Origin of the sequence: Bradyrhizobium genomosp. III, assembly GCF_000261705.1 — a bacterium.
In the GTDB taxonomy this organism is placed as follows: domain Bacteria; phylum Pseudomonadota; class Alphaproteobacteria; order Rhizobiales; family Xanthobacteraceae; genus Bradyrhizobium; species Bradyrhizobium ottawaense.
Genome location: NZ_AJQF01000373.1, coordinates 1 through 51155 on the forward strand (window position 1 = coordinate 1; position 51155 = coordinate 51155).

53 protein-coding genes are annotated in these 51155 nt (G+C 64.6%); 11 read left to right on the top strand and 42 right to left on the bottom strand.

Features of this window, described 5'->3' with window-relative positions; genetic code table 11:
- The coding region (locus tag IC66_RS0129970) for a serine hydrolase domain-containing protein (protein WP_038950142.1) at positions 1–1204 on the top strand (1204 nt) is incomplete at its 5' end.
- Between the two features lie 63 nt (positions 1205–1267).
- Here IC66_RS0129970 and IC66_RS0129975 read toward each other — a convergent pair.
- Positions 1268–2155, bottom strand: a complete 888-nt coding sequence (locus IC66_RS0129975) for a dienelactone hydrolase family protein (RefSeq protein ID WP_038950143.1) — start codon at positions 2153–2155, stop codon at positions 1268–1270.
- 729 nt (positions 2156–2884) lie between these two features.
- Here IC66_RS0129975 and IC66_RS0129980 point away from each other — a divergent pair.
- Entirely contained in the window at positions 2885–3463 is a 579-nt protein-coding gene (locus IC66_RS0129980; RefSeq protein ID WP_028145719.1) for a MarR family winged helix-turn-helix transcriptional regulator, read from the top strand.
- Between the two features lie 14 nt (positions 3464–3477).
- Here the strand turns inward: IC66_RS0129980 and IC66_RS0129985 are convergent, their stop codons facing one another.
- Positions 3478–4434 carry a hypothetical protein gene (locus IC66_RS0129985; RefSeq protein WP_028145720.1) on the bottom strand — a complete coding sequence of 319 codons (957 nt, stop codon included), beginning with the start codon at positions 4432–4434 and terminating at the stop codon, positions 3478–3480.
- Positions 4435–5254: 820 nt separating this feature from the next.
- Between IC66_RS0129985 and IC66_RS0129990 the strand changes: the two genes are divergently transcribed.
- Positions 5255–6025: a response regulator transcription factor gene (locus IC66_RS0129990; protein ID WP_038950144.1), complete on the top strand. Its 771-nt coding sequence runs from the start codon at positions 5255–5257 to the stop codon at positions 6023–6025.
- Positions 6026–6328: 303 nt separating this feature from the next.
- Here IC66_RS0129990 and IC66_RS0129995 read toward each other — a convergent pair whose 3' ends face one another.
- The 37 genes from IC66_RS0129995 to motA form a co-directional block, all read right to left on the bottom strand.
- Positions 6329–6787 carry a hypothetical protein gene (locus tag IC66_RS0129995; protein ID WP_028145722.1) on the bottom strand — a complete coding sequence of 153 codons (459 nt, stop codon included), beginning with the start codon at positions 6785–6787 and terminating at the stop codon, positions 6329–6331.
- Positions 6784–7296, bottom strand: a complete 513-nt coding sequence (locus IC66_RS0130000; protein ID WP_038950146.1) for a hypothetical protein — start codon at positions 7294–7296, stop codon at positions 6784–6786. Before IC66_RS0130000 ends, IC66_RS0129995 begins: the two co-directional genes overlap by 4 nt.
- A gap of 42 nt (positions 7297–7338) precedes the next feature.
- Positions 7339–7812, bottom strand: coding sequence for a rod-binding protein (locus tag IC66_RS0130005; RefSeq protein ID WP_028145724.1), 474 nt, complete (start codon positions 7810–7812; stop codon positions 7339–7341).
- Complete coding sequence (locus tag IC66_RS0130010) at positions 7809–8228, bottom strand: hypothetical protein (RefSeq protein ID WP_028145725.1); 420 nt, start codon at positions 8226–8228, stop codon at positions 7809–7811. The genes IC66_RS0130005 and IC66_RS0130010 overlap by 4 nt, the downstream gene beginning before the upstream one ends.
- Before the next feature lie 7 nt (positions 8229–8235).
- Complete coding sequence (gene fliR, locus IC66_RS0130015; RefSeq protein WP_038950147.1) at positions 8236–8988, bottom strand: flagellar biosynthesis protein FliR; 753 nt, start codon at positions 8986–8988, stop codon at positions 8236–8238.
- Positions 8985–11066: a flagellar biosynthesis protein FlhA gene (gene flhA / locus IC66_RS0130020; protein WP_028145727.1), complete on the bottom strand. Its 2082-nt coding sequence runs from the start codon at positions 11064–11066 to the stop codon at positions 8985–8987. Before flhA ends, fliR begins: the two co-directional genes overlap by 4 nt.
- Before the next feature lie 75 nt (positions 11067–11141).
- On the bottom strand, positions 11142–11408 hold the full coding sequence (gene fliQ, locus IC66_RS0130025) for a flagellar biosynthesis protein FliQ (RefSeq protein ID WP_018318462.1): 267 nt from the start codon (positions 11406–11408) through the stop codon (positions 11142–11144).
- Complete coding sequence (flgD, locus tag IC66_RS0130030; protein WP_018318461.1) at positions 11405–11827, bottom strand: flagellar hook assembly protein FlgD; 423 nt, start codon at positions 11825–11827, stop codon at positions 11405–11407. The genes fliQ and flgD overlap by 4 nt, the downstream gene beginning before the upstream one ends.
- A gap of 14 nt (positions 11828–11841) precedes the next feature.
- Entirely contained in the window at positions 11842–12252 is a 411-nt protein-coding gene (gene flbT / locus IC66_RS0130035) for a flagellar biosynthesis repressor FlbT (protein ID WP_038950148.1), read from the bottom strand.
- Positions 12252–12596, bottom strand: a complete 345-nt coding sequence (gene flaF / locus IC66_RS0130040) for a flagellar biosynthesis regulator FlaF (RefSeq protein WP_028145728.1) — start codon at positions 12594–12596, stop codon at positions 12252–12254. Before flaF ends, flbT begins: the two co-directional genes overlap by 1 nt.
- Positions 12597–12651: 55 nt before the next feature.
- Positions 12652–13698: a flagellar hook-associated family protein gene (locus IC66_RS0130045; RefSeq protein ID WP_038950149.1), complete on the bottom strand. Its 1047-nt coding sequence runs from the start codon at positions 13696–13698 to the stop codon at positions 12652–12654.
- Between the two features lie 3 nt (positions 13699–13701).
- Entirely contained in the window at positions 13702–15180 is a 1479-nt protein-coding gene (gene flgK / locus IC66_RS0130050) for a flagellar hook-associated protein FlgK (protein ID WP_038950150.1), read from the bottom strand.
- 34 nt (positions 15181–15214) lie between these two features.
- Positions 15215–16447, bottom strand: coding sequence for a flagellar hook protein FlgE (locus IC66_RS0130055; RefSeq protein WP_018318456.1), 1233 nt, complete (start codon positions 16445–16447; stop codon positions 15215–15217).
- 90 nt (positions 16448–16537) lie between these two features.
- A complete protein-coding gene (locus IC66_RS0130060; protein WP_028145731.1) occupies positions 16538–17119 on the bottom strand; it encodes a transglycosylase SLT domain-containing protein in 582 nt (193 codons plus the stop codon).
- Complete coding sequence (gene fliK / locus IC66_RS0130065) at positions 17070–18398, bottom strand: flagellar hook-length control protein FliK (RefSeq protein WP_038950152.1); 1329 nt, start codon at positions 18396–18398, stop codon at positions 17070–17072. The genes IC66_RS0130060 and fliK overlap by 50 nt, the downstream gene beginning before the upstream one ends.
- Positions 18395–19573, bottom strand: coding sequence for a chemotaxis protein (locus IC66_RS0130070; protein WP_038950153.1), 1179 nt, complete (start codon positions 19571–19573; stop codon positions 18395–18397). The genes fliK and IC66_RS0130070 overlap by 4 nt, the downstream gene beginning before the upstream one ends.
- Positions 19570–20895 (bottom strand): MotB family protein, encoded by a 1326-nt coding sequence (locus IC66_RS0130075; RefSeq protein ID WP_038950154.1) that lies wholly within the window; start codon positions 20893–20895, stop codon positions 19570–19572. Before IC66_RS0130075 ends, IC66_RS0130070 begins: the two co-directional genes overlap by 4 nt.
- Before the next feature lie 6 nt (positions 20896–20901).
- Positions 20902–21594 carry a hypothetical protein gene (locus IC66_RS0130080; RefSeq protein WP_038950155.1) on the bottom strand — a complete coding sequence of 231 codons (693 nt, stop codon included), beginning with the start codon at positions 21592–21594 and terminating at the stop codon, positions 20902–20904.
- A complete protein-coding gene (fliF, locus tag IC66_RS0130085) occupies positions 21591–23216 on the bottom strand; it encodes a flagellar basal-body MS-ring/collar protein FliF (RefSeq protein WP_038950157.1) in 1626 nt (541 codons plus the stop codon). The genes IC66_RS0130080 and fliF overlap by 4 nt, the downstream gene beginning before the upstream one ends.
- Positions 23217–23550: 334 nt before the next feature.
- Positions 23551–24462 carry a flagellin N-terminal helical domain-containing protein gene (locus IC66_RS0130090; protein ID WP_028145736.1) on the bottom strand — a complete coding sequence of 304 codons (912 nt, stop codon included), beginning with the start codon at positions 24460–24462 and terminating at the stop codon, positions 23551–23553.
- Positions 24463–24725: 263 nt separating this feature from the next.
- Positions 24726–25631, bottom strand: coding sequence for a flagellin N-terminal helical domain-containing protein (locus IC66_RS0130095; protein ID WP_028145737.1), 906 nt, complete (start codon positions 25629–25631; stop codon positions 24726–24728).
- 264 nt (positions 25632–25895) lie between these two features.
- Complete coding sequence (gene fliP, locus IC66_RS0130100; RefSeq protein WP_018318447.1) at positions 25896–26636, bottom strand: flagellar type III secretion system pore protein FliP; 741 nt, start codon at positions 26634–26636, stop codon at positions 25896–25898.
- Positions 26633–27076, bottom strand: coding sequence for a flagellar basal body-associated FliL family protein (locus IC66_RS0130105; protein WP_028145738.1), 444 nt, complete (start codon positions 27074–27076; stop codon positions 26633–26635). Before IC66_RS0130105 ends, fliP begins: the two co-directional genes overlap by 4 nt.
- Positions 27077–27118: 42 nt before the next feature.
- Positions 27119–27826, bottom strand: a complete 708-nt coding sequence (gene flgH, locus IC66_RS0130110) for a flagellar basal body L-ring protein FlgH (protein ID WP_028145739.1) — start codon at positions 27824–27826, stop codon at positions 27119–27121.
- Positions 27827–28594, bottom strand: coding sequence for a MotE family protein (locus IC66_RS0130115; RefSeq protein ID WP_038950158.1), 768 nt, complete (start codon positions 28592–28594; stop codon positions 27827–27829). It abuts the gene before it with no gap.
- Positions 28595–28661: 67 nt separating this feature from the next.
- Positions 28662–29792, bottom strand: coding sequence for a flagellar basal body P-ring protein FlgI (gene flgI / locus IC66_RS0130120; RefSeq protein ID WP_038950160.1), 1131 nt, complete (start codon positions 29790–29792; stop codon positions 28662–28664).
- Positions 29789–30265, bottom strand: a complete 477-nt coding sequence (gene flgA / locus IC66_RS0130125) for a flagellar basal body P-ring formation chaperone FlgA (RefSeq protein WP_038950161.1) — start codon at positions 30263–30265, stop codon at positions 29789–29791. Before flgA ends, flgI begins: the two co-directional genes overlap by 4 nt.
- A gap of 13 nt (positions 30266–30278) precedes the next feature.
- Positions 30279–31067 (bottom strand): flagellar basal-body rod protein FlgG, encoded by a 789-nt coding sequence (flgG, locus tag IC66_RS0130130; protein WP_038950163.1) that lies wholly within the window; start codon positions 31065–31067, stop codon positions 30279–30281.
- Positions 31068–31084: 17 nt separating this feature from the next.
- Positions 31085–31414: a flagellar hook-basal body complex protein FliE gene (locus IC66_RS0130135; RefSeq protein ID WP_038950164.1), complete on the bottom strand. Its 330-nt coding sequence runs from the start codon at positions 31412–31414 to the stop codon at positions 31085–31087.
- 2 nt (positions 31415–31416) lie between these two features.
- Positions 31417–31833, bottom strand: coding sequence for a flagellar basal body rod protein FlgC (gene flgC / locus IC66_RS0130140; protein WP_028145745.1), 417 nt, complete (start codon positions 31831–31833; stop codon positions 31417–31419).
- An 11-nt stretch (positions 31834–31844) separates the two neighbouring features.
- Positions 31845–32246, bottom strand: a complete 402-nt coding sequence (gene flgB / locus IC66_RS0130145; RefSeq protein WP_038950165.1) for a flagellar basal body rod protein FlgB — start codon at positions 32244–32246, stop codon at positions 31845–31847.
- Positions 32247–32310: 64 nt separating this feature from the next.
- The gene (gene flhB / locus IC66_RS0130150) at positions 32311–33396 is read right to left on the bottom strand and encodes a flagellar biosynthesis protein FlhB (protein ID WP_038950166.1); all 1086 of its coding nucleotides are present in this window, start codon (positions 33394–33396) and stop codon (positions 32311–32313) included.
- A gap of 13 nt (positions 33397–33409) precedes the next feature.
- Positions 33410–34450 carry a flagellar motor switch protein FliG gene (locus tag IC66_RS0130155; protein WP_028145748.1) on the bottom strand — a complete coding sequence of 347 codons (1041 nt, stop codon included), beginning with the start codon at positions 34448–34450 and terminating at the stop codon, positions 33410–33412.
- A 2-nt stretch (positions 34451–34452) separates the two neighbouring features.
- Complete coding sequence (gene fliN / locus IC66_RS0130160; protein ID WP_018318435.1) at positions 34453–34842, bottom strand: flagellar motor switch protein FliN; 390 nt, start codon at positions 34840–34842, stop codon at positions 34453–34455.
- A 76-nt stretch (positions 34843–34918) separates the two neighbouring features.
- Positions 34919–35233, bottom strand: coding sequence for a hypothetical protein (locus tag IC66_RS0130165; RefSeq protein ID WP_028145749.1), 315 nt, complete (start codon positions 35231–35233; stop codon positions 34919–34921).
- A complete protein-coding gene (locus IC66_RS0130170; RefSeq protein WP_038950167.1) occupies positions 35214–36155 on the bottom strand; it encodes a flagellar motor switch protein FliM in 942 nt (313 codons plus the stop codon). Before IC66_RS0130170 ends, IC66_RS0130165 begins: the two co-directional genes overlap by 20 nt.
- Complete coding sequence (gene motA, locus IC66_RS0130175) at positions 36152–37048, bottom strand: flagellar motor stator protein MotA (RefSeq protein WP_028145751.1); 897 nt, start codon at positions 37046–37048, stop codon at positions 36152–36154. Before motA ends, IC66_RS0130170 begins: the two co-directional genes overlap by 4 nt.
- 143 nt (positions 37049–37191) lie before the next feature.
- Between motA and IC66_RS0130180 the strand changes: the two genes are divergently transcribed.
- From IC66_RS0130180 to IC66_RS0130200, 4 genes are all read left to right on the top strand, one after another.
- Entirely contained in the window at positions 37192–37977 is a 786-nt protein-coding gene (locus tag IC66_RS0130180) for a DUF1217 domain-containing protein (RefSeq protein WP_038950169.1), read from the top strand.
- Between the two features lie 3 nt (positions 37978–37980).
- The gene (gene flgF / locus IC66_RS0130185) at positions 37981–38709 is read left to right on the top strand and encodes a flagellar basal-body rod protein FlgF (RefSeq protein ID WP_028145753.1); all 729 of its coding nucleotides are present in this window, start codon (positions 37981–37983) and stop codon (positions 38707–38709) included.
- Between the two features lie 42 nt (positions 38710–38751).
- Positions 38752–40077 (top strand): flagellar protein export ATPase FliI, encoded by a 1326-nt coding sequence (fliI, locus tag IC66_RS0130190; protein ID WP_028145754.1) that lies wholly within the window; start codon positions 38752–38754, stop codon positions 40075–40077.
- A gap of 857 nt (positions 40078–40934) precedes the next feature.
- Entirely contained in the window at positions 40935–41570 is a 636-nt protein-coding gene (locus IC66_RS0130200) for a MarR family winged helix-turn-helix transcriptional regulator (RefSeq protein WP_028145755.1), read from the top strand.
- A 577-nt stretch (positions 41571–42147) separates the two neighbouring features.
- On the opposite strand, the gene IC66_RS0130205 is transcribed toward IC66_RS0130200, so the two are convergent.
- Positions 42148–43719, bottom strand: a complete 1572-nt coding sequence (locus IC66_RS0130205) for a porin (RefSeq protein WP_038950170.1) — start codon at positions 43717–43719, stop codon at positions 42148–42150.
- 511 nt (positions 43720–44230) lie between these two features.
- Between IC66_RS0130205 and IC66_RS0130210 the strand changes: the two genes are divergently transcribed.
- A complete protein-coding gene (locus IC66_RS0130210; protein ID WP_028144358.1) occupies positions 44231–44710 on the top strand; it encodes a MarR family winged helix-turn-helix transcriptional regulator in 480 nt (159 codons plus the stop codon).
- 71 nt (positions 44711–44781) lie between these two features.
- On the opposite strand, the gene IC66_RS0130215 is transcribed toward IC66_RS0130210, so the two are convergent.
- Positions 44782–45864 (bottom strand): hypothetical protein, encoded by a 1083-nt coding sequence (locus IC66_RS0130215; RefSeq protein WP_038950172.1) that lies wholly within the window; start codon positions 45862–45864, stop codon positions 44782–44784.
- A gap of 876 nt (positions 45865–46740) precedes the next feature.
- Here IC66_RS0130215 and IC66_RS0130220 point away from each other — a divergent pair.
- The gene (locus IC66_RS0130220) at positions 46741–47805 is read left to right on the top strand and encodes a ketopantoate reductase family protein (RefSeq protein WP_028144356.1); all 1065 of its coding nucleotides are present in this window, start codon (positions 46741–46743) and stop codon (positions 47803–47805) included.
- A 27-nt stretch (positions 47806–47832) separates the two neighbouring features.
- Here the strand turns inward: IC66_RS0130220 and IC66_RS0130225 are convergent, their stop codons facing one another.
- Complete coding sequence (locus tag IC66_RS0130225) at positions 47833–48417, bottom strand: LysE family translocator (protein ID WP_028144355.1); 585 nt, start codon at positions 48415–48417, stop codon at positions 47833–47835.
- Between the two features lie 261 nt (positions 48418–48678).
- Between IC66_RS0130225 and IC66_RS0130230 the strand changes: the two genes are divergently transcribed.
- Together IC66_RS0130230 and IC66_RS0130235 are read left to right on the top strand one after the other, a co-directional pair.
- Positions 48679–49497, top strand: coding sequence for a YkgJ family cysteine cluster protein (locus IC66_RS0130230; protein WP_038950173.1), 819 nt, complete (start codon positions 48679–48681; stop codon positions 49495–49497).
- Positions 49498–49600: 103 nt separating this feature from the next.
- Positions 49601–51112: a helicase HerA domain-containing protein gene (locus IC66_RS0130235; protein WP_038950174.1), complete on the top strand. Its 1512-nt coding sequence runs from the start codon at positions 49601–49603 to the stop codon at positions 51110–51112.
- The last annotated feature ends 43 nt before the right edge of the window (positions 51113–51155 follow it).

Here is a 51155-nt window from a genome sequence, read left to right on the forward strand (position 1 = left end):
CGCGCCGCTGCCCGAAGCCAAACCCGACGATGTCGGCTTCTCCAGTCAGGGCCTTGCACGCCTCGACAATTTCTTCGCTCGCGAGATCGCCGCCAAGCGCGTCCCCGGCGCGGTCGTCGCCATCGCGCGCGACGGCAAGCTCGTGCACTACAAGGCTTACGGCATGCTGGATCCGGACAAGGGCACGCCGATGCCGATCGATGCGATCTTCGCGCTGGCCTCGATGACCAAGCCGATGGCAGCGGTCGCGGGCCTGACGCTGATGGAGCAGGGACGGCTGCCGCTCCAGGCCAAGCTGTCCGATTACTATCCCGGCTTTTCCGACATGAAAATCGGCGTGACCGAGGCCAACGGTTCGCTCAAGCTGGAGCCGCAGGCCTCGCCGATCTTCATCCACGATCTCTACCGGCACACCTCCGGATTGATGTATGGCGGCCGGCCCGACAGTTCGAGCCCGGTGGCCCGGCAATATCCTGACGGCGTCGCGCCCGCGATCGAAGGTGACACCCAGGCGTTCATCGACCGCATCACCAAACTGCCGCTGGCGCATCAGCCCTCGACCGAGTTCGAATACGGCTTCTCGATCGACGTGCTCGGCGCCGTCGTCGAGAAGGTGAGCGAGCAGAAGCTCGGCGAGTATCTCGCCGCCAATGTCTGGCAGCCGCTCGGCATGAAGGACGCGACCTTCCACCCGACCGACGCGCAACGCCCTCGCCTCGCCCGCCCGTTTGCCAACGATCCGCTGACGGGCAAGCCGCAGGCGATCAAGCTGCTCGACACCCCGACCAAGTTCGACTGCGGCGGCGCCTGCTCGTTCGCGACGGTCGGCGACTACGCCCGCTTCGGGCAGATGCTGCTCAACGGCGGCGAGCTCGACGGCCAGCGCATCCTGGGTCCGAAGACCGTGCATCACATGACGACCAACCACCTTGGCCCCGAGATCAAGAACAACGTGGCCAATGTCGAGCCGCATCGCGGCGGCTTCGGCTTCGGCCTTTCGGTCGCGGTTCGCACCAGCGAAGGGCTGTCGTCTGTCCCCGGCAATCCCGGCGAGTTCACCTGGAACGGTGCCTACGGAACGCAGTTCTTCTGCGACCCGAAGGAGCGTCTCGTGGTCGTGGTGGGAACGGCTGCGCCCGGCGAACTCAGGAAGTATTATCGCGAGCAGGTTCAGGACATCGTCTATGGTGCGATGGCGAAGTGAGATCGGCACGCACTGAAAGAAAAAGGGCGGCCGATCGGGCCGCCCTTTTGTTTTGACCCAGCGTCAGCTCAACACGCCGTACTTCTTGAACCAGGCCTGCGCCTGCTTCCAGGCATCTTCCGCGGCGTCCTTGCGGTAGCTGCCGCGGTAGTCGGCATGGAAGCCGTGCGGCGCTTCGGGGTAGATCTTGAATTCGGCCGTCTTCTTGTTCTGCTCGAGCGCGGCCTTCATCTGCTCGACCTGGGCGACGGGAATGCCGGTGTCGGCGCCCCCATAGAGGCCGAGCACCGGCGCCTTCATCTCGGGGGCGAGCTGCATCGGGCTCTTCGGCAGCAGCGGATTTTCGGGGTCGACCAAGGTGCCGTAGAAGGCGACGCCGGCCTTGAGCGTGCTGCTATGGGCGGCATATTCCCAGACGGTGCGCCCGCCACGGCAGAAGCCGATGATGCCGAGCTTTGCAGTGTCGCCGCCTTGCGATCCAGCCCAGGCCGCCACCGCGTCCAGATCGGACAGCAGCTCCGCGTCGGGCTTGGCATTGACCACCGGGAGCAGATCCTTGACCTCGGCGACCTTGGTCAGATCGATGCCTTTGCGGAAGTAATAGTCGGGCGCGATTGCGAACGCGCCAAGCTTGGCGAGGCGCCGCGTCACGTCCTTGATATATTCGTGCAGGCCGAAAATCTCCATCGCCACGATGATCACCGGCGCCTTGGTGTTGCCGGCGGGACGGGCGAAATAGACGGGCATCTCTTCGGAGCCGACCTTGATCCTGGCGTCACTGACCTGAAGACCATTGGTGTCGGTCGTGATCGCCTCGGCGCGCACGGGCCCGGCCGCAAGCGTGTAGCCGGCGGCGACGGCCGCGGTGGCGCTCATGAACCCGCGGCGAGAGACCGGGGCGACTTTCGTCAACCCGACGACGTCGGATGCCATGGTAGTTTCGAAGCTCATCGATCTATCCCTTGCTGCTGCCTATGCTGGTATCCCGGGGGGCGACGCATTCGCCAATAGTTGCCGGCGAGATGCAAATCACCAGCCTGCGAGCACGCGCGCTTTCAGGCCAGACCGTGCGGTTTCTGCACCGGCGCAATCTCGGGCATCGGGCTCATCGCGCCAAAGTTCGACGATTGCGCCACGCAGGAGCCGACCGTGGCTGCCAACGCTGCAGGACGTTGAACAACGCTGACTGTTTCGACTCCCAACGGCACTCTGACATTCGCTTCGCTCGTGTGCCGGACTTAACCGCCTAGCTGCACTGCATCGCAACATCCATTAACTGAAAAAGAGGGTTCTCCCGCGGCCGGCCGCACCGCCAACTGCTGCAGGTGATGCGCATGTGTGCGCCTTCGAGACGCTCACCCGCAACAAATGGGCACCGCAGTGGCCACAATGACACATCATGTTGCTTGCGCATCGGACACATCACCGTCAATCACGCGCGAGCCGTCGTCATTTGATTGAAATTTTCGGAGGACTTGAGCCGTGCGATTTACTCGAACTTTCTTTGTGACGCCCTAGTTCCACGGCCGGAAGTTCCATCTCTGCAACAGAGAGCTTCTTCCCCACGCGGTCCGCCGTCCGGCAACGGACGAAGGGTCACGCGAGGACTTCATTCTCGTCCACACAGATTGCGCACCCCAAGGCTCAATTGAATAAAGCTTTATCCGATCTGGAATTGAAATGAATTTGGCTCGCGAATCGATTGAACTGTTGGAGCAGGTCGCACGAATCCTGTGGTTCGAAGGCACCAAGCACGGCTTGCGCGACCGCGAGTGGATGGCGCTGCGCTTCCTTTCCCGCGCCAACCGTTTTTCCCGGACGCCTTCGGCGCTCGCGAGTTACGTCGGCACCACGCGCGGCACCGCCTCGTTCATCATCGGGGAGCTCGAGCGGCTGGGCTATATCGAGCGAAAACGCTCGGCCACCGACAAGCGCTCGGTGATGCTGAGCGTGACGCAGCAGGGCAAGAAGTTCCTGGTGCGCGACCCCGTCAGCGTTCTGGTCGAGGCGATTGCCGTCCTCGACGAGGAGGTCAAGATCCGCTTCCGCGACACCTTCAGGCACGTGCTGGATCAGTCGGACGCGGCCGAGCAGCGGCACCACACCGACGTTTGCAAACGATGCATCTTCCTCCGGGAGGAGCGCACCACCAACGACAGCAAGGCAGCGGCCGAGTTCAGCTGCCGTCTGTTCCGCTCGCCGATCGCGGAGGCGGAGGTCGATCTGCTATGCACCAGCTTCGAGCATCACCGCCAATAGAGGACAGCCCTCGATCAGGGCGTCGCCTTACGTGACGAATAGATGACACCGCCGCTCGCCTCCACCACCAGGCGCCCGTTCTCGCTCCTGATCTCCTCGATGCGGCCAAGACCCGGCACCTGCTGTCCCAGCACGGCCTCGATGACGCCGTTCGGACCCTGCAGGATCGCAATGCCTTCATAGGCCTGGCGGACCGACCAACCCTTGATCACCTTCCGCGGCGCCGGCGCGCGCTCGGACGGAGACACCGAGCCCGTGAACTCGGGCGCTGCGACCGAGGCCATCATCGATCCTTGCTGTGGCGAGGGCTGCGATTGCACCATGGCCGGCGCCGGAGCCGGCGTCTGAACCTGCGCTTGGGCGAGCTTGTCGAGCTTCACCGTCGAGGACGAGCTCACCCGCTCGATACGGTCCAAATTCTCGGCGAACCTGCCGAAACGGTCATTGGTCGCCTTGCTCGACTGATCCACCGCGGTGCGCAGGCCATCGAGATTTTCCGACACGCCCGACACCTGCTTGCGCAGATGCGCGACGGTCTCGCGCAGATTCCTGATCTCCGTATTGGCTGCAACGTTGTTCTGGGCGGGCTGCGTGGTGAGATAGGCGATCACGCCGGTGCAGGCGCAGACCACCAACATGGCGGCGACCGCCAATGTCGCGAGCGGCGCAACCCATGTCGGACGGGGCGGCGGGGGCTTGGCGACGATCACGGCCGGCTTGATCACGGTCGGCGCGGGCTTGGGGATCGCCATCTTGTCGAGACGCGCCTTGGCCCGAATACGTTTCAGCCCCTCGAGTGCCTCCTTCGCCAGAGCTTCATCACTTGCCGCGGCCGACGCTCGCTTTGGGCCCGCGGCAGGCCTGGGCGCTCGCGCCGTATCGTCCTTCGTATCGCGTGCTTCGGGAGCCGGCTTCGTCGTTGCGGAAACATCAGTGGTCGCGTTGGGACGAGCTTGTCCATCGGACAACATGTGAAAATGCTCCGTTCGGTTCGATCTGTCGAACGATGACGTTATTTGCCGAAGCTTGCCTGAAACGTGCGCATCGAAAACTTTTCCATCGCGCGCGATGCGACGTCACATGAGTCAATCGCGTCATGGACGTGGCGAGAGTGCGACTCGAAAGACACACACTCGCCAAGATTTCGCCAAGCTGGAGTCTCGCCGCCACACGTGAGTCGAATTGTCGCACGGCGAAACACGCCCATGAGAGTCAATCCCGGGTTGAAAACCCCTCGATATGCCTGATCCACCCCACCACCTAAAATAGCTGTGATTGTACGGGGATGCGGAACCTTAGACCCATCACGATGCAGAACTAGTTTAGTTTCCAAATCAACTGATGCGTTTGAATATATCAAGAAACAACCCGAAACAAACCAACAGCATCAAGCACACGTAGCAATCGCTTTGTTTCGCACGCTTGATCGGAAATCGGCAATTGTTACGGTCCTACTCAAGTGATTCTCGCCAGTTGGCGAGGAGATCGACACAGATTCAGTGGCGTTCGGACGCGATGAGCAACTTGGCGCAACTGTTCTAGGTCGTTTCTCAATCCGCCCCGCGAGGTGATCCGTAAGACACCCGCCGGGCCTCACGCAGTAAGCGTTCAGTATCGAGTTGAAGTACCAGGCCTGCGAGACGCAGGCACTGAATGCGTAGGGCTGCCCGCGAATATCGAAACCATAACAACGGTTCGCGGGAAGAAATGTCGTCAAACAGCATCGTTGCCGAGCCGGGCATCACAACAACCATCCGGCCGCGACAGGTGCGAAACAGGGGCGAAAGACTGATGTATATTATCGTTGATGATCGCGAGAGCGTCGCGAACAGCTATGTCGGAGGGCTCGTTCGCGAAGGCGTATCGTCGATCGGCTTCTCCTCCGGGGAATTCTGGGACTGGCTGCAATCCGCGAGTGAATCGGATCTGGCAGCGGTGGACGCCTTCCTCCTCGGGGATTGCGATGCCCGCGGAAGCCTGCCGCGGGCGATGCGCAAGCGTTCCTCGGCTCCCATCATCGCCATGAGCGGCCAGAAGATGCTCAAGAACACGCTGGAGCTGTTCGAATCGGGTGTCGACGACGTCGTGCACGTACCGATCCACCTGCGCGAGATCCTTGCCCGAACGGCCGCGATCGCGCGCCGCCGGGTGGGCGAGCTGCCGAGGCCCTGCGAGAGCAGGATCCAGGTCTTCTTCAACGGCCGTGACCCCGAGATCGCGGGCCACGCCCTCACGCTGCCCCGCCGCGAACTGCGCATTCTCGAATATATGGTCAGCAATCACGGCAAGTGGATCACCAAGACGCAGATCTTCAACGCGGTCTACGGCATCTTCGAGTCCACCTTCGACGAGAGCGTGATCGAGAGCCACGTCAGCAAGCTGCGCAAGAAACTCCGCGACCGCCTCGGCTTCGACGCGATCGTGGCCCGGCGTTACGTCGGATACCGCCTCGACATCCCTGCCGGCGACACCCTCGACGTGCCGATGCAGGAGCTCGACGAGGTCGGCATCATCCTGAACAGGGCGCATGCCGTCCCGGCCGCCTATCCGGTCGGCAACTGACACGGCACAAGCCTGCCACGAACAGACAACGGCCTCTGCGAAGCACCATCGCAGAGGCCGTTGCATTTTCGGCGGCGGGAGATGTGGGATGAGCCCCCTATAGCGCCTCGATGGAGGTGCGTTTTCCTCTTGTGAAGAGGCAATCCCATCGGAGCTATTGGGCGCAAGACTATCCACGTCGTCATGGCCGGGCTTGGGCCATCCACGGGTTGCTACGCCGGACCAAGAACGTGGATGCCCGGGACAAGCCCGGGCATGACGACGTCTTTGTGACGAACCAGCTGCGCCTATTCAGCCCGCGCTCTACGGCTTCTGCTGGAATTCTTCCCTGGAGACGTAATTGAAATCCTCGACCAGGACGTCCTGGACGACGTCAGCCTGCATCCGCTCGTTGACGCGCTGCTTGATGGCGGCCGTCAGGATGGAGAGGTCGTAGCGGGCGAGCTTCCTGAAGTCGAGACGGTCGTCGGCATAGATCCTGCGAAAGGCCTCGTCGACGACGAACGGCTCCGGCGGAACGTTGAGCTGGTGCATCGTCCGCGCCTCCACGGTGTAGACGAAGCGCGCGACGATATAGCCCTGCACATTGCCGTTCTCGACCATGGGCACGCTCAAAGCCCTGGTCTTCTGGTATTGCAGCCCGTCGAGATATTCGTCCTTCGCCGGCAGCAGGCTGCCGTTCTCCTTCCAATAGGCCACGCCATAGCTCGTGCCCGCGGTGAGGATGCATACCCAGAGCCCGGCCAGCACCAGTCTGATCATTTTCCGTCCTGCGCTGCGCGGCCGGTATAGGTGCCGTCCGACTCGGCCTCCTTGATCGCCTTGACGATGATGCCCGCGATCTCGCGCACCGCGTCGTAGTGCATTTCGAGGATCGAGCGATTCCGCTCGAGCTTCTCGCGCAGCCGCTGAATCTCGTCGGTGACCTCGACGTCGCCGCCGAGATGCATCCGCGCCCGCATCAGGCGGACGAATTCGAGCATGCTCCGGCTCTTCCGCGCGCTGAAGTCGTCGAAATCGATCTTCTGACGCGTCGTGAGCGCGACCGTCTCCTCCTCGACGATGCTCTCGAGCCGGCGGATCGCTGCCAGCAGGCCCCGCACTTCATCCAATCTCGCCGCATCCGCGCCGTCGACCACGGCCTCGCCGCTCATGATCGGCAGCAGCACCGGCAGCAGCGCATCGGCTTCTGCTGCTTCCGCCGTCATCACCCCGGTGTCCACGACCGGCTGCTCGATCACCATGGCCGCCGCGCTGTCTTGTGCCTGCATAGGAAATTCACCCTTCAACTTCTGTCACCCGTTCGCGGATCATCATCCGGCCTTGCCGGCACCGTTCGGCCCCGCCGGATTGGCGGCGGCCAGCTGCTTGGCGATGCCAATGCCGTTGCCCTTTGCCAGCTGGCTGCCAAGCTGCTCCGCCAGCATCGATTTCCAGACGCCGCCGGCCGTGCCCTTGCCAAAGACCTGCTCGGATTCCTTCGGCAACATCGTCTCGACGAAGGTCTGGAGGATGAAAGCTTCGAACTTCCGGTACACCTCGCCCGACGCCGGCGCCTTGATCATCCGCACCGGGGCCCCATTCACCGCATCCGACGACGCCTCGGAGACCTTCGTCGCGGACTGCTCGGCAGCTGCCGCCTTGCCGGCCTCCGCGTCCATCGTTGCGGCGAAGTCGGCATCGGAGGATTTCAGCGCATCGAGTTTCGCGGTCGCCGCGCGCTGGGTCACGGGATCGGCGGCCTCGAGGACGTCGAGAACGAGGTCGGGCGTCGCGGTCACGATCATGGCTTGTTCCGATTGGCTGGCCGTGGCGTCCACGCGCGCACGGCTGGGCTTATTCCCGTCATCTCCTCGAGGGAGCGCTTCTCGGCGTCACGGAGCTTGTCGGCCAGCGCCGCCTTCGCGACCTGCTCGAGCTGCTTCACGCGGCGGCTCTCGGCGCGGACCTGGTCGAGCTGCTGCGCGGCCTGCGTCCGGATCTCGCGCGCACCGACGCTCGTCCTGTTCAAGCGCCGCGCGATCGATTCGCTCGACGATCCCGCCGGCGGCTTGCCATCGTTCAGGGCTCCCACCAGCCATTCCTGCTCGTCCTGCAGGCTTCGCTCCTGCTGCCGCAGCTGCGCGAGCTGCCATTCGGACAACCGGAGCTGGAGCTTCACCAGCGACACCATCCGGCCGAGCTTGTCCGCGCGCGACGTCATCACAGGCTCACTCCGCCAGCCAGGACGAGAGGCCGAGCATGAATTGCGTCAGCAGCTCGTCGCTCGTGAGGTAGAGCAGCAGGAAGCCGCCGAATAGCACGAAGGGTACGGAGATGAAATAGACTGGAATTGCCGGCGTCAGCTTGTTGATCAGGCTGACCGCCAGGTTGACGATCACCGAATAGACGATGAACGGGCTGGCGACCCGCAGCGTCAGCACGAACGCTTCCGACAGGCGGCCGACGAGCAGGTCGAGTGCCATGCCGCCGCCGAGCCGGCTCCCGGGACGCCAGACGTCGTAGGAGTTCATCAGCCCACGCAGGACCTGCCAATGCTGGTCGGTCATGAAGAACAGCGTGGTGACGGACACCATGATCAGCGGCACCAGCGCCGGCGCCGGATCGCTGTCGGCGACCGGCGTTCCCGGGATGTTGCTGAGCCCGATCGCGCTCGCCATCACCGTCGCCATGGTCTGGAGCGCGAGAAAGAACACCCGCCCGCCGAGCCCGATGACGCTGCCGACCACGAGCTCGGAGCAGATCAGGAGCGCCAGCGTCAGCGGCGCGGCGTTGTCCGTGAGCGGCTTCAGCACCGCGATCAGGATCGGCGTCAGCGCGAACGTCGTGACGAGCGCGACGAACAGGCGGACCTGTGCCGGAACGTTGACGCTGGAAAAGCCGGGCACCAGCATCAGGCAGGCGCCGATACGGCAGAACACAATGAACGTCACCAGCACGCTGTCGGCAAGGCCGCTGATCACGACACGGCTCCGAGCGCCCGGATCTCGGCGCTGCGCGCGACTTCGACATGCGACAGGATCGGCAAGGTCGGGAACACCCGCTCCAGGATCATCCGGACATAGGGCCGGGCTTCCGGCGTCACCGCCAGCACCACGCTGGTGCCGTTCTCGGTGAACTTGCGGATCGCGGCGCTGGCTTCGGTCGCGAACTGCTCGATCAGGCGCGGATCGGCGTCGAACTCGACGACGTCGCCCTTGGCGTCGCGCTTCAGGCTCTGGTGGAAGGCGAGGTCCCAGCGGTTGCCGAGACGGACGACGTTGAGCACGCCGTTGTCGGAGAGATCGCCGCAGATCTGCTGGGCAAGCCGGGTCCGCACGTGCTCCGCGACCTGCTCGGAGCGCCGCACGTGAGGCGCGATCTCGGCGATCGCCTCGAGGATGAGGTGAAGATTGCGGATGGAGACCCGCTCGGCCAGCAGTATCTTCAGGATCGCCAGCAGGCCGGAATAGGAGATCTGCGACGGGCAGAGATCCTCGACGAGGCGCTTGTACTCGGGATCGAGCCGGTCGAGCAGCGCGCGCATGTCCTTGTAGGACAGGAGCTGGGCGAGGTTCGCCCGGAGCACCTCGCTCAAATGCGTGAGCAGCACCGACAGATTGTCGACCGGCTTGCAGCCCTGCCGCTTGACTTCGTCCGTGAAGGCTTCCGTCACCCACAGCGCCTTCATGCCGAAAGCGGGTTCGACCACCTCTTCGCCGGGCACGTCGGGCTTGCCGTCCTTGTCGACCAGCACCAGCACCTCGCCGAGCCGGAGCTCGCCATGGGCGACGCGGGTGTCGTGGATCCGGATCTGGTAGCCCTTGGGGTCGATCGACAGATTGTCGCTGAGCTTGATCTCGGGAATGACGAAGCCGTACTGCTTGGCGAACTTCTTGCGGATCTTGGCGACGCGGTGGGCCAGCTCGGTGCGCGAGCCCAGCAGATGGACCGAAAGATGGCCGCCGAGCGCAAGTTCGATCTCGGCGGTCTTGAGCTGGTCCTTGACGGATTCCTTGGCCTCAGCCTGGGCGCGCTCGTCGGCCTTGCGCACATCTTCCTTCCGCTCCCGCGCCGCCTGCCGCCTCGGCAAGGTGTAGCCGACGAAGGCCATGACGCCGCCGAGAAGCACGAAGGGCGCCAACGGCAGCCCCGGCATCAAGGCGAGCACGAACATCATCAGCGCGGCGGCCGACACAGCGCGGGGATAGCCGCCGAGCTGGCGCAGCACGGCCTGCTCGGCCGATCCTCTCGTGCCGCCCTTGGAGACCAGCAGGCCGGCCGACAGCGACACGATGAGTGCCGGCATCTGCGACACCAGACCGTCGCCGACGGAGAGCTTCGTGTAGACGTCGGCGGCGCGCGACAGCGTCAGCCCGTGATGGGTGACGCCGATGATGATGCCGCCGAAAATGTTGATCGCGGTGATGAGCAGGCCGGCGATGGCATCGCCCCGAACGAACTTCGAGGCACCGTCCATGGCACCGAAGAACGCGCTTTCTTCTTCGAGCTCGCGGCGCCGGCGCTGGGCTTCCTTGTCGTCGATCAGGCCCGCCGACAGATCGGCATCGATCGCCATCTGCTTGCCGGGGATGGCGTCGAGGGTGAAACGCGCGCCGACTTCGGCGATACGCGTCGCACCCTTGGTGATCACGACGAAATTCACGGTGACCAGGATGGCGAAGATGATCAGGCCGATGACGAAGTCGCCGCCCATGACGAACTTGGAGAAGCCGGCGACGACGTGGCCGGCAGCCTGCTCGCCCTCCCCCCCGCGCGACAGGATCAGGCGGGTGGTCGCGACGTTCAGCGCCAGCCGCAGGATGGTCGCGATCAGCAGCACGGTCGGGAAGGCGGAGAAGTCGAGCGGTCGCTGGATCCACAGCGCGACCATCAGGATCAGCGCCGACAGCGCGATCGAGAACGCGAGGCCGAGATCGATCAGGATCGGCGGGATCGGCAGGAACAGGATCGTGAGCATGGCCACGATGCCGCCGGCGAAAAAGGCGTCGGCCCCCAATCGTCGTGGGGTCGGCAGGCTAGCAGCTAACGTATCGGCCATGGGTCACCGGCAGAGGGTCCACCCCTAATCTGCCCCGCAAAGCTTACGCGGGGATGGTGGCCGAGGCCGCGCGGGTCAGAAGCCGCGCTCGATCCGCGAATAGACCATCTCGGTGAAGGTCGAGAGATGCGCGCCGATGAAGGAGCCGGAGACGGCAACGACCAGGAGGATGACGATGATCTTCGGAACGAAGGTCAGCGTCACCTCCTGGATCTGGGTCAGGGCCTGGATCAGCGCGATGATGGTGCCGACCAGCATCGCGGCGCCGACCGCGGGCCCGGAGGCGACGATGATGGTCCAGATCGCCGCCTGGACGATGTCGAGAGCGTCGCGTTCGTTCATGACTGGCTGATCGTGAGTCCCGGCCCGACCGCGACCTTGGTGCCGTTCTCGAGGGTCGCGATGGAGCCGTCGGCGTTGATGGAGACCGAGACGACCTTGCCGCTGAAGCTGGCGCCGGTGGCGTCTGTGAAGCTGACGGTTTTCCCGATCAGGCCGTTGGCCTGCGACAACGACTGCGAGGACAGCAGCGCATCCAGCTTCGAGTTGGTCTGCATGGCCTGCTCGACCGTCGAGAGCTGCGCGAACTGGCTCATATATTGCGAGGTATCCATCGGATTGGTCGGATCCTGGTTCTTCATCTCGGCGACGAGAAGCTGAAGAAACGTGTTGTAGTCGACGCTGTTGCTCGAGGTCGAATTGGTGGAGCCGGTCGAACTGGACGACTTGCTCGTGCTGTCGGTCGCACTGTTGACGTTCATGTACCTCTCCGCTGTCAGGCAGCCTGGAATGGGGACTCGGTGATGGCGCAGGCCAGGATGGCCTGCTCGACCGGGAACAGGGCCCGGATCCGCTTGAGCGCCTCGAAGTAGCGGGTCGCCTCGACCAGCTCGTCGACCGCGCCCAGTCCGTCCAGCATCTCCCGGCTCTCGCACACGGCGCACAGGGCCGCGTGATGCTGGGCGTAGAGTGCCGCGGCGTCGCGGATGTCGGTCGGGTTCATCAGCATGAGCTGGACGATGAAGTAGAGCTGCCGCAGCGCCGTGGTGGCGTCGGACGCCTGCATGACCTGCCCTTCGAGCAGGAACATCACGTCGTTGACGAGCTCGACGGAGACCTTGCGGTCCACGCGCAGCACCGCGCCGTTGATGTAGATCCGTTCGCCCGCCCGCAAGGAGATCTTCATCAAAGAGCGTCTCGGATCAGGCGGTTGATTTCGATGAGCTGCATCACGTCGTTCGACCTCTCCTCGCGAAGACGATCGGCCTCCTTGACGACCCACAGGCCGATCGAGATGATGTCGGCGCGCAGCTTGTCCGGAAGCCCGTTCTCGGGGTGCGAGAGATCCTCAATGAAGATCGTCCACAGGCGCCGCACATAGAGCAGGCTCTCGACCAGATCCTCGAGGCGGAACACGCCTCGCTGAATCCGTTCGAGCCGGTCGATGCCGAGGCTGAGCGCCTGCCGCTCGCGGCCCCGCGCCTCGTAACCGCTCTCGTCGACGACCGATTCATAGGCTTCAAACGTCATCAGCATCACTCTGCGCAGGAGACCGGGTAACAGGACGAGGTTGCGAGCCTCGGCTCTAGAGATAGTTGATGAGGCTGATCTGCTGGAGCTGCGAGGTCAGCGCGAGCGCCGTCTTGATCTGGGTCTGCAGGGTGTTGACGCGGACCGAGGCCTCGGTCGGGTCGACCGCCTCCAGCTTGACGATCTGGTCGTTGAGGATGTCCTTCTGGATCTTCAGCTTCTCGGTCGCGCCGGTGACCCGTTGCTGGATCGAGCCGACGGTCCCGCCGAGCACGGCGAGATCGTTGATCGCGCCGCTGACCAGGCTGATGGCCTTGTCGACGACGACCTGAAACGTGTCCTTGCTGAGGCTCGTGTTCCCGAGATCAGTGAGCATGGTGTAGGCCTCGGCCAGCTTGCGGAAGCCGGGCTGGTTGGCGCTGACCGAGCTGTCGACAACTTCGGTCGTGGAGATGCGGCTCGACAGCGTCTGATCCGTGGCCGACGACCAGTTGGCGTTCCAGGCCGGGCTCGCGAACTCGGGGTCGAGGGTGTTGTCGAGGAAATTCTGCATTTGCGCCGGAGTGATGGTGCTCACACCGGCCGCAGCCTGCGAGAAGCCGAACGTCGCCAGGAAGTCCGCATCGACCTGGTTCTTGCTGGCAGAGCCGGCCGTGTAGTTCGTGACCGGCACGGTCTGCGTATCGATCCCGCCGAACAGATACGACCCGTTGTAGGAAACGTTGAGCGCGCCGATGACGTCCTGAAGGTTCGCGGACGCGCTCGGCAGGATGATCTTCGCGCCGCTGTCGGCGTCGCGGGCCGCGATCAGGTTCTTGAGGAATTCCGACGCGGTCTTGCCGAGCTGCGTGATCCGGTTCTGGGTCACATCGAGGCGCCCCGAAACCAGCTCGTTGGTGTCGACGAGCTGGTCGGCGAAGTTGAAATCGGCGCGCAGCGCCACGTCGCGGCCCGTTCCCGTGCCGAGCTCGAGGCCGACATCGGCGAAACGGCCGGTGGTCGCCTCCTTCGAGGCCTTGGTCAGCGCGCTCTGGTTGTTCGTGATCGACGACCTCAACGATGAAGACAGCATCAGGGTCGAGATGTAGTTCGCGCTCATCATGACTTAATTCCCTACGGCAGCCAGCAGGCTCTGCAGCATCTCATCGACGGTGGAAATGATCTTCGACGACGCCGAATAGGTGCGCTCGACCTGGAGCATCAACGCCATCTCGTCGTCCATGTTGACGCCGCTGACGTTGGACAGCGCCGCGGTGCTGCGGTCGAGCAACGTATTCTGATACTGGACGTTGTCGTCGGCGGTCTTGCGCTGGCTTTCGATCCAGCTCGCCGAGGAAGACGCAAACTCGATCACGCTGCCGCTCGGCTTGCCCTGAGCCGTGGCATCGAATGGCTGCGGCGCTTCCATCTTGTTGATGAGCTGCTGCAGCCGCGCCGAGAAGCCGGCATTGCCGGTCGTGTTGTAATTATAGGCGGCAACGCCGCTGATGGCGCCGTCGCGCAGCAGGTTCGGATTTCCGCCTACGGCCGGATCGACCGAGGCGGCGACCGAGATCCTCCCGGCGAGGCCCACCGAGATCGTGGCGCTCGCGGGCATCGCGGGCGCGCCGGGATAAGTGAACAGGCCGGGCCGGTCCGCCAGCGTCGGGACAGCCGACTGGTCGCTTTCCTTGAAGGCGTCGATCAGGCCGCGCGCGATCTCGTCGAGCTGGCTCTGATACGTGACCGTGTCCTTGTCGCGCAGCTGGGCCAGGCCGGCGAGCTTGCCGGACTTGAGCGGCATGACGGAATTGGCGCCGGTCACGGGAACGCCGTCGATGAAGACGGCATTGCCCGTGGTGCCGGCGGTATAGGCGTTGGTCGGCGCAAAGCTCACGGCCCGCGCCGTCTTGTCGAACAGCACGACGCCGCTGTCGGTATAGAGCGCGGCATCTCCATTGGTCCGGATCGACATCGAGACGCCGACCTCCTGCGACAGCCTGGAGACGATGCTGTGGCGCTGGTCGAGATAGTCGGTGACGTCGTCGCCGGAGATCGTGCCCTTCACGATGGCGGTGTTGACCGTCTGGAACTGGGACAGCAGCTGGTTGATGTTGGCGACCGAATTCGCCATGTCGGCGTCGGCCCCCTCGCGGACCGACTGCACCGTCTTGGTGGCCTGGTTGAGCCCGGTCACCATGTCCTTGGCGGACGTCACGGCGGCCTGCGCCAGGGTCGCATTGTCGGTGGAGTTGGCGTATTGCTGCAACGCCTGCTTCAGCTTGTTGAGCTGGGCGGTCGGCGACTGCTCGAGCTCGGGATCGTCCACCGTCGCGGCCGCGATCTTCTGCAGGCCGTCATAGATCACGCTCTGCTTGGCCGACGACGAGGTCGCGGTCAGCACGTTCGAATAGAGACCCGAACTGGCGGCACGCTGGATCGCCGCGACGTAGACGCCGGTGCCGGGGAGGTTGTCCAGCACGGCGATCTTGCGCGAATAGCCGGTGGCGCTGGCACCGGCGATGTTGCGCGAGATCGTCGACGACTGGATGCCCGACGCCATGAGCGAGGCACGAGCGGAGTCGAGGGCGGCGGTAAGGGACATGATCTGCTCTTGCCGGGGGTGAGCGCTGGAGAATTCAGCGCTTCAGGTTGACGACGACGTCGAGCAGGTCGGCGCCCGTCTGGAACGATTTCGAATTGGCGGTGAAGCCGCGCTGCGCCTCGATCATCCCGGTGAGCTCGTCCGCGAGATCGACGTTGGAGTCCTCCAGCGCACCGGACTGGACCGTGCCGAGCCCGCCGGTGCCGGCATTCCCGGCCTGCGCATTGCCGGAATTCATGTTGGTCGAATAGACGTTGCCCGGCTCGGGCGTCAGATTGTCGGGGCTCGCGACGTCGGCGAGCATGATCGTGTAGAGCGTCAGCTGCTGCCCGTTCTTGAGGATCGCCGTCACATGGCCCGCCTCGTCGACATCGACCTTGTCGATCGCCGCGGGCACGCTGCCGTTGACGGTGGCCTTGAAGCTGAAGTCGGCTCCAACCTGCGTCATGTTCGACAGGTCCATGGTCATCGCCGCGCCGCCCGGGACCGTGAACGTAAGGCCCGTCGGGCTCGCCGCGGCCAGCGCGCCCTTTCCGGTCGCGGTGGTGTCGAAGGTGAAAGTGGTGGCGGCGGCGAGCGAGGTGCCCGTCGCGGAGTTGTAGACCTGAACCTGCCAGGTATCCGAGCCGGCCGCCGTCGCTGTGTGGGACATATAGACGTCGAGCGTAACGGCTTGGCCGATATTGTTGTAGGCGACGATCGAGCTCTTCGACGAATATGACGCCGGACCGGGCGGACCGGCAATGACAGCCGCCTTCGGATCGAGATTGCCGGTCGTCAGGGTGCCCGCAGTCGACGGCACCGGCACCTGCGAGACCTGGGCGATGTTCACGATCTGCATTCCGGCCAGGCTGTTCTGCGAAAAATTGGTCACTTTGCCGGGCTGGCCCAGAAGGTAGTAGCCGGCCGCGTTGACGAGGTTGCCCTGAGCGTCCGGCACGAACGAGCCGGCGCGCGTCAGATATTGCTGCGTGTTGGTGGCGTTCGAGACCACGAAGAAGCCGTTGCCTTGCACGGCAAGGTCGGTGGACGACGTCGTGAACTGCGTATGTCCGGCATCGCTGATGGCGTAACGGACGGTCGTCTCGACAGCGCCGGAGTCGTAATTGCCAGAGCCGCTTTTCAGGATCAGCGAGGAGAATTCGGTCGAAGCCCGCTTGTAACCGGTGGTGTTGACGTTCGCGATGTTGTCCGAAACCGTCGACAGCTTGTTGGACTGCGCGCTCATACCGGAAACGCCGGTGCGCATAACACCATACAGGCTCATGAAGTGGGCTCCTTTGGTAGGTTGCAGTTACAATGGGGGATCTTGCTTGCGCGGGGCTGATGGTTTGGAACCATGCACAACTTCACGTCGTCACGTCGTTTTCGGCTGACAGAACGAGCGCGCCTTGTCGGTCCAGGCGCCGAAGCCGCTCGACACGAGGTGAGCCACGATGTGACAGACATAGCGCTTCTGCGCCGGCTGGTTGTTGGGGCCGGCATTGTAGCGGGCCACCGCCATGGTCCAGCTGCCCTCGCGCTGCTTCAGCTCTTTCAGGAAGCGCGCGGCATATTCGACGTTCTTGGCGGGATCGAACATAGCGCGCACCGAGACGAACTTGTCGCCGTGATAGTAATGGTTGATCTGCATGCAGCCGAGATCGATCAGCTTGATGCCCTTGCCGCGCATGGCCTGGAAATTTGCGATCGCGTCATCCATGTCCCTGGCGAACACGGTCTGGCCGTCGGCGCCGAGGGCGTAAGGATGCAGCGCGCCGCGGCGGCCGGTCTCGGTGAGACCGACTGCGTAGAGAATGCCGAGCGGAATCCCATGCTGCTGGGCCGCGCGCGCCATCTCGCGCTCGCAGGGGCGCGCGGCGTCGCTGGCCGCGTCCGCGGCGCCGGCATTACAGATAAACAGGGCCGCGACGAAGATGCGGCGCCACGTCCTGGTCATGACGCGTCTCCTGGCTGGGCTGGCGCTCCTGGCGGGCCTGCTTCGCGCCGCTATCGGATTGCCCCGACGACGTCCCTGCGCCACCGAACGCGCCTTGCGATTGCGACGAGGGCTGTTGCTGGCCCGAGAGCTGCGGCTGCGACTGGCCGGAGCCGCTCTGGAATCCATCCAGCGAGCCGTGCTGCACGGGCGCGACGTCGGCGACATAACCCGCCGTCTGCATGAGATCGCGGATCTGGTCGCGCTGCTGATCCAGCATCTGGCTCGTGTCCTTGCGCGCGGCCGCAAGGTGGACGGACACTTCGGTGCCGACGAGACGAAGGCGCACGGTGACGTTGCCGAGCGCGGGCGGCTCGAGATTGATGGTCAGGATCTTGAGCGGCTGATCCGGCGCATTGGCCTGGGATGCTGCGGGATCGGGCGCTGCGGACGCCGCCGGGCCTGCGGAGTCCTTCAGTTCGGCGACGACCGCATTGGCGACTTGTTGCGGGGCGTTGAACTGCGCCGGGGGCAGATGGGTCTCCTGCTGGACCACGGTGACCTTGGTCGTCTCGGGCAACGCGTCGCGCGTCGAGACCTTGGCGGCGCGTTCGACATTGGCGGTGACCGCCTCGAAGCCTGATGTCGCGGGCATGGCTTTGGCGGAAGCCTCGCTGCCTGGCTGTGCGGCTGCGGCTTGCGATGCATCGCCTTGTGCACGCGCGCCGGTCGGAACGACAGCAGACGGCGCGGTATCCGCCGTCGTTGCCTTCGCGATGCCTGTGGCCGCAACTTCGCGCTTCGTCCCGGATGAGCGCTCGTCGCGCGCGGGCACGTCTTTCCTGTCGCCCGACTGCGACGGCATTTGCGGCTTCGCGGCCGATGCGGCAACGAGATCCTGTCCCACGATCGCGGGAGCGTTCGGGCGATTCGAACCGTCTGGCTTCGGATCATGGCCGACCGGGCTTTGCGTCTCCGAGGATTTGTCGGTCGTCTGGTCGCCGGCCTTGAGCAGGTCGGTCGCCTCGGTGCGCTCGTCCGTCTCGTCCTTCGACTTGTCCTTGCCCGCGGGGTGGGCCAGACGCGTGCGCAGCGCTCCGGCCTTCGCGGTCGTATCGCTGCCCTCATCGTTGAGTGCCTGCTTGGCGAGGTTCGAGACGGTGTGGAGCAGATCGTTGAACGACGAGCCCGCCTGCGATTTGGCTCCGGCGTTCTTTGCCGAACGCGACGTGCCGCGGATGTTGAGGCTCTCGGCGAGACCCGAGAAGAGCTGTCCGGAGGTTCCACTGAGCTTGGTCATGGGCGGCGGTCCCTGGTAAGGAGTTCGAGCTCGCCGAGCTGCTTCTGCGCGCGCGCGAGAGTCACGGTCGATGACGCCAGATCGAGACGTGCCGGCGTTGCCGGAGGCTTGTCGGCAGCAGCGGCGGATCCGCCCGGAAACGGCTTGCGAACATCGAGCGCGAGCTGCACCGTGGCATTCAGAAGGGGCACGTCGCGCTCGGGCAGCTTCGACCGGTCGAGTGCCTTCAGCTCGGCCAGACCGCCATCATACTCGTCGGTGAGCGCCCGCGCGGCGCCGCGGAAGAAATGCGCCCGCTCGCGATCCGCCGAGGCGTCGGCGCTGAGCGTCAGCGCCCGCTCGCCGGCAAGCCGCGTCACGGCCATCTGCCCGCGCACCATCGCCGCGCGCGCGATCACGAGATAGAGCTTGAGGCGGCTCGCGCGATCGATCTGCTCGAGTAGCGCTGCGATCCGCGCGAAGCGGCGATCGTCGAGCGCCAGACTCGATTGCGTCAGGCCCGAGGAGAAGCGCTGCCAGAAATCGCCGGCATAGATCGAGTTGCGGTAGTGGCGGATATAGGCCAGCGCCAGGAACTCGAACTTGTCGAAATCCTCCGCCTGCCCCACCAGCAGGATCTCGCGCCGCAACGCCGCCTCCTCCACCAGCGTACCGGGCAGGAGCAGGCGCGCGTCGTCCAGACGCTCGATCGCGAGCGATGCCTCGGAGCGCGCGAACAACGCGCCCTGGACCAGCGCGACCTGTCCGCCGAGGCCGGAGGACAGCGTCCGCGGCTTGACGTCCTTGAGCAGCTCCCGCGCTTCCTCCTGACGGCCCTCGACATAGGCGAGCGCGCCGTTGAACAGCCGCTCGTCGACGTTCATCTTGTCGCGCGGCAGCTTGCGGACGATCTGCGGCGCGCCGCCGCTGAGCAGGTAGATGACCGCAGCCTGGCTGTTCTGCGCATTGCTCCACACGCCCGGATCGGCGGCGAGAAACTTCTCTCCGATCTGCCGGATCAGCGCGACGTGGCTGCCATGCGCGGCGGTGTCACCGTTGGCGATGCCGTCCTGCACGGCCTGCAACGCGCGGACGAGCTCATAGGGCTCGCCCGGCTGGCGCGCGGATTGTGCGAGCGCGTTCGCTGCCGTGAACGGCAGGAGCAGCACGGCGGCGCAGAGGAGCGGCCTGATCAAGGGCGCTTCTCACGAATCAGGATCTCGATCCGGCGGTTCTGCGCGGCCGCCGGATCGTTCGGAAGCTTCGGCCGGCGGTCGGCATAGCCTTCGACATGCTCGATCCGCAGCGCGTCGACGCCGGAGCGAACCAGCATGTAATAGGCCATCTGCGCGCGGGCGGTCGACAGCCGCCAATTGTCGTAAGTCTCAGAACGATACGGTCGATTGTCGGTATGGCCGCGGACGATGATCATGCCCTGGCGCTTTGTCAGCAACGGCCCGATCTTGTCGATCACGCGGATCAGCTCGGGCCGCGGCTCGGCCGAGCCGACCGCGAACATGCCGAAGCTCGCATCGTCGGTCAGGCTGATCAGGAGGCCCTCCTCGACCTGACGCACCTCGGCCGCCGGCCCGGCGCCAGCCTTGATGTCCGAGAGCGCGTCGGCAATCGCGGCCTGAAGCTGCTTGACGGTCGGCTGCTGGGTTTGCGCCGCATCGCGCGGCTCGGACTCCTTCGTCGTATCGTTGGGACGCGCCGGCGCGGCGGCGTTGGCTTGAACGCTCGCCTGAACGGTGGCCTGGGCGCTGCCCTCGCGCGGGGCCTGCGCCGGCGCGGGCCCCGGCGGCAACAGCGGCGACAGGTTTGCGGACGACGCATCCGCGTTCGGCGCCAGGCTTCCGCCGGCATCGTCCGCCTTGGCACGACGCGGCTGCGGCTCGCCCTGATTTGTGCCTGAGGCGCCGTCGCGCGCGGAGGCATTCGGCTTGGGCTCGCTCTCGATCATGCGATCGGCGTCCTTGGATGCTTGCGGCGCCAGCTTCCAATAGCCGGGGTCGAAGGGATCGCGGTAGGCATCGCCGCCCTTGAGACCATCCTCTTCGGCGGACGTCAGCGCGCCGGCGCGCCGCTGTCCCGTGGACTGGTTCGCGCTGTTCGCGATCTCGGAGAGCGTCGCATAGGGATCACGGAACAGGACTTTCTCTTCATAGGAGGCCGGCTTCTCCGCCGTCGGCGAGTCGCCGCGACGTTCCTCGTTCGAGCCGGCCGGCTGACGCTTGCCGTCCTGACCTTCGAACGAGGTCGGCTCCTTCTTGGAAAGATTCTTCAGGCCCTTCGGCGCGGGGGCATTTTCCGCGAGCTGGATCGGATTGAAATAGCTCGCGACGACCTGCTTCTGATCCTGGTTGAGCGCGTTGAGCAGCCACATGACCAGGAAGAACGCCATCATCGCGGTCATGAAGTCCGCATAGGCGATCTTCCATACGCCGCCGTGATGCGCCTCCTCGGCGAAGGCGCTGCGCCGGCGGACAATCACGAGTTCATGCTTGACCTCTTCCATGACGGGCTACCGGCGTGCTTCCTTCAGGCGTTCGCTCCAGGCCGTGATCTGCGTCTCGATCACGGTCTGGTCGGCCACGACGCGAACCTCCAAGGTGTCGGCCGCCTCGTACTCGATGCCGGTGCGCCTGGACGCCTCGAGCTGCGTCTTCACGAGGTCGAGCAGCTCGCTCGGACCGGTGACCTTGAACGCCGGCACCGACGAGTTGCCGGTCAGCGCTGCGATCTGCTCGACCAGCGATCCGATCGCCTTGTCGCGGACCGCCTCGGTGAGGAACGGCAGTAATATCCGCGCCACGGAGCTTGCGATGTTGGTCTCGATCTCGCGGCAAGCCGTCTCGAAGCCGCTGACGATCGCGACCGCCTGCTGGTCGGACCATTTGGCGCGCTCTTCGCCGAGCCGGATCGCGCTGCGGACACGCTCCTCGGCAAGCCTGGCGTCGCCTTCCGCGACGCCGGCCGCGTGGCCGCGGCGGTAGGCGTCGTCCAGGACATTGGCCGGCGGGGCTTCCGCCCTCGGTGCCGGAGACGGCGACTGCGGCAGTGGCTGCGAATGGGCCTGGGGCTGCGGCGAAGGCTCGCGCATGATCTCCTTCGGCCTCGTCAGCACGTCCTGGATCCTGGGCGGCGGAGGCGGCGGTGATTTGACCCGGCCGTTCGCGTCGAACTGCGTCAGGAATTTTCCGATTGCCGCGTTCATGCCGCCTCCTCGCGTCGCATCCAGTCTTTAAGGATCGCTGCGGCCTGCGCCTGGTCGAGCCGGACGATCTGCTCCAGTCGCTTCTGCGGCGTTCGCTGCATCTTGCCTTCGAGATCTTCGACGAGATTGAGCTCGGGGTCCTGACTCTCGGCCAATGCAAGGGCCGCAGCAGCCTCGATCTCAGCGGCCTCGGCCGCCTCCACCTGCTCCTGCTCCGCGCGATGGGTCAGAATGCCGTTGACCGCCGGCCGCAGGCCGAACCAGACCAGCATCGACGCAACGGCCAGGATCGTCACCGCGTTGATGACGCTGCCGAGCTGCTTGTTGATCATCTCGACGAAGCTGATCGGCGGCACCGGCGCCAGCTCGCGCGAGCCCTCGATGAAGTCGACGGCCGTCACCTGGATCTGGTCGCCGCGCTGCTTGTCCAGTCCGCCGGCCGTCGCGGCGAGCTGGCTGATCTCGGCGAGCTTGCTGTCGACGATGGCCTGGTTGCTCTTGTCGCCGAGATCGGCGACCAGCCGCGCCCGATTGACCAGGACGGCGATGAAGAGCTTCTTCACCGCATAGCCGTCGCTCACCGTCGTCGTGGTCTTGGACGAGACCTCGAAGTTGGTGACGTCCTCGCGCCGGGTCTTGTCCTCGCTGGAGTTCTTGCCGCCGCCGGCGTTGACCTGCTGATCGGGAAGGTTCTGCTGCACCGTGGTCGGCGTCGAACGGTCGGCGTTCTGCGAAGATTCCTTCTCGCGCACGTTCCGCACCGAACGCTCGGCCCGGCTCTCCGGATCGTAGACGGTCTCGTTGATCTGCCGCTTGTCTGTGGAGAGCTGCGGCGCGACGCTGACCTCGAAATTGTCGAGGCCCAGATAGGGCGTCAGCGCCTTGCGGATGTTCTCCTGCACCATGCCGCCGACCGTCTTCTGCAGGCTCGCCATCTTGGTCGGGGCGGCGCTCGCCTCGTCCTCTTCGGCGAGCAGCATCGAACCGTCGGCGTCCAGCACCGTCACCTTGTCGCGGTTCATGCCTGGAATGGCGGCGGCGACGAGATGGCGGATCGACTGCGCCGTGCGGGCCTCGATCGCGCCGTCGGTGCGCAGCACGACCGATGCGGATGGCGGCTGCTGCGTCGCGCGAAACGAGCCGCGCACCGGCAGCACGATATGCACCCGCGCCGCCTTGACGCCCTTCATCAACTGCACCGTGCGCGCGATCTCGCCTTCCAGCGCCCGGAGCTTGGTGACCTCCTGCATGAACGAGGTCAGGCCGAGCGAGCCGATCTTGTCGAACAGCTCGTAGCCGGAATTGGCGCTGGTCGGCAGCCCCTTCTCGGCCAGCAGCATCCGCGCCTGCATGGTCTGGCTCGGGCGCACCGAGAGCGCGTCGCCGGCCGTATTGACGTCGAAGGTGATGTTCTGCTCGCGCAGCGCGGCGCCCATGCGCGTCACGTCTTCGCGGGTGAGGCCGGTATAGAGCGTCTCGAATTCAGGCCGGCTCAGATAGTACGCGCCGCCGACGACGGTCACGAGAACGGCAAAACCGATCAGGCCCAGGGCCATCAGGCGTCGCGGCCCAAGCTCCAGCAGATTGTTGAGCAGTTGCTGTACCTGCGCACGACTGAGCATATGACCTCGTACCAATGCGGACGTACGGGACACTCCGCTGCCAACCTTGTCTGAAGGTTGCGCGAGGACACGAATGTGTCAGTTCGCAGGCGAGGCGTTGCAATTTTACAAGAAGGCCTATTTTACGAGAAGGCCTATTTTACGAGAAGCCCTGGCGACGCAATCCGGTCGGCGGCAATGCACGCCGGGACGCATGGCCGCACAATCGGCCGCGGCGTGTCGCATGAAATTCAACGTCGGGAGATCGATTGCGGACGTCTTGTGCCGCCACGTCCGCCGGTCACGGCGGGGACCGTGCTCCCTGAGGGAGCACGGTCGTTTTCGAAAGCGCCGCTTAGCCGCGGAACAGCGACAGGATGCTCTGGCTGTTCTGGTTGGCGATCGAGAGCGCCTGAACGCCGAGCTGCTGCTGGGTCTGCAGCGCCTGGAGCCGGGTCGATTCCGCGTTCATGTCGGCGTCGACGAGCTGGCCGATACCACGATCCACCGAGTCCATCAGCGACTTCACGAACTCAGTGTTGTTCGAGATGCGGTTCTTGATGGCACCGAGGTTGGCGGCGGACTGGCTGACCGTGTTGATCGCGGTGGTGACCTGCGCGATGTAGCCGTCGAGGATGGTCTGGTCGGCCGTCGAGTCGGTCAGCGCACCGATGCCGATGGTGTTGACCGACGCGCTGCCGGTCACCGTGTCCAGGATGCCGCCAGTGGTCGCGGTGTAGAGCGAGTAGTTGGCGACCGTCACCGTGATGGTGTTGATCGTCGGCGTGCCGCCGACGCGCGAGAACGACGACACCAGGTTGACGGTGGTCGGCGTGGACGCGTTGGTGCTCAGCCAGTTGACGCCGTTGAACGTCGCCGCGTTGGCCACGTTCTTCATGTCCTGCTGGATCTGGGTGATTTCAGCCTGGATCTTGGTGCGGTCGATGCCGGCGGTCTTGGCTTCGACCAGCAGCGCCTGGAGCTTGGTCAGGCCGGAGTTCTGGTCGCCGATGACCTTGTTCAGAGCGGTGTATTCGGTGTCGACCGTCGCAGCCGACAGACCGAGCGAGTCGGAGACGGCCGAGAGCGCGGCGTTGTCGGCGCGCATCGAGGTCGCGATCGACCAATAGGCCGAGTTGTCCGAAGCGGTCGAGACGCGCTGGCCGGTGGAGATCCGGTTTTCGGTGGTCTGGAGGCTGGCGCTGACATTCCGGAGGGTCTGGAGCGCAGTCATTGCGGCGGAGTTGGTAAGCAGGCTGGAAGCCATCTTCGATGTCCCTTTGAAAACAGAATGGATGGGGACATACCGGGCTTGCACCGGTACGACAGGGCGGCATCATGCCTTTGGGCTGCGGAAATGCGCGTAAACCCAATCCGTCGTAGCGGCCAGACTAGCCAGCGAAGCTTGTGCGGGGCTTGTGGCGCTGTGCCCCCGCTGCAACAGGGCAGCCGAAATCGCGGTGCGCGCGTCAGGCAAACGAAAGGGCCGCGCTTCGCAAGAAGCGCGGCCCTCCCGAGATCGTCGAAGGCTTAGCGGAACAGCGACAGGATGCTCTGACTGTTGTTGTTGGCGATCGAGAGCGCCTGAACGCCGAGCTGCTGCTGGACCTGGAGGGCCGCCAGGCGGGTGGACTCCTGGTTCATGTCGGCGTCGACGAGCTGGCCGATACCGCGATCCACCGAGTCCATCAGCGACTTCACGAACTCCGAGTTGTTCGAGATACGGTTCTTGATGGCGCCGAGGTTGGCGGCGCCCGAAGACACCGTGCCGATCGCTGCGGTGACCTTCGCGATGTAACCATCGAGAATGGTCTGGTCAGCAGCCGAGTCGGTCAGCGCACCGATGTTGAGGCTGTCGACCGACGCGCTGCCGCTCACCGTGTCGAGGATGCCGCCCGTGCTCGAGGTGTAGAGCGAGTAGTTGGCGACGGTCACCGTGATCGAGCTGGTGGTCGGCGTGGAGCCGACACGCGAGAACGACGACACGAGATTGACGGTCGTCGGCGTGGAGGCGTTGGTGCTCAGCCAGTTGACGCCGTTGAAGGTCGCCGCGCTGGCGACGTTCTTCATGTCCTGCTGAATCTGGGTGATTTCCGACTGGATCTTGCTGCGATCGATACCGGCGGTCTTGGCTTCGACCAGCAGCGACTGGAGCTTGGTCAGGCCGGAGTTGCTGTCGCCGAGGACCTTGTTCAGAGCGGTGTACTCGGTGTCGACGGTCGCGGCCGACAGACCGAGCGAGTCGGAGACGGCGGAGAGCGCGGCGTTGTCGGCGCGCATCGAGGTCGCGATCGACCAGTAGGCGGCGTTGTCCGCGGCGGTAGCCACGCGCTGGCCGGTGGAGATCCGGCTCTGCGTGGTGGAGAGTTGCGAGCTGACAGACCGCAAGGTCTGGAGCGCGGTCATGGCGGACGAGTTCGTGAGCAGGCTTGACATTGCGAATGTCCCTTTATGTACGCGTTACATTTTCATCAGGGGACATACCGGACTTGCACCGGTACGGAGGGGCGGCATCATGCCTTTGGACTGATGTGGGTGAGGTCCAACCCGCCGTGACGCCTTGCTAACACGTCGAATCTTGCCGGCGGATTAAGAACGGCTTGAATTCTTCAGCAATATCAGATGGTTAATATTACCCAACGCTAACCATAGCGCGGTACTTTTCGCTAACCATGACGGGGCGCCAGGCGATCGCCGCGGTTACGAGAACGAGCGCACCAGTCCGGAGGCGAGCAGATTCCAGCCGTCGATCAGCACGAAGAACAGCATCTTGAACGGCAGCGCCAGGATCGTCGGCGGCATCATCATCATGCCCATCGACATCGTCAGCGTCGCCACGATCATGTCGATGACGAGGAACGGCAGGATGATGAGAAATCCGATCTCGAACGAACGCCTCAGCTCGGAGATCATGAAGGCCGGAATGATGACGCGCAAATCGACGCGCTTGTCGTCGAACTTCTTGCGAAAGCTCTCGGCGGCGAGCGACTCGAAGGTCTGCAGATCCTTGTCGCGGACATGGGCCAGCATGAACTCGCGGAACGGATCGGTGATCTTCAGATAGGCCTGCTCTTCCGAGATTTCGTTCTTCATCAGCGGCTGGACGCCGGTCTCCCAGGCGCGATCGAAGGTCGGCGCCATCACGTAGAAGGTCATGAACAGCGCGAGGCTGATCAGCACCAGGTTGGCCGGCGTGGTCTGCAGGCCGAGCCCGGCGCGCAGGAACGACAGCGCCACCGCAAATCGCGTGAAGCTCGTCACCATGATGAGCAGTCCCGGCGCCACCGACAGCACCGTGATCAGCGCCATCAGCTGGATGATCCGGCCGCTGGTCGAGCCGTTTCCGGGTGGCAGCAGCGAGTTGAGGTCCGGTATCTGGGCGAGCGCCACTTCGGGCAGCACGACCAGAACCAACGCGAGCAGCAGGATTTTCACTCTCACTGAATCACCAGGGTCTCAATGATCAATTCGCGCACCTTGCCCGACGAACGGATACTGGCGCGCTCGGTCAGGTCGTCGCGCAGATGCTGAAGCCCGCGCGATCCCTCGAATTGCGTCACCGTCGCCGACCGCAGATAGGTGACGATGTCCTCGCTGATGTGGGCGGCCAGGATGCCGGCATCCTCGTCGCTCATGCTCTCGGTCACCATGGAGGCTTCGATGCGGGCCCAGTTGTTGGCCGGCGCGGCGAGATTGGTCACGATCGGGGACAACTTCCTGAGCCGCGCGCTGCCGGCGTAGCTCGAGGCAAGCGGCGGCGGCGTGGCGGTCTTCTTCGCGTCGGCGACGCGCTCGGCGGCCGCGAACAGATGCAGCCCGGCCAGCGCGCCCGCACCGATCGCGACAAGGGTCAGCGCCACGATGGCCGCAATCAGGCGCATCACGTCCCCTGCCCTCGCGACGCGGCCAGACCGGCGCGGACTTCAGAATGGTGCCACGGCGTCATAGATCCGATGTCCCCATCCAGGCTGCTGCACGTCGGACAGATTCCCGCGACCGCCATAGGACACGCGGGCCTCGGCGATCTTCTCGTAGGAGATCGTGTTGGTGCGCGAGATGTCGCGCGGCCGCACGATGCCGCCGACGTTGAGCACGCGCATCTCCGTATTGACGCGAAACTCCTGCGAGCCGCTGATCATCATATTGCCGTTCGGCAACACGTCGGTGACGATGGCCGCGATCGAGAGCTTGATATCCTCGGTGCGATCGATCTGGCCGTTGCCCTTGATCTGGGTGTTGGTGCTGAGATTGGCGTTGGTCGATCCCTTGTCGCTCCACCCTGCGACGTCCATCAGCCAATCGAGGCCGAACTTGACCTGCGAGTCGCGCGAGCGGCCGGTCTTGTTGTCGAGCTTGGCCTTGTCCTGCATCGAGATGATCACCGTCACGACGTCGCCGGTGCGCCGGGCGCGGGGATCGCGGTAGAGATCGGTGCCGTCGTCCCAGGTCGAGCGATAGCTGACCGGCGTGCGCATGCGCGGCGTCACCGGAATCGGATCGGCCTGGGTCCGGAGGCCGCTGCCGACCGGCGACATTTGCGGGCCGGTCAGGACCTCGGACGGATCATGGAAGCATCCGGCCAAGGGCACGGACGCCAGCATGAGCGAGAGGATGAGGATCGGCTTCTTCATCTATTTGGTCTTTCCGTCATCCACGCGACGCATTCCGCCAAGCAGGTCGGCCAGGTGCGCCGCGCGTGCCGTATCCATCTCGTTGAAGATCGCGCTCGAGTTCCTCGGGCTGAGCTTGGCGAGCACGGCGGCGGCGGTCTCGTCCGCCATGCCGGCAATCTGGGTCGCCGCAGCTTCGGGCTTCATGCGCGAATAGATCTCGACGACGCTGGCTTCGGCCTTCTTCAGGAAGTCGTCGCGTAGCGCCATCCACTTCTCGTATTCGACCCGCTTGGCCTCGACCTCGGCGATCCGCTCGCGGAGCAGGCTCTCGGCCTTCTCCAGCTCCTTGATCTGCCAGGCCAGCCTTGCATCGACGGCGGGATCGGCGACGTTGCTGCAGAACAGGGCGACTTCGTTGTCCGCGGATACCGCGGCCTGTGGCGGCGCAGGTTTCGGCGGTGCCGTGACGCTGCCGGGCTTGGCTGGACGTGCCGGTGCAACTGCAGGTGCGGTCGCTGGCGTCTCGGAAGCGGGCACCGCGCCAGTGGTCGCAGGTCCCTGGTCTTCGGCCGCCCAGGCCGTCGCCCGGATCGACGCATTGTCGCCTGGCCCCGCCGTGACCGGCTGCGGCTTCTGCGGGCCGGGGGCGCGGGCGCGCGCGAAGGAGAGCAGGTTGAGCGGCTTCGTCGGCTTGGCCTCGTCCAGGGCCAGCACGGGCGACGCGCCCGCGAACACTGAGGCCGCGACCAGCAGGAGGAGTTTGGCTTTGTGATCCAGCTTCAGCATCGGGCCGCGTGCGATTCTCGGTCGAGACACGAGCATTGAGCGACCAAGCTTGCACGACGCTTGCGCATCATTGGACGATGACATCGGCCTGGAGCGCACCAGCCGTCTTGATCGCCTGCAGGATCGCGATGATGCCCGACGGCTTCAGGCCGATCTGGTTCAGCCCGCGCACCAGGCGCTGCAGATCGACCCCGCTGAGGATCGCCACCTGCGATCCGGCCTCGTTGGCCTCGACCACGGTCTGCGGGACCACCACGGTCTGCCCTCGCGAGAACGGCGCCGGCTGCGACACCACGGGCATCTCCGTGACACGAACCGTCAGATTGCCGTGCGTCACGGCAACGGTCGATATCCGCACGTCGCGCCCGATCACGACAGTGCCTGTGCGCTCGTTGATCACCACCCGTGCAGGCGTATCAGGCTCGACCGTCAGTTCGCCGATCTCGGCGAGGAAGCGGACAGGGCCGATGTGGCGCGGCTTCGACAGCACGATGGTGCGGTAGTCGCGCTCGAAGGCGATCTGCGCGCGGTAGCGTCCGCCGGCGTAGCGGTTGATGGCGTCCAGGATGCGTGTTGCGGTGACGAAGTCGGGGTTCTTCAGCTGCAGCACCAGGAACTCCATCTCGTGGAGACTTCCCTGCACCTCGCGCTCGACCAGCGCACCGTTCGGGATGCGCCCGGCCGTCGGTGTACCCTGACTGACGTTCTGCGCCTGGCCTCCGACGCTGTAGCCGGCCACCGTGATCGCGCCCTGCGCCACCGCATAGACGGCGCCGTCCGCCGCGCGCAGCGATGTCATGACCAGCGTACCGCCGAGCAGCGACGTCGCATCGCCGAGCGACGACACGGTCACGTCCATGCGCTCGCCGGGCCCGATCGAGGGCGTCAGGTCCGCAGTCACCATCACGGCCGCGACGTTGCGCGTGCGCAGCGTCGTCGGACGGGTCGGATTGTTGGTGCTCGTGGTCTCGTTCCTGACGTTGATGCCCATGTTCTCGAGCATGGATTGCAGGGACTGCTCCGTGAACGGAGCGTTGCGAAGCGTGTCGCCGGTGCCGTTCAGGCCGATGACGAGGCCGTAGCCGACGATCTGGTTTTCGCGCAGACCCTTGATGTCCGCGATGTCCTTGATGCGGACGGCGGCATGGGCGCTGGCGGCCGAAAGCAGCAGGACGAGCGCAAGCAGGATTCTGGTCATGACCCGTCCACGACCTTCACGGTGCCGTCCGGCTGGACAACGCCCCTGATGATCACCCCGGTATCCGTATTGCGCACCGGGATGAGCGCGCCGGACGCACCCGACTGCATCGCCGAGCCGTAAGTGACGATGGACAGGCCGCTGTCTTCCACCACGACCTTGACCATGGCGCCGCGGGCGACGGTCCAGGGGTCTTCCACCGAGTTGGTTGGAATGGGCTGGCCCGGCAACAGCGCGCGCCGCGCCATGCGGCCGACCAGGACTTGGCGCCCTTCGACGAACATGGCAACGCCGAGCAGGCTCGGCGCGAAGGCGCGCTCGGTGATCATGTCGTCCCGGATCAGCTCGCCGGCGCGGATCGCAACCGCCGGCACGGGAAGCCGCTTCTCCTCGGCCATTGCGAGGCGCGCCGTAGCCAGAACCAGCAGCACGGCGGCCAACCCGCGCACGATCAGGCCCACCCTGTTCAACATCGAGACACCGGAACTAGCGCATGCCCTTCGATACTGTCTGGGCCATTTCGTCCGAGGCCTGGATGACCTTGGCATTCATTTCGTAGGCGCGCTGCGCCGAGATCAACTCGGTGATCTCCTTGACCGGATCGACGTTCGAAGCTTCGAGCCACTTCTGATTGATCTTGCCGTATCCGGAATCGCCCGGCAGGCCGACGACCGGCGTGCCCGACGCCGTGGTCTCCTTGTAGAGATTGCTGCCCAGCGGCTCGAGGCCTGCTTCGTTGGCGAAGTTGGCGAGGTTGAGCTGGCCGATCTGGCGCGGGTTCACCTCGGTATCCAGCTTGGCAAAGACCTGCCCGGTCTGATTGACCGTGACCTCGACCGTGCCCTGCGGCACCGTGATCGCGGGGTCCAGCAGATAGCCGTCGATGGTGACGAGTTGGCCGTTGGCATTGGTGTTGAACGAGCCCGCGCGGGTGTATTGCACCTCGTTGTTCGGACCGAGCACCTGAAACCAGCCGCGACCGTTGATCGCCATATCGTAGGGGTTGCCGGTCTGCGTCAGCGCGCCCTGGATGTGCAGCTTGCGGATCGCCGCCGACTTGACGCCGAGACCGAGATTGGCGCCTTCCGGAATCGGCGAGGAGCCGTTGACGTTCGCGACGCCCTGCATGCGGTCCATCTGGTAGAACAGATCGGTGAACTCGGCGCGCGCACGCTTGTACGACGTCGAATTGATGTTGGCGATATTGTTCGCGATGACTTCGATATTGGTCTGCTGGGCGTTCATGCCCGTGGCCGCAATGGCAAGCGATTTCACAGCTTCATTCCTTCAGATCAAATCGACATCCGGACGACTTCTTGGTAGGCCTGCACGACCTTGTCGCGAACCGCGACCGCCGTCTGCAAGGCCTGCTCGGCCGACATCAGCGCCTCCACGACCTTGCGCGTGGATTCCTTACCCTGCATCGCCGAGATCGACGCCGCTTCGCCTGCCTTGAGCGTCCCGATCGCGTCGGTCGTCACCTGCTTCATCACCGATTCGAACCCGACATCGTCGGTGGACTGAATGGCGGTCGGCGCCGCCGGCGCGATGGCCTGCGCCTCGGTCGCACGGCTCGCCGCTTGCCCTGCGGAACTCGCAGTGGATGAAATTGCCTCAAGCATTGTCAGCTCCTCAAGAGGTCGATGGTCATGCCGAGCATCGACCTCACCTGTTTCACGACCTGGAGATTGGCTTCATAGGACCGGTTGACTTCCCGCATGTCGGCCATCTCGATCATCATGTTGACGTTCGGCAGCTTGACGTAGCCGGCCTTGTCGGCAGCGGGATGTCCCGGGTCGTACTCCACGCGGTACGGCGTGGTGTCGACCCCGATCTCCTTGACCTTCGCCAGCTGCGAGCCCGAGGCACGATCCATCGCAGCATCGAAGGTGATCGTCTTGCGCTGATAGGGATCGGCGCCGGCGGTACGCCCCGTCGAGGTCGCGTTCGCCAAATTCTCCGAGACGATGCGCATACGCGTCGACTGCGCTTCGAGCCCGGAGCTCGCGACCGTCAATGACGCTTGCAGTGAGTCCAGCATCTCAATTCACCTCAGCTCTTCGCGCTCGACAGCAGCATGCGGTGAAACGACCGCACGACTGCCGAGTTCATCGAGTAATCGCGACTGACGTCGCTGCCCTTGATCATTTCCTGCTCGAGGCTGACCGAATTGCCGGAGTGAACCACTTCCCAGCTGTCCTTCTTCGCGGTCGCCCGCGTGTCGGTCTCGGCCGCGGCCAGCTGCATGTGCGACGGCGACGTCGTGGCAAGCCTCACCGGCATGCCGTCGAGCACCTTGTTGAAGGGCTCGACGTCGCGCGCCTTGAAACCGGGCGTGTTGGCGTTAGCGACGTTGGTGGCGATGGTCGACTGGCGGAGCTCGAGGTACCGCGCCTGCGACGATGCGAGTTCGAAGAGATAAAGCGGTCCCACGACAGCCCCGTTCTGGTCCATTCGGGAGAAGCCTAGGGCGTTAAGCTTTCGTCAAGCTGTTGGGCCGGACGTCGTCCTCTGAATTCTACTGGACCTTCTCGGTCCGCGACGCCTGCTTCGACTGGAGGAAGTAGATGATCTCGGCGACGGGGCGGAAGAATTCCGCCGGGATCACCTGATCGACCTGCACCGCCTCGTAGAGTGCGCGCGCCAGCGCCTTGTTCTCGATCACTGGAATCCGGTTCTGCTCGGCGACCTCGCGGATCTTCAGCGCGATCACGTCCATGCCCTTGGCCACCACGAGCGGCGCCGGATTCTCCTCGCGCTTGTAGCGCAACGCGATCGCGAAGTGCGTCGGGTTCGCGATCACCAGCGTCGCGCGCGATGCGGATGCGATCATCCGCTGCCGCGAGCGGTCGCGCGCCAGCGAGCGCAGGCGCGCCTTGATCAGCGGATCGCCTTCCGCCTGCTTGTGCTCGTCCTTGATCTCCTGCTTGGTCATGCGCAGCTGGCGCCGCCAGTGGAAGCGCGCCCAGGCGAGATCGATCGCCACCAGGACGATGGTTGCGATGCAGATCGCCGAGACGATCCGCATCGCGATGTTGAGAATCATCTCCGGCAGCGCAACCGGATCGGTGTACATCGCCTCGAACGCCTTCGCCTCCGACGCGCGCAGCACGAAGGCAACCACGGAGGTCACCGCGGCCAGCTTGAACAGCGACTTGCCGAACTCGACCAGTCCCTGCGTTCCGAACAGCCGGCTCCAGCCGCTGATCGGAGAGATACGCGACAGGTCAGGCTTGATGCGCTCCAGTACCAGGCGCGGCGCGTTTTGCAGCAGCGAGGCGGCGAGCCCGAACGCACCGAGGGTGACGACCAGCGGCACCAGGAAGCGCAGCGCCTCGAGACCGACCACGGTGAGCAGGTTCTGCGCGTCCGCGCCGGTCGAGAGCGGGAAGCCTTCGGGATCGTCCAGGAGGTTCTTCAACGTCGGCGTCAATTGCTGCACGCCCTGGCCGATCAGGAACGCCTGAATGACCATCAGCGCGGCCATCGAGGCGAAAATAGAAGCCTCCCGAGAGACCGGGATCTTGCCCTGTTCGAGCGCATCACGGACTTTCTTCTCGGTCGGCTCTTCTGTCTTGCTCTCCTGATCGGATGATTCTGCCATGCCCGTTCAGCGGTCAGCGGAAGACCAGCTCATCCTCCTGGTCGGGGTTGAGCTCGATTTCGCCCTTCTCCGCGAGGTCGAGCGCCAGGTCGGTGATGACGCGACGCGCCTCCAGCACGTCGCGCTGGTTCGACGGCTCGCCGATGGCGAGCTCGTGCTCGACGACGCGGCGGACGCGCGAAGCGACCGCGGACAGGATCAGTTCGCGGAAATGCTTGTCGGTGCCCTTCAGCGCGACGACGATACGATCGGTCGGCACCTGGTCGAAGATCATGGTGCGCGCCTTCGGCGCCAGGTTGATGACGTCGTCGAAGGTGAACAGCAGCTCCTTCAGCACTTCGGCCGACTTCGGCCGCTTCTCCGACAGGCTCTTCAGCATGTCCTCGATATGTCCGCGCTCCATCTTGTTGATGATGTCGGCGACGCGCGCGTAAGTGTCGGCGCCGAGGTTGCGGGCGAAGTTCAGCGTCAGATCCTCATGCAGGGTCTTCTCGAGCACCCTCATGGCGTCGTCGGCGATCGGCTTGAGGCTGAGCACGCGCCGCATCAGCTCGTTGCGCAGGCTCGATGGCAGCTGGCTCATGACCTTGGCGGCGCAGGCCGGCTTGACCTTGGACAGGATCAGCGCCGCGGTCTGCGGATGCTCCTTGGACAGGTAGCTCGCAAGCGAGTTTTCGGACACGGACGAGACGCGGTCCCATACCGAGCGGCTCGAATTGCCGAGCAGGTCCGTCATGATCGCCGAGACCTGGTCGGCCGGAAGCACGTCGCCAAGCACGGCTTCCAGGCCACCGATGGTGCCGAGAATGTTGGCGCCCATCGAGAACTGCTGGGCGAACTCCTCGACGATCCCCTCGAGCTCCTGCGCCGTGATCGGCCGCAGCTCGGCCGCGGCCTTGGTGACGACGCGGATTTCCTGCGGCTCGAACTGCGAGAGCACGCTCGCGGCCGCCTGCCGGCCCATGGCCAGGAGCAGCGCCGCGACCTTTTCCGTACCGCCCAGCGTGGCAACGCCTCGCTGCTTGACGGGAGCGATGCCGACCTGTGCCGCCATGGTCAGCTGTCACCCTGCCCCAAGGGACCGACGATCTCCGTCAGCGAGACACCGAAGCGGGAATTGTCCTCTTCGACGACGACCACCTCACCGCGGGCGACGATGCGGCCGTTGACGACGACGTCGACGGGCTCGCCGACCCGGTGGTCGAGCGGAACCACCGCGCCACGCCCGAGCTTCATCAGGTTCGCCACCGGAATGGTCGCCGATCCCAGCACCACCTGCATGGTGACCGGAATGCGCAAGATCGCATCGACATTGGCGAACTTGCCGCTCTCCTCCGCCGTGCGCGCGGCGATCTCCGCGAGCCGCTCCAGCGGAGTCGTGTCGGTATGCCCCTCGTCGGCGGCAGGTGCTCGCGTGGCAGAGTCATAGTCGAAGGATTGCGCCATCTGGTATCGCCTCTTGGTATTTCCGCTCCCGGAGCGCCTTGGCGTTCCGCTCGTATTGGTTCAGCCGGCTTCGGCTTCAGTGCTTGTTCACCTCAGTGCCGCCTGCAGTCGCAGCCGGCGCGAGCCCGCTCCTCGCATCGAGCGCTGCGATCGCCTCGTGGGCCTGATCGATCTTGGTGGTCAGCACGTTGGCGAGCCGTCCGAGATTGGCGGTGGAATCATGCGCCGCGGTGATGACAGTGTCGAAGGCGCCCGCGGTCTCGTGGACGATGGTGGAGAATTCGCCCTGGTAGCTGCGCAGCCGCGCCAGCTCGCGGTGCATCCGGGTCACCCGCATGCTGGTGAAGGCGAGCGCGATCAGCAGCACGGCATCAACGAGATAGGATATCATCGACGAACTCCCGTTTCTGATCGACGGGATCGGCCACCTGCATTGCGTAATAGCCATCGAGCTGGCCGATCTGACACCAGAACAGCACCTGGTTGTTGCTCTCGAGGCGCGCCAGCGTGCGCGGCGTGGCCTCCAGCTCCAGCACCTGCCCCACCTTGAATTTCACGACGTCCTCGAGCGAGATCATCTTCTCGTCGAGCACCGCACTCAGCGTCACTTCGGTCCGGTGGACCTCGCTCTCCATCTGCTCGCGCCAGCGCGGATCGGTCGCGCGGCCGTCGCTGACGACGACGTGAGCGAGCTTCTGCCGCAGCGGGTTGAGCGCGGAGTGCGGAATGATCAGGAACATCTGGCCGCCGCGGTAGAGCGCCTGCACCATCATGTTCGCGCAGATCGACATGTTGCTGGCGCGCCCGATCGCCAGCGAGGCCATCGCCGTCTCGACCCGCTCGACGCGGAAGGTGACGTTCGACGTGCCGGCGAAGGCGCTCTGCAGCGCCTTGGCGAACCGCTCGAACAGCGCCTGGACCAGGCGGATCTCGATGTTCGAGAAAGTGCGTTCGACATCGAGCGGCGGTTCCGCGCCGTCGGATCCGAACATCGCTTCGACCATCGTAAACACGAAGTCGCGGTCCAGCATGATGATGACGCGCGAGTCCCACTGCTCGGCATAGAGCACCGCCGCGACCGCGTTGCCCTCGTAGTCCTTGATGATGTCGCCGAGAGGATCGTTGGTGATGCCGTTGACCGAGAAATAGCAGGGCGTTCCCGCCATCGGCTGCAGGCTGTCGGTACACGATGCCGCCATGCGTTCGAAGATCACATTGAGCATCGGCATACGTTCGATCGATATGCCGGCCGCGTCCAGCAGGTAGTTCGGCAGCTGCTTGCGCTGATCGACCTCGACGTCTTCCATCATCATGCGCGGGCGGCCTTGGGTTCGGGCTCGGTGACGACGGCCTTGGGACCTGCGATCGTCTCGTTCTCGACGACGTCGATCGACGGCCGCTCGGTGCTCGCGATCATCTTGCGGCCGTGCTCGACGGCGATCTGCGGCATGGCGCCGTTCATGAACGCCAGCAGCGTCTGCTTGACGATGATGTAGGGCCGGCACTTCTTCTCGCGCGTCATCTTGATCTTGATCGCGAAGGGCGAAAGGACGCCGTAGGACAGGAAGATGCCGGCGAAGGTGCCGACCAGGGCCGCACCGATGAAGCCGCCGAGCAGCTTCGGCGACTGGTCGAGCGCGCCCATGGCCTTGATGACGCCGAGCACGGCGGCGACGATGCCCAGCGCCGGCAGCGCCTCGGACACCGTCACCAGCGCATGATAGGGCGCCAGCTTGCTCTTCACGATGGTGTGGATCTCCTCGTCCATCAGCGCCTCGATCTCGTGCGTGCGCGCGTTGCCCATGATGATGAGGCGGACGTAGTCGCAGATGAACTGGAGCAGCGAGGGATCCCCGAGCACGCTCGGAAACGCCTTGAAGATCTCGGAGGACGCGGGATCGTCGATATGGGCCTCGACCTCGTTGCGGCCCTTGCCCCTGAGCTCGCGCATCAGGGCGTGGAGCGCGCCGAGCAGATCAAGGTAGTAGCGCTGGCCGGGCACCGCGCCGGTGATGGCCTGCATGCAGGCAACCCCGGTATCCACCACCGTCTTCCACGGATTGGCGACGATGAAGGTGCCGACCGCGGTCCCCATGATGATCACGAACTCCCACGGCTGCATGAGCACGGCCAGATGCCCGCCCATGGCGGCAAATCCGCCGAGCAGCGCCGCTACCGTGATGAAAATCCCCACGAAACTGCCCAACGCGCCGCTCCATCGCCAATCCCACCGGGAATATCTAGTCGGCGAGCCTTGCGCGAAGCTGGCTTCCCGCCTCGCCAGCCCCGCGCAAGCAATCGGCGGCAGCTTGGGGCGGCGTCGCAACAGCGGCCAGAGGGGCGCGTGTCATGCTATCCACCATCGCGGACTACACCAGACTGACCAAGGACATGGGCAAGTCGCTGACGCAGGTCGCGACGCAGCCGGATGTCAGCCGCGAGACCGACTATTACCTGAGCCATATCGGCAACGTGAAGACGATCGACGACTTCCTGAAGGACTATCGCCTCTACTCCTACGCGATGAAGGCCTTTGGCCTCAGCGACATGACCTACGCCAAGGCGTTCATGCGCAAGGTGCTGACGGAGGGTGTCGGCAACAAGAACACCTTCGCCAACAAGCTGACCGACACCCGCTACCGGGAATTCGCCACCGCCTTCAATTTCGCCGCCCTCAGCAGCAACGCGACGAAGACCACCCAGGCCACGACCGGGACGGCGACCCATTATGTCACGCAGACGATGGAGCAGAAGGCCGGCGACCAGAACGAGGGCCTGCGGCTCGCGCTCTATTTCACCCGCAAGGCGTCCACGATCACGACCGCCTACCAGGTGCTGGCGGACAAGGCGCTGACGCAGGTGGTTCAGACCGCGCTGGGCCTGCCCTCGACGATCAGCGCGGCCGACATCGACGCCCAGGCCAAGATGATCACAAACAGGGTCAAGCTCACCGATTTCCAGGACCCGGCCAAGGTCACCAAATTCGTGCAGCGCTTTGCGGCGATGTGGGATGCGACCCAGGCCCAGAGCGACAATTCGACCAATCCCGCGCTGGTCCTGATCGGCGGCGCCAGCTCGGCCAGCATGGATATCGACATGCTCTCGAAACTTCAGTCCCTCCGGTTCGGAAAGTAGATCATGCAATCGGCCCTCTATGTGGGATTGTCGGCCCAGGTCGCTCTCGAAAAGCGCCTCCAGACGATCGCCAACAACGTCGCCAACGTCAACACGGCGGCATTCCGCACCGACGTGGTGAAGTTCGAGACCGTGCTGTCCAAGGCGGGCGCGAACCCGGTCGCCTTCTCCTCGCCAGGCGACAACATCATCTCGCGCGAGCAAGGCAACATCACCGAGAGCGGCAACCCTCTCGACGTCGCCGTGGTCGGCCAGGGCTGGATCGCCTTCGCAGGTCCCAACGGCACGGTCTATACCCGCGACGGCCGGCTCCAGATCGCCGCCAACGGCGATCTTCAGACCGTGAGCGGCTTTCCCGTCGTCGATTCCGGCGGCGCGCAGATCACGCTGGACCCGAACGGCGGACCGATCTCGATCTCGCGCGGCGGTGCGATCACCCAGGACAACAACGAGATCGGCACCATCGGCCTGTTCAACATCCCCGCTGACGCCAATCTCGAGCGCTACGGCAATTCCGGCGTGACGCCGGACCGGCCCGCGAGCGCCATCGCCGATTTCTCCCGCGACGGCTTCAAGCAAGGCTATGTCGAGGGCTCCGGCGCCAACCCGATGATGGAATTGACCAAGCTGATCGCAGCCTCGCGTGCCTTCGACGGCACCAATTCGATGATCGAGGGCACCGAGAGCTCGCTGCAGAACGCCATCCGGACGCTGGGCGAACCCGGCAAGTAGACCGCGCCCCGTGCGCATTGAGATTGAGGTTGGACGGTTTCCTTGAACGCTCTTCGGCAACTCGAGTGGGCGCTGCTGGAGCTTCAGCAGAGCACTCCCCTGGCAAGCGTCAGCGGCGCGATCTCCGAGATCGCGCCGACGCATTTCCGTGTCTCCGGCCTGTCGCGCTTCGTCAGGCTCGGCGAGCTCATCGGCGTCAATTCGGGCGGCAAGCCGCAGATTGGCGAGGTGGTGCGAATCGACAGCGAGGGCATCATCGCCAAGCCGTTCGACCGGCAGTTCGCCGGCGGCCTCGGCTCGGTCGCCTACCGGATGCCGCCCTTGTCGTTCGCGCCCGATCCGAGCTGGAAGGGTCGCGTCATCAACGCTCTCGGCGCGCCGCTGGACGGATTGGGGCCCCTCACACCGGGCCCACAGGCGGTCTCGGCGGAGGCTGAGGCGCCCTCGGCCATGAAGCGCGCGCGCGTGCACAAGCCGCTGCGCACCGGCGTACGCGTCATCGATCTGTTCGCGCCGATCTGCGCCGGCCAGCGCGTCGGCATCTTTGCCGGCTCCGGTGTCGGCAAATCGACGCTGCTCGCGATGCTCGCCCGCAGCCAGGGTTTCGACACCGTCGTGCTGGCCCTGGTCGGCGAGCGCGGCCGCGAGGTGCGCGAGTTCATCGAGGATGTGCTGGGCAACGATCGCCAGCGCGCCGTCACCATCGTGTCGACCGGCGACGAAAGCCCGATGATGCGGCGGCTGGCGCCGAAGACGGCCATGGCGGTCGCGGAATATTTCCGCGACCGGGGCGAATCGGTGCTGCTCATGGTCGACTCGATCACGCGTTTCGCCCACGCCGCCCGCGAGGTCGCGCTCGCCGCCGGCGAGCCTGCGGTCGCCCGCGGCTACGCGCCGACGGTCTTCACCGATCTGCCGCGCCTCCTGGAGCGCGCCGGACCCGGCGAGGAAGGTTCCGGCACCATCACCGGGATCTTCTCGGTGCTGGTCGACGGCGACGACCACAACGAGCCGATCGCCGATACCATCCGCAGCACGCTCGATGGGCACATCGTGCTCTCCAGGCACATCGCCGACCAGGCGCGCTATCCGGCCGTCGATGTGCTGGCTTCGGTCTCCCGCCTCGCCCACAACGTCTGGGATCCCGAAGAGCGCGAATTGGTCAGCAAGCTGCGCTCCTTGATCGCCAAATACGAGGACACGCGCGACCTTCGCCTGATGGGCGGCTATCAGTCGGGACGTGATTCGGGCCTCGACCAGGCGGTCGACATGGTTCCGAGAATCTACGGCGCGATGCGGCAGGATGCTTCGGCTCCGCCGAGTGCCGATCCGTTCCGCGAGCTGCGGGACATGCTCAAGGGCGAATAGCAGCGCGAGAGGCCGCGACCGCCGGCAACATGCGCCGCTATCCTGCTCCTCCCCGTTGTTTTCGACAGGAGATTGCGCATGCCGCCACGTAGCCGGCGCATGCGCCGCACGGCCGCCGCCGGTTTTCCGTCCTGAGCGCCGTCACCACTCGGGTGAGGGCAGTGGACGACCGCGCCGGAAGGGACCGCACCGGCGATTCTGCGAGCATAAACGATCAACAACCGGCGCGTGTAATTCCTCCGAGTTCCCTTGACGATTCTCCGGCTCCACCCACAAGTTGTGGATGACGTGCCGAACTCATCGTCGTCATGCACAAGCTTCGATCAATTTGCGTCGATCACGGTCAGCAGGATGCCGTGCAATCACGGCGTCGCAGAATTGAGTGCATGTTGCTTGCCGGGCAGCGTATTGCGTTCACCATCATGTGTCCCGATGAGCGAGATTGTCTTGAACGTTACATTCGCCTGCAACGACATCTGGGCTGCGCGAGCGTCTCTACTTGATTTTGTTGAGAAGCTCATTCATCGTTTCGACGGAATATAAGAAACGTCTGCGTGTGACTTGAACTCAGGGGCTTCGGTTGAACTATTCCGATCCATCGTCGGCTGGCGACGGCAACTCGGGCTCCCGTGCGACGACGCTGTTGGCATGCCAACGACGCAGTCCGTCACTCCGAAGCACGCGACGCGCATCAGTCCAGATCGGGCGCACTGCGATTCGTTCCTTCGAACGAGAGCTCGACACGACGTGTTCGCCGGACAGCTGCAACCGTTCGATGTCTTTCGAAGGTTTCGCGGGCCAGGGTGCAAAGCGGCTTCGGGGCGCCGCAGACGAAGTTCCGGGGACGAGGTAGATTCATGCCGTTGGCACGGGAAGCCGTCGAGCTGCTGGTTCAGGCGGCGAGGGCTTGGTATTTCGAGGGCAATCAGCATGGATTGCGCGATCGCGAATGGATGGCGCTGCGCTTTCTCGGCCGCGCCAACAGGTTTTCGCGCACGCCATCCGCGCTGGCCGGCTTCATCGGCGCCACCAGAGCAACAGCATCGCAGATCGTGAAGACGCTGGAGAGCAAATCCTTTCTGGTGCGCAAGCCGTCGCAAGAGGACAAGCGTTCTGTCGTCCTGCACGTCACCGCCCAGGGCGAGAAATGCCTGAACCAGCACGACCCGATCAATCACGTGGTGAATGCGGTCACCTCGCTTGGCAACGACGAATGCGTCAGGCTGCGCGACTCGCTCCGCGAAGTTCTCAATCACCTCGACGCGGCCCATCAACGGCTCGATGCCAGCGTCTGCCGCGACTGCATGTTTCTCGCCGAACGCGGCCCGGGCACCTCCAAAAGTCGCGCGAGCGCCGAATTCATGTGCCGGCTGTATCGCGCTCCGGTCTCGCTCGATGAGACCGAACTGCTGTGCACCAGTTTCGAGCGCACCCGCGACCGCCCCAAGATCGAGGAGCATCTCGACCGCGCGCGGATGGCAAGCCAGGGCTGAGGCGCACGCAATTTCCGCGCGAGTGGTTGCGGCACAGCCTGCAGATGGCTTCGTAGCCGCGCCTGCCTTCGAACGACGCACTCCGTCCTCTGATGTCCCGGACAAGCTGCAACGCGAAGCGTTGCTGCGCAGAGCCGGGACCCAGGGACGCCCCGGGATGGCACGGAGAGATGGGCCCCGGCTCTGCAGCGCACCGTCCTGCTGGACGATGCTTCGCATCGCCCAGGGGACGCTGCGTTGCGTCCGGGGCACGAGAGCGGAGTGCGGCCAGCACTCCCTCCACCGTCATCGCGAGGGCGCCCATGCGCCGAAACCGAATTTCTGATAAACGATATATTTTTCGAGCGGCCGGATTGACGGGAGCCGCGACACAGCAAGGTCCCGTAGCCCGCATGGAGTGCAGCGCAATCCGGGACCGTACGGTAAGAGATGCTCTGGACTACGCCATCGGCCGCGCCTTCGCGCGACCCGTCGGCTCGATCCGGGCAACGGGGGCGTCAGGCATCACGCGGGATGGGCGCACAAAAAAACACCCGGCGGTTTCCCGCCGGGTGTTCATCACGTGGTTCGAGAGATCTTACCAGTTGCGCTGGGCGCGGAGCAGCAGGGTGATGCTGTCCTGATCCTTCAGCTCGTACAGGGCGGCCGGCTTGGCCGTCGTGCCGGCACCGGCGTAACCGACCGTGCCCGAGTACTTCTGGTCGAGACGGGTCCAGTTCAGGTCGCCCGAGAACGTCAGATTCTTGACCGGGGTCCAGCGGGTGATGATACCGACCTGGCCGACGGCGAAGTCAGGATTACAACCCGTCACACCGGCGAGACCGCCGAACACGCCGCCTGCACCGCCAGCGCCGCAGAGAGCGGTCTTGGCGACCGAGCCGTACTGCGCCTGAGCGTAGGCGCCGTAGAGCGCGGTGTTCCAGTAGGGATCCCAGTTGTGGGTGTAAGCACCGCGGAAGCCCCAGGTCTTGACGGTTTCCTGCTGGCCGCCCGTGACGAACACGGTGTCCGGAGCATAGGCGAAGCCGACGCTCTGATAGGCAACGCCCGAGCTGCCGAACATCGAGTAGCTGCTGCCCGCCAGGTTCTGGAAGTTGTAGCGGGTCGCACCGTCGGTGTAGACGCCCGAAATGTTGATCACGTCACCCGCGCCGGTCGGGATGTTGTTGATCGACAGAGCGAGCTGAACAGCCCAACCCCACTTGTCGTCGGGGTGACCGGTGGCCTCATTCGCGCCGTAGTAGGCGACGTGGTTGTCATGCGCAGCGACCGACGCCTGGAACATGCCCCAGGCCTGGTCGACACGAACCATACCGACGAGGTTCGGCGAACGCGAACCGCCGATGGCGTTGGTGCCGTAGGTGCCGCCGACCATGCTGCCTGCGGTCGCACCGGTCAGGTTGACGTTGCCGGCCTGGTAGTAAGCCGTCGCGTCTTCCGCCGAGAACGAAGCCGTCACGCCCTGACCGAAGTCAGCGGTGTAGGTGAACTGGTTGACACCAGTGACCGTGCCGGAACCGCCGACGAGGCTGTCGATGTTGTTGCCGGGATAGTTGGTCCAGGGCGCGTCGAACTGCCACACGGCCTTACCCATGGTGAAGCCGGCGAACTGGATGAAGGCGTAGTACACGCCGCGCGAACCGCCCGAGGTGTTGCCGTCGGTGCCGTTGATCGACGAACCAACGAGCGCCGGCGTGGCGCCGGAGGTGTTGAGGCCGAGGTTGCCGGTATAGACCGTGCCGCCCGTCGCGGAGCCGGAGCCCTGATAGCCACCGGTGGTCCAGGTGAACACGCCGTCGAAGAAGGTACGGACGACGCCGTATTCGGTCGCGGTGCGCGTGTCGATGTTGAGATCCTGACGAGCGCGCATCTGGTAGTAGTTGCTGAGGCGGTTGTGCGCGCCGGCCGGAGAGCCGTTCGAGATGCCGTAGTTGCTGTTGGTATTGAACGCGACTTCAGCGCGCAGATAACCACCCAGCTTGATGCAGGTGTCGGTGCCCGGGATGTAGTAGAAGCCCGCGCCGTACAGCGAGCAGATCTTCACGTATTCGACCGCCTTCGCCTTCACGGGGAGATCGGCTGCGAACGCCCCGGAGACGGCCATCAGGCCGGCAGCCGAGCCGAGAAAGAGCGTCTTCGTCAACTTCATTAGTAAACCTCCAGGTCGGTTCAGGGGGCTCGGCTCCTCGGAGGACGCCGCTTGACCCACTTAATTTCCGTTCAATTCAGGTCCGCACTGAAGGTCCGGACTGAAACGACAGTGAGGTGCCCCCCCTCCGTCGTAGCTTCACGTATAGTTTATAAAAACAACGGCCTCAATTTATTGATTTAGTGAATCGTAACTTCCGTCAGAGATGTTGCCCGATGGCAACAGAGGCGGTCGGCACGGCAACTAACTCTTTAATCCAAAACGAAAAAGCCCTCAGGGGGCATCCCGAGGGCTTTCTTGGAGGTCTCACATCGCTGTCCATCGACAGGGTCAAGAGCAGCAAAGATTGAGTGTGAGGAGACGTAATTTAATTAATTGCTTTTTGCAAGTACTAAACCGTCCAACCGTTTCCACCGCGCGGTGTCCGCCACCATTGTCTATGCGCGATATGCGAGACGATTCCCCAATATCCCATTAAAAGAGTGAATTGAGGGAAACGGGGGGCAGCCACATGATCGAGAAAAAACTCGACAGGGCGATTACGGACTTCATCTGGAACGTCGTCGAAATTCACTCCCAGCTGGAGGACATCCATACCTGCTGGGCCGGACTGCTGGGCATTACCGAGCCGCAGTGGCTGATCTTGATGGCGATCACCGAACTGGACGACGGGCGCGGCGTCGCCGGCATCGACATCGCGAACAAGTTGCGGGTCCACCCGGCCTTCGTGACGAACCAGACCAAGAGCCTCGAAAAGAGCGGCTTCCTGTCGCGGCGGCCGGCACCGGACGATGCCCGCTTCGTTCTGATGTCGCTGACGGAGAAGGCCACGACGGAAATCGAAAAACTGTCCAAGAGAAAGCTCGCCTTGAATTCGACCATCTTCAACGAGCTCGACGAGAAGACCCTGGCTGAACTGAATGCCGCGCTCGCAACGATCGGCAGGAACGCCCGGCTGGCGGCACGATTGCTGGCTATCGACGTGTCGTGACGCGCGCCTCGGCTTCGAGGCGACCGAAGCATGTCCGCAAACACCGCTCTCGAATACGATACCCCCAAGCGCTAGAGATAGGTCACGGGGTCAAGCTGACGGGCCGTTCCGAGCTTGCTGCCGAGCCATTCGAAGACGAAGTCGTCGACAGCGATGAAATTCTCGACCTCGCCGAGCGGGTGCCGGACATTGTTGGGCACGACGACCGAGCAATCTGCTCCGGTCTGCCGATAGCCGGCTTGCAGATCCAGGGCGTCCTGCTCCCATATCATGGAGCGGCTCCCGACGACCATGAGCAGCGGGCACGGAAGTCGACGCGACGGCGGCAGCGAACCCGTCGAGGCTCCGTCAGGGACGGCCTGCCCGAAGCCGGTCATCCAGCGAAGCGATGCTCTGCGCATCACCGGCGTCAAAAGGCCGCCGTCGCACACGGCGGCCGCTATTCTGCGATCCGAGAGGGCAAGGCGGGACGCATGAGAAGCGCCCTCCCCTTCGCCATAAATTGCGATCCGCCGCGCATCGACATCGGGGCGAGCCTCCAGATAGTCCAACCAGCACTGAAGCCTGTGCTCCGGCTTGAAGGAGCGATGCACCGTCGAATTGCCGGCATCAACGAACAGGAGCGACATGGTCCCGCAGAGTGAGGCCGGCAACAGCCTGCTCATCATCGAGCCCAGGGTGATGTCCTCGTCACTGAGACAGATGACCGTCGGCGCGGAAGCTCCACGATGGAGCGCCGGCAGAAAGAAGCCGGCCAGCGCCCCTTGGTCGAAGCAATCGATCTTGACGCGCTCGATCGCCAGACCGGCCTCCGCCTCGAAACCTCTCAGGCTGATGCCGACCTCGTCTGCGAGGCCGGCACTTTCGACATCTCCCGGACAAGACAAGCGTCTGACGACTTCGAGGGCCGTCAGCGAACACAGCCACGCTTCCCGCGAAACCCAGGCGGAACGGTTTTGGTGCGCTGATTCGGCCAAGGCCCGGTAGTCGTCCGCGACCTTCAACCAGTCCGAAATGCACAGATGCCGGTGCGTCTCACGCCCAAGCTCCGCGACGGACAGGCTCTGGAAAAATTGGGACGCGCGATCCCGCAGGCGCGCCAGGCTTTGCCCGGCGCCGTCGCACGAGCCGTGCGGCCAATGATCACCTTCCATGTCAGCCCCCGAGCGGCGCCGTCAACGCTTGCCCGGACTTGCGCCCAGACCTGCCGGCTTCGCGTTCTGCGCAGCACCCTGCACATCTGCTCGATGCGATCGCTGCCGCCCCTGATCGCGTCCATCGCGCTTGCACCCGTCGATGCCGCCCGCCGCGTCGACGTCTTTCGCCACCATTCCCAACCAACCCGCTTGGGCACAAGGTCGAGGCCGCCCCAACTCAATCGTCACGTCCCAGCTCCATCGCTGAACACAGTTGCTTGCCGCGCACTCCGCCAGTCTTGCGACAGACTTGCGATGCGGGCCTTGTCGTTTCTTGTTGCGATCGGCGAACCGAAATGACGTCACTTCGCCGACGTAAAATTCATGCCTGCGTAGGCCGGCATTGTGAAAGCACGATATGGTGAGGGATGCGGCGGATTGCCGCTTTCATCAATGCCGAAAGGCAAATGTGACAAGAAGAAAACAGCGGGACCAACCAACGTGGCGATCATCGGCACGCGACATGTGACGACGTACGATCGCACCTCACGCTGAGCCGGACCAGCGAGACATCCTCCGGCCTACTTGGATTCGGTAAAGTCGTATGGCGTTGAGTGAGCCGATTGACACCCGCAGGTGGCGGGACAGCGAGGACCCGTCGGCGTCAAATTGGGGCTCGTCGCGGATGAGCGCCGCGCAAGCCTGGTCCTTGCCGGCGGGCGAAAAGATTTACGGATAATGCTCTTCGCGACACCCCTGCCGCCGGGATCCTGGCGCGCCTTGTATGCATTATCCCAATTGCCATCTCCGCGCAGTTCGCTTTACATGCCGCCAACTCGCCCGCGGATGACGGCCGGGGCTCAAAAATCACACACATTGTCAAAGGGACGGAATATGGCGCGCAACATATTGATTCTCGGGGCTTCTTACGGCTCGCTGCTGGGCACGAAGCTGCTGATGGCGGGGCACAATGTGACCCTGGTCTGCCGCGCCAAGACCGCGGAGCTGATCAATCGCGAAGGTACCGAGGTGCGCATCAAGCTGCGTGACGAGGCGGTGCACCGGGCGATCTTCTCGCGCAACCTGCCCGGCAAGCTCGACGCCGTGACCCCCGCCAATGTCGACCTCTCCCGCTACGACATGGTCGGCCTTGCGATGCAGGAGCCGCAATACACCAACCACACCGTGCGCGTTCTCATGGTCAAGATCGCGGCGGCGAAGCTGCCGTGCCTGTCGATCATGAACATGCCGCCGCTGCCCTATCTGAAGCGGATCCCGGCGCTCGCCGACATGGATCTGGAAGAGGCTTATACCAATGCACAGGTGTGGGAGCGGTTCGAGCCGGGGCTGGTGACGCTGTGCTCGCCCGACCCGCAGGCCTTCCGTCCGCCGGAAGAGGCCGCGAACGTGCTTCACGTCGGCCTGCCCACCAACTTCAAGGCGTCGGTGTTCGCCGACGACAAGCACAACAAGGTGCTGCGCGAGCTCGAGGCCGACATCGACGCGGTGACGCTCGACGGCCACGATGTGCCGGTGAAGCTGAAAGTGTTCGACTCTCTGTTCGTGCCGCTGGCGAAATGGTCGATGCTGCTCACCGGCAATTACCGCTGCATCACGCCGCACGATCCGCAGTCGATCCGCGACGCCGTGCACGGCGACCTCAAGCGCTCGCAGACGATCTACGACCACGTCGATGCCATCGCCCGCAAGCTCGGCGCCGATCCGCAGGACCAGGTGCCGTTCGCAAAATACGCCAAGGCCGCCGAGAGCCTGCTCAAGCCGTCATCGGCGGCGCGCGCGGTCGCGAGCGGCGCCCCCTTCATCGAGCGCGTCGACCTCTTGGTGAAGCTGATATCGCATCAGCTGGGCGTGCCCAATGCCGAGATCGACCGCACCGTCGAGACCGTCGATCTGAAATTGAACGAGAAGATCGTGCAAGGCGGATCCGGCGCGCAATAAGCGCGCTGCTTGCGGTGACGTCGGCGCTCACGCGCTCAGGAATGATTGAAGCCAGATCAGGCCGGTCACCGCGACAAGCGTGACCGCGCCGGTGCGCGTGATGAGGTCGGGATGCCCGAGACGGCGCGCGCCGCGGCCGAGCGTTGCGCCCAGAGTGATCCACGCGGCGCCAGCGGTGACAATCTGAAGCGCAATCGCGCCCAACCAGGGCAACAGTTCAAGCGGCCCAGCTCCAAGTGGCAGGAGCAGGAAGGCGAAGACGAGCGCTTTCGGGTTCAACAGGGTTGTGAGCAGCACCTGGCCGAACGTCACCGGTGCACCGTCGCGCAGCTCGCGCGTGTTGACTCGCCAGAGCATGACGGCAAGGCACAGGATGTAGATGGTCACCGCGACGCGGAGCAGGACGGCCGCGAGCGGGATATCCATGACGATGGGCCCGAGCGCCAGCCGCAGCAGCGCGATCGCCAGCAGATAGCCGGCGAGCTCCGCCACAAGCAGATGAAGCGAGCGCACGATGCCGATCCCCGCGCCCGACGTCGCGAGCAAGGTGTTGGTCGGCCCGGGCACGGCCAGCAGGAAATAGGTCGCCGTGAAGAAGGTCAGGAAGCTCATGCGCCTGAGCTAGCAGGCCCCGGGCCAGGCCGGTTTGATCTTCATCATCGAATCCGGTCCTCAAAGCCCGGAATCGGTCCGAATCTGCCCATCCCCGTGATCGCAGATTTGCGAAAAATTTGCATCCATGCGAGGTCTGTCCTTACGTAACAGAGGCCGCCGGGATGCCTCGGCAGAGACTCCAGATGCCGGCTGCGGGCAGCGGGTTCCAAGCCTGCCCGCGATAGCCGGATTGACGGGCGAAAGAACAAGTCATCGAAGATGGATCAGTCGACGTTGCAGGTCGCTCGCGCGGTGGAGGCCGGCGCGACAACCATGAAGAGTGTCATCGACGCGACTGGATTGTCCCGTCTCAAGGTCGAGCGCGCCTTGAACACTCTGGAGAAGCAGAAGCTGCTGGTCCGCGACGGCCAGGGTTTCAAGGCAGCCGGCCAGCCGAAGACGGCGCCGTTCGCCCGGCAATGCGGATCCTGCAACGCCTGCTGCGACATTCTCGAGGTGGCCGCCGTCGACAAGCCGGTGAACCAGCTCTGCAAGCACTGGCAGACGGGCACCGGCTGCACCATCTACGACCGCCGCCCGCAGATGTGCCGCTCCTTCGTCTGCGCCTGGCTGCAAGGGCATCTCGACGACGACTGGTTCCCGGCGAAGTCGGGCATCATCGTCCATTTCAGCCAGGATGCCGTGAACGTCACGGTCGACGACCATTGCCCCGATCGCTGGCGCGAAGAGCCTTATTTCAGCAAGCTCGCCGAATGGTCGCTGAATGGGATCAAGCGGATCGGAAACCGCGGCTATGCCACTCTCGTCGTCTCCGGCGCCGACCGTTTCCTGCTGCTCGGACGCACCGTCGTTCCCGAGCCGACGCTGTTTGGCACGGCGTTCGTGCCGCTGACGGCCGACACGTTCCAATTCTGGCGGGCGACATCGCCGGAGCATTTGCAGCGATTGCATGAGCGCATCGCCGAGATGGAGCGGATCAGGCAGGAATTCGGCTCCTGCGCGATCCCCGCAAACGAGGACGACGATCCGCAAGCCCCCTATCGGCCCGCACTTTTACGGCTATCGAATCACGCCTGAACGCCGCCGTGGGCAACGCGGCCTGATCAGCGCCGTGCCGCTCGACGCGCCGCGACGGTATTGATAAGCCCCTGTCCGCGAATGACGGGGACTTGAGTCGGGCATGACGGTTGCAATCGAGATGGGGCAGACCACGGCAGGCGCCGCGGCCGCCATGGACCTCGAGGAACTCTTGGCGACCCGCCTCCTGTTGCAGGGCAATTCGGGCTCCGGCAAATCGCATCTGCTGCGGCGGCTCTTGGAACAGAGCGCGCCCTGGGTACAGCAGGCCATCATCGATCCCGAAGGCGATTTCGTCACGCTGGCCGAGCGTTTCGGCCATCTCGTGATCGAGGCCGAGGATCACACCGAGCGCGGCCTTCAGGTCGCCGGCGAGCGCGCGCGGCTGCACCGCGTCTCCACCGTGCTCAATCTCGAAGGTCTGGACGCCGAGAACCAGATGCGCCGCGCCGCGGCGTTTCTGGGCGGGATGTTCGACGTCGACCGCGACCATTGGTATCCAATGTTGGTGGTCGTCGACGAGGCGCAGCTGTTCGCGCCGGCCGTGGCCGGCGAGGTCTCGGACGAGGCGCGTAAACTCTCGCTCGGCGCCATGACCAATCTGATGTGCCGCGGCCGCAAGCGTGGGCTGGCCGGCATCATCGCGACCCAGCGCCTGGCGAAGCTGGCCAAGAACGTCGCGGCGGAAGCCTCGAATTTCCTGATGGGCCGCACCTTCCTCGACATCGACATGGCGCGCGCCGCCGATCTGCTCGGCATGGAGCGGCGGCAGGCGGAATCCTTCCGCGATCTCGAGCGTGGACAGTTCATGGCGCTGGGACCTGCGCTGTCGCGCCGGCCCCTGCGTTTGCATATCGGGCCGACCGACACCCAGCCGCGCAATTCCACGCCGCGGCTGATGCCGCTACCGGAGGCGGCCACGGAAGATATGCGCGCCATGATCCTGGCCGCGCCGCCGCCCGATGCCAGCCGGCCGCAACGACGGCCGGCGCCGGATCTGCTCGAGCAGCTCCGCGCCGCGAAGGCCGCCGCGCCGGTGATCCAGCCAGAAGTGGACGAGGTGCCGGTCAGCGCCGAGGAGCTCGCCGAGCGGCGTGAACGCGTCGATCGCACGCTGCGTGCCGTGCTCGCCGCGCCCGACGCCGGCTTCCGCGCCGTCGGCGTGCTCTATCAGGAGTTCGTGGTCCGCTGCCGGATCGAGGGACTGGGCTCGGCCGTCCCTGACCTTACCGAATTCCGCCGCATGCTGACGCGCGCACGCGCGGGGCTCGGCGCCGAGCATGCCGAAGACGACGCCTGGCAGGACGTATCGCTGCGCGCATCCATTTTGCCGGACGACATGCAGGGCGTGTTCATGATGATCGCGCGCGCGGCGAAGGAAGGCTGGCCATGCCCCGGCGACGCCGCGATCGCGCGGGCCTATGGCTCGCATTCGCTGCGCCGGGCGCAGCGGCTGCTCGGCTACATGGAGGAGCAGGGCCTGATTGTCGTCCAGCTCGACGGCGGTGGACGCAGGATCGTGACGCTGGTGGAGCTGGCCTGGGCCACGGCGCCCGGCGATCCCAATGGCGATGATCTGCCGGCGGAGCCGGTCGCGAGCGCGGCTTCGGCTTGAAGCGGGATGGAGGTCGTCATGCCCGGGCTTGTCCCGGGCATCC

Excerpts from the sequence above, each read along its gene's own strand:
- IC66_RS0129975 (WP_038950143.1), bottom strand. The coding sequence starts at position 2,155 with ATGAGCTTCGAAACTACCATGGCATCCGACGTCGTCGGGTTGACGAAA.
- IC66_RS0129980 (WP_028145719.1), top strand. The coding sequence starts at position 2,885 with ATGAATTTGGCTCGCGAATCGATTGAACTGTTGGAGCAGGTCGCACGA.
- IC66_RS0129985 (WP_028145720.1), bottom strand. The coding sequence starts at position 4,434 with ATGTTGTCCGATGGACAAGCTCGTCCCAACGCGACCACTGATGTTTCC.
- IC66_RS0129990 (WP_038950144.1), top strand. The coding sequence starts at position 5,255 with ATGTATATTATCGTTGATGATCGCGAGAGCGTCGCGAACAGCTATGTC.
- IC66_RS0129995 (WP_028145722.1), bottom strand. The coding sequence starts at position 6,787 with ATGATCAGACTGGTGCTGGCCGGGCTCTGGGTATGCATCCTCACCGCG.
- IC66_RS0130000 (WP_038950146.1), bottom strand. The coding sequence starts at position 7,296 with ATGCAGGCACAAGACAGCGCGGCGGCCATGGTGATCGAGCAGCCGGTC.
- IC66_RS0130005 (WP_028145724.1), bottom strand. The coding sequence starts at position 7,812 with ATGATCGTGACCGCGACGCCCGACCTCGTTCTCGACGTCCTCGAGGCC.
- IC66_RS0130010 (WP_028145725.1), bottom strand. The coding sequence starts at position 8,228 with ATGACGTCGCGCGCGGACAAGCTCGGCCGGATGGTGTCGCTGGTGAAG.
- flhA (WP_028145727.1), bottom strand. The coding sequence starts at position 11,066 with ATGGCCGATACGTTAGCTGCTAGCCTGCCGACCCCACGACGATTGGGG.
- fliQ (WP_018318462.1), bottom strand. The coding sequence starts at position 11,408 with ATGAACGAACGCGACGCTCTCGACATCGTCCAGGCGGCGATCTGGACC.
- flgD (WP_018318461.1), bottom strand. The coding sequence starts at position 11,827 with ATGAACGTCAACAGTGCGACCGACAGCACGAGCAAGTCGTCCAGTTCG.
- flbT (WP_038950148.1), bottom strand. The coding sequence starts at position 12,252 with ATGAAGATCTCCTTGCGGGCGGGCGAACGGATCTACATCAACGGCGCG.
- flaF (WP_028145728.1), bottom strand. The coding sequence starts at position 12,596 with ATGACGTTTGAAGCCTATGAATCGGTCGTCGACGAGAGCGGTTACGAG.
- IC66_RS0130045 (WP_038950149.1), bottom strand. The coding sequence starts at position 13,698 with ATGATGAGCGCGAACTACATCTCGACCCTGATGCTGTCTTCATCGTTG.
- flgK (WP_038950150.1), bottom strand. The coding sequence starts at position 15,180 with ATGTCCCTTACCGCCGCCCTCGACTCCGCTCGTGCCTCGCTCATGGCG.
- IC66_RS0130055 (WP_018318456.1), bottom strand. The coding sequence starts at position 16,447 with ATGAGCCTGTATGGTGTTATGCGCACCGGCGTTTCCGGTATGAGCGCG.
- IC66_RS0130060 (WP_028145731.1), bottom strand. The coding sequence starts at position 17,119 with ATGACCAGGACGTGGCGCCGCATCTTCGTCGCGGCCCTGTTTATCTGT.
- fliK (WP_038950152.1), bottom strand. The coding sequence starts at position 18,398 with ATGACCAAGCTCAGTGGAACCTCCGGACAGCTCTTCTCGGGTCTCGCC.
- IC66_RS0130075 (WP_038950154.1), bottom strand. The coding sequence starts at position 20,895 with ATGGAAGAGGTCAAGCATGAACTCGTGATTGTCCGCCGGCGCAGCGCC.
- IC66_RS0130080 (WP_038950155.1), bottom strand. The coding sequence starts at position 21,594 with ATGAACGCGGCAATCGGAAAATTCCTGACGCAGTTCGACGCGAACGGC.
- fliF (WP_038950157.1), bottom strand. The coding sequence starts at position 23,216 with ATGCTCAGTCGTGCGCAGGTACAGCAACTGCTCAACAATCTGCTGGAG.
- IC66_RS0130090 (WP_028145736.1), bottom strand. The coding sequence starts at position 24,462 with ATGGCTTCCAGCCTGCTTACCAACTCCGCCGCAATGACTGCGCTCCAG.
- IC66_RS0130095 (WP_028145737.1), bottom strand. The coding sequence starts at position 25,631 with ATGTCAAGCCTGCTCACGAACTCGTCCGCCATGACCGCGCTCCAGACC.
- IC66_RS0130105 (WP_028145738.1), bottom strand. The coding sequence starts at position 27,076 with ATGCGCCTGATTGCGGCCATCGTGGCGCTGACCCTTGTCGCGATCGGT.
- flgH (WP_028145739.1), bottom strand. The coding sequence starts at position 27,826 with ATGAAGAAGCCGATCCTCATCCTCTCGCTCATGCTGGCGTCCGTGCCC.
- IC66_RS0130115 (WP_038950158.1), bottom strand. The coding sequence starts at position 28,594 with ATGCTGAAGCTGGATCACAAAGCCAAACTCCTCCTGCTGGTCGCGGCC.
- flgI (WP_038950160.1), bottom strand. The coding sequence starts at position 29,792 with ATGACCAGAATCCTGCTTGCGCTCGTCCTGCTGCTTTCGGCCGCCAGC.
- flgA (WP_038950161.1), bottom strand. The coding sequence starts at position 30,265 with ATGTTGAACAGGGTGGGCCTGATCGTGCGCGGGTTGGCCGCCGTGCTG.
- IC66_RS0130135 (WP_038950164.1), bottom strand. The coding sequence starts at position 31,414 with ATGCTTGAGGCAATTTCATCCACTGCGAGTTCCGCAGGGCAAGCGGCG.
- flgC (WP_028145745.1), bottom strand. The coding sequence starts at position 31,833 with ATGCTGGACTCACTGCAAGCGTCATTGACGGTCGCGAGCTCCGGGCTC.
- flgB (WP_038950165.1), bottom strand. The coding sequence starts at position 32,246 with ATGGACCAGAACGGGGCTGTCGTGGGACCGCTTTATCTCTTCGAACTC.
- flhB (WP_038950166.1), bottom strand. The coding sequence starts at position 33,396 with ATGGCAGAATCATCCGATCAGGAGAGCAAGACAGAAGAGCCGACCGAG.
- IC66_RS0130155 (WP_028145748.1), bottom strand. The coding sequence starts at position 34,450 with ATGGCGGCACAGGTCGGCATCGCTCCCGTCAAGCAGCGAGGCGTTGCC.
- fliN (WP_018318435.1), bottom strand. The coding sequence starts at position 34,842 with ATGGCGCAATCCTTCGACTATGACTCTGCCACGCGAGCACCTGCCGCC.
- IC66_RS0130165 (WP_028145749.1), bottom strand. The coding sequence starts at position 35,233 with ATGATATCCTATCTCGTTGATGCCGTGCTGCTGATCGCGCTCGCCTTC.
- IC66_RS0130170 (WP_038950167.1), bottom strand. The coding sequence starts at position 36,155 with ATGATGATGGAAGACGTCGAGGTCGATCAGCGCAAGCAGCTGCCGAAC.
- IC66_RS0130180 (WP_038950169.1), top strand. The coding sequence starts at position 37,192 with ATGCTATCCACCATCGCGGACTACACCAGACTGACCAAGGACATGGGC.
- flgF (WP_028145753.1), top strand. The coding sequence starts at position 37,981 with ATGCAATCGGCCCTCTATGTGGGATTGTCGGCCCAGGTCGCTCTCGAA.
- IC66_RS0130200 (WP_028145755.1), top strand. The coding sequence starts at position 40,935 with ATGCCGTTGGCACGGGAAGCCGTCGAGCTGCTGGTTCAGGCGGCGAGG.
- IC66_RS0130205 (WP_038950170.1), bottom strand. The coding sequence starts at position 43,719 with ATGAAGTTGACGAAGACGCTCTTTCTCGGCTCGGCTGCCGGCCTGATG.
- IC66_RS0130210 (WP_028144358.1), top strand. The coding sequence starts at position 44,231 with ATGATCGAGAAAAAACTCGACAGGGCGATTACGGACTTCATCTGGAAC.
- IC66_RS0130215 (WP_038950172.1), bottom strand. The coding sequence starts at position 45,864 with ATGGAAGGTGATCATTGGCCGCACGGCTCGTGCGACGGCGCCGGGCAA.
- IC66_RS0130220 (WP_028144356.1), top strand. The coding sequence starts at position 46,741 with ATGGCGCGCAACATATTGATTCTCGGGGCTTCTTACGGCTCGCTGCTG.
- IC66_RS0130225 (WP_028144355.1), bottom strand. The coding sequence starts at position 48,417 with ATGAGCTTCCTGACCTTCTTCACGGCGACCTATTTCCTGCTGGCCGTG.
- IC66_RS0130230 (WP_038950173.1), top strand. The coding sequence starts at position 48,679 with ATGGATCAGTCGACGTTGCAGGTCGCTCGCGCGGTGGAGGCCGGCGCG.
- IC66_RS0130235 (WP_038950174.1), top strand. The coding sequence starts at position 49,601 with ATGACGGTTGCAATCGAGATGGGGCAGACCACGGCAGGCGCCGCGGCC.